Source organism: Mesorhizobium sp. CNPSo 4689 (assembly GCF_057784325.1).
Genome location: NZ_JBWLUZ010000038.1, coordinates 1 through 44654, shown reverse-complemented (window position 1 = coordinate 44654; position 44654 = coordinate 1). Strand labels below are relative to the sequence as shown.

The following is a 44654-nucleotide window of genomic DNA, read 5'->3' as shown; positions in this document are numbered from 1 at the left end:
GGCCCTGATCGCAGTTTCCGGTGCGCGCGCCGCCGACGCCGTCGTCGTCGCCGAGCCGGAACCGGCTGAATACGTCAAGATCTGCGACGTCTACGGCTCGGGCTACTTCTACATCCCCGGCACCGAAACCTGCCTGCGCATCGGCGGCTATGTCCGTTACGACATCAGCGGTGGCGACGTCGGCTCGTTCGATGGTGCGAAGACCCTCGACGTGCAGGATGGTGGCGAGAATGACACCTGGCGCAAGCGGGCCCGCTTCACGCTGAAGACCTGGACCGGCCAGGAAACCGAACTCGGCACCTTGAAGACCTACACCGAGACCCGCTGGAATTTCAACAATCGCAACGACTATGCCACCGCGTTGTCTGACAATATTGCTGGCAACTCGGGCTTCTCGCTGAACTTCGCCTGGATTCAGCTCGGTGGTCTGCGCGTCGGTAAGGACGAATCGGCCTTCAACACGTTCATCGGCTACGCCGGCAACGTCATCCAGGATACGCTGGTTCCCTACGGCGATTTCGACACCAACGTCGTCCAGTACTACTTCGATGCCGGCAACGGCTTCTCCGCCGTTCTCTCGCTCGAAGAAGGCTCGGGCGGCGGTACCGATGGTTTCTACGGCAAGGGCACGATCGACAGCTACGTTCCGCATGTCGTCGGCGGTCTGAAGTATACGCAGGGCTGGGGCGCCATCACCGGCGTCATCGCGTATGACAGCAACTACGAAGAAGTCGCCGGCAAGGTCCGCTTGGACGTCACCCCGATGCAGAACCTGTCGCTGTTCATCATGGGCGGCTACGGCACCGACGACAACCTGTCGGATCCGACCTATGTCTTGGATGCTGGCGGCCGCGGCTTCTACAAGCAGTGGGACGGCAACTGGGCAGTCTGGGGTGGTGGTACCTACACCATCAACGAGAAGACCTCGTTCAACGTCCAGGTCTCGTATGACGAAGGTGAGAACCTCGGTATCGCAGCCAACATCGCTTACGATGTCGTCCCCGGCTTCACGGTCACGGCTGAAGTTGACTACCTCCACGCCGGCAATTTCGGTGAGGCCGATTTCTCCAACTGGACCAATGCCGACGACGACAACAACATCGGCGGTATGCTCCGCTTCCAGCGCTCGTTCTAAGGGCTGGTTCTACACAGGTGAAATCCAGCCCGGGCGCTTAAACGCCCGGGCTGGATTGTTTTCGTGACTGGGTCAACGCAAACGAAAGGATGGGGGTATCGGTAGCTGAATAGAGTCCGTGGGATGATTTCGTGGGATCCGTTGATGGGCGGATGAAATCACAACTGCGTGATTCAAAACTCTTGAAAGGGCGCCTCCAAGCGGATAGGGCTGATCTATCCATTCGGGGGTTGCAGCGAATGATGACGACCGAAGCGATTCAAGAGGAAACACCCTCTGATCATTTTTCGATGTTTTCTTCTCAAAGCTCAAAGATCAAATACAGCTTTAACAAGATAAGAGAAGTAAAGTCGTATAGGGTCGGAGAGCTTTTTTCAGCCTATCGAGACATACTTTGGGATGACGGGCGGCATAAATACAATGTCAGCTCCTTCATCGGCGAAATAGACGAGATCCTCCTTGGGGAGCGTTTCAGCGCCTTTGACCAAAGCACCCTGGACAACCTTATCGGCACCTTGCGCCAGCGCGGCAACAGCAACGCAACCATCAACCGGAAGATGGCTGCCCTTAGCAAACTGTTGCGCAAGGCTCATAAGATGGGAGATATCCACAGCCTGCCCGAGTTCCGCCGCCAGAAGGAGCGGGCGGGACGGATTCGTTTCTTGGAAAAGGACGAAGAGGCCAGGCTGTTCGCGGCCATCAGGAGCCGCAGCGAGGATGCTTACCGTCTTTCTGTCTTCCTCGTCGACACCGGATGCCGCCTCGGCGAGGCGCTCGGTCTGATCTGGAACGACATCCAGGAACACCGCGTCTCCTTCTGGATCACCAAGTCCGGCCGCAGCCGCACCATTCCGATGACTGCTCGTGTCAAGGAGGCGATCAAGCTTCCGGTCACCGAAGGACGCCGGCCGAAGGGTCCGTTCACCAAGCTCAGCCAGGCGCAATATCGCGCCATCTGGAACGATGCGAAGGCTGAGGTCGGCCTCGGCGCCGACGAACAGGTGGTGCCGCATATATTGCGCCATACCTGCGCTTCGCGACTCGTCCAGGGCGGCATCGATATCAGGCGCGTCCAGATGTGGCTCGGCCACCAGACGTTGTCGATGACCATGCGTTACGCCCATCTTGCCACCAACGACCTCGATGGCTGCGTCGTCGTGCTGGAAACGCCCCGCAGTGAAGGGACGACCGGCGGCACGGAGAACTCGGCGTTCTCGTCTCCGCTGACCACGCCTACATCGGCAGGGCCTGGGCAAAAGCGCGAAGCGGGCACAGCGAAGGCGGCCAAGCCGGCCAGGAAAAGCTCCAAGGCCAAATAGCTCCGCCAAACTTTCCTATACTGCAATAACGACCCAGAGACCGACTTGGTCTTGGGTTTTACTTTGCCTGAACCTGCTGTTCGACCCGATTTAGGAATGCGGCGATGGCGTCCGGCAGGCCGCCGGTCTCCAGGAAAGGCGCGTGGCCCTGGCCATCGACCGTAATCGCCTCCATGCTGGGATGGCGTTTTCGCATCTCTTCCAGCGTCTCGGCCGACAGAAGTTTCGAGTTGCCGCCGCGTATGGCGAGCAGCGGCACGGCGGCCAGCGCTTCGAACTGCGGCCATAGATCGGGTAGCGGCTTGCTGGGGTCGAGGCCGGCCAGCGTTTCGACCAGCCGCGGATCGAAATCCGGCAGCAGCCCCTGATCCGTCTCGCGATAGAGAGCTAACACCATCCGCTCCCAGTCCGCCTCGGTCAGCGCGGGAAAGTCACCGCCATGAGCGCTGCGTTGGGCATCGAGCGCCTCGGTTCGGCTCTTCGGCTTTGGCGCAGGATCGAGATAAGTGCGGATATGGGCAAGGCCCGCGGCTTCGATCACTGGGCCGATGTCGTTCAGCACGATGGCCTTGAGCACGGCCGGCCGCATCGCGCCGAGCACATAGATGATCAGCCCGCCGCGCGACGTACCGATGAAGGCCGCTTGCTCGATGCCGAGGCCCGCCAGGCCGGCGAGGATGTCACCGGCCTCGACACCGACATTATAGCGACTCACATCGGGGTCGTAGGCGGACTGCCCGCGCCCGCGATAGTCGAAGGCGATGACCTTTCGTGGGTTCTTCTCCTGCCTCGACAGATGCAGCGCCAGTTCATGAAAGTCGCGCGCATTGCGGGTCAGGCCGGGCAGGCAGACGACCGGCCAATGGCCCGAATTCGCTTCGCCGTAGACGCGGGCATGCAGCCTGGGCCCGTCCGGGGCGGTGTAGAAGAAATCGGAAAAACCTTGGTCATCTTGCATATGCACTCGATTCCCCGCCGTTGTCGGATCGCTTCCGACTGCTACAGCCGAGGGCAGGGGGCGGTCAAATGGAGAAGGAAGGGCCTCAACTCCGCCCGTTCACCAGATCTCCCACGATGTCGTACTTTCCCGAAATACGCATCTTGTAGACCTCGTAATTCTCCATCACGCGCTGCACGTAACTTCTTGTTTCCGTGTAGGGAATCCGCTCGATCCAGTCGACGACGGCGTCCACGTCCTTGCCGCGCGGGTCGCCATATTTCGTTACCCATTGAGCGGCGCGGTTGGGGCCGGCATTGTAACCGGCGAAGGTCAGCACATAGGACCCGTCGAAGCGGTCGAGCTGTTCGCCGAGGAAGGCCGCGCCCAGCGTCGCATTGTAGCCGGCGTCGCTGGTCAGCCGTGTCTGCGAAAACGTCAGTCCCGCCTTCTTCGCCAATTGCCTGGCGGTGCCCGGCATCAATTGCAGCAGCCCGCGCGCGCCGGCGCTGGAGATGGCGCCGACATTGAATTCGCTTTCCTGGCGGGCGATCGCATAGGCCAGCGCCTTGCCAGAGCCGGAGATGTTGGCGGTGTCGGGAATGACACCCAGCGGATGCGACAGTGCCCCGACATCGATGCCCCGCGCGCCGGCGATTTTGCCGATTTTCAGGGCCATGAAATGGTTGCCCTGCTTTTCCGCCAGCACGGCGAGCAGCGCCAGTTCGCCCGGACTGGTCAGCTGCCCGGCGAGGTCGCGGTAGAGCGTCTCGGCATAGCGGTCGTAGCCTGCCTCCTGCAGCCGCACGATGGCGCTGACAGCTTCTCGGATTACGAAGTTTTTCCGGTCAGCCGCACTCGGCTGCGGATACATGATGTTGAGGCTCCTCAAACCGACCCGCTCGCCGGCAAGCTGGCCGTAGAAGGTGGTGCCGTAGGCGGCGGCGCGAGAGAAATAGTCCTTGGCGTTGCCGGGGCCACCGACCTCTGCCGCGCGGCCGAGCCAGTAATAGGCGCGCGACAGCGACATCGGCCCCTGCGCCAGGTTGGCAATGCGCGCGAAATGCGTGGCGGCGGTGGCGGGATCGTTGAGGCCGCGCAGCGCGTACCAGCCGGCATGGAATTCGGCCTCGGCGGCGTTGGCGGCACCTTCGGCGGCATGCGCGGCGACAATTCTGTAGGCGGTCTTCATGTCGCCCTGGTCGACCAGCTCGCGCGCCAGCACCCGGCGCTCCACCCACCAGGCATCGGGATCGACCAGAGCCTCGCGGTCGCTCGGCACCTTCATCACGATCGCCGCGGCGTCGGAAAACTTCTGCTGCTTGCGCAGATATTCGGCCTGCGCAAAGAAATAGCCGGCCGAACGCTGCGCGGCGGGCACGGCCTTCAGCAGCTTGGCCGCATTCTTGTCGCCCTTGGACACGGCCGCCCAGGCATCGGCTAGCGGCTGGGCGCCGGCGAGGCCGGCGACGCGCAAGGCCGAGCTGACCCTGTCGGCATAGAACATGCGCTCCATGCGGAAGCGATGGTCGGCGGCCGGGATCAGCGCGCCGAACTCCTTGATGACCGCAGTCTCGTCCTTGGCCTCGAGCCTTTCCATGCGCCAGAATGGCGACAGCACCGAACGCGCTGCCTTGGCATTGCCCAGCGCGACATAGGAGCGGGCAAGGATGATCACGCCTTCCGGTGTCAGCGGCTGGCTGCCGTCGAATGCCTTCACCACGGTCTGCGGCGAGGGGTTCTCGCGATAGAGCGCGCGCTCGCTGTTCTTGCGCAGCGCGATCGTGCCCGGCCAGTTCGGCAGCATCTTGGCGGCGTCGGCGATGTCGCCGCTCGGCACCTGGTCGCCGCCATAGAGCGCGATCGCCCAGGCAAGGATATGGCGGTCGAGCGAATCGGCCGGCAGTGCCTCGCGCATCTGGCGCGCGCCGCCAATGTCGTTGGCCGCCAGCCTGTCGAGGCCGCTCTTCAGCGGGGCGACGCTGGGCGAGGGGCGCGCATCCGGCTGGCCCGGATCTGACTGGCTCTGCAAGTCGGGCATCGGGATCGCCGACGTCAGATGCACATCGACGCCACCGCCGATCGCCGCGACTGGGATCAGCGCAAGCGTGGCGCCCAGAAGCGCAAAACGATGGGACCGCCTGGTCGGCATGGTTTTCGTCATTCCTGTTCGTGCACACTACCAGCAGGCACGGAAGCGTTGCAGCCTAGACTTCGGTGGTGAAAAGCCCGTGAACAAAAGCTCATCTAGGTCGTTCGAATTGCCGACACTGGCACCATGGCAATGCTTGCCGCGCAACAATGTCGAGACTATGGTGCGCGGCTTCGCTTTCGGCTAGAAGGCGCGCACCATAGACCGACCGACAAAACTCGATAAGTCCCAAGGAGTTGGACGACATGCTGAGAGGCTCGCTGACCGCGCTCGTGACACCGTTCGAAAAGAGCGGGCGTTTCGACGAGAAAGCCTTTCGCGCGTTCGTCGAATGGCAGCTCGCTGAAGGCACAACCGGGCTGGTGCCCGTCGGCACCACAGGCGAGTCGCCGACGCTATCGCATGACGAGCATCGCCAGGTCGTCAAGGTGTGCATCGAAGTCGCCAACGGGCGCGTTCCGGTCGTCGCCGGTGCCGGCTCCAACAACACCGAAGAGGCCGTCGGGCTGGTGCAATATGCCGAGAAGGCGGGCGCCGATGCGGCTCTCGTCGTCACGCCTTATTACAACAAGCCGACGCAGCGCGGTCTCTATGCGCATTTCGCCGCCGTCGCCAAGGCGACCAGCCTGCCGATCATCATCTACAACATCCCGCCGCGCTCGGTGATCGACATGAGCCCGGAGACGATGGGCCAGCTGGCACACGACTTCAAGAACATCGTCGGCGTCAAGGATGCCACCGGCAAGGTCGAGCGCGTTTCCGAGCAGCGCGCCACATGCGGCAAGGATTTCATCCAGCTTTCCGGCGAGGACGCCTCCGCACTCGGCTTCAACGCCCATGGCGGCGTCGGCTGCATCTCGGTGACGTCGAATGTCGCGCCGAGACTCTGCGCCGAATTCCAGGAAGCCACCCTTTCCGGCGACAGCGCCAGGGCGCTCGACCTGCAGGATCGGTTGTTACCGCTGCACAAGGCGATCTTTACCGAGCCTGGCCTGTGTGGCGCCAAATATGCGCTGTCGAAGCTGGGCAAGGTCGAAAACGTCGTGCGCTCGCCGCTGGTGACGATCGAGGCATCGACTGCCGAGAAGATCGATCAGGCGATGAAGCATGCCGGCTTGATAAATTAGGGATGAGGCGCCACCTCTCCACATCATGAATCAAGTCAGAAAAGCCGATCCCAACAACAAGACCGTTGCGGAAAACCGCAAGGCGCGGTTTTCCTATGAGGTGCTCGACACGATTGAGGCCGGTCTGGTGCTGACCGGCACCGAGGTCAAGTCGCTGCGTCAGGGCCAGGCCAACATCCAGGACAGCTACGCCTCGGTCGAGGGCGGCGAGATCTGGCTGATCAACTCCTATCTGCCGGAATATCTGCAGGCCAACCGCTTCAACCACGAGCCGCGCCGGCGCCGCAAGCTGCTGCTCAACAAGCGCGAGATGGCGAAACTGTCGCAGAGCGTCGACCGCGAAGGCATGACGCTGGTGCCGCTGAAGATCTATTTCAACGACCAGGGCCGCGCCAAGCTCTTGCTCGCCGTCGGCCGCGGCAAGAAGCTGCACGACAAGCGCGAGACCGAAAAGCAGCGCGACTGGTCGCGCGAGAAGGGCCGGTTGCTGAAGGAACGTGGGTGACAAGCATCAGGCGATAGCCTGAAAAAAGCCAAGCGTTTGGCTTTCAAGTTTTTCGAACAGCGGAGCCTGCGAAGCGCAATAGGGGATAGTCTTGAAGAACCGGATCATCCTCTGGGGCGCGGCTGGCTTGGTCCTTGCGGGTCTCGTCGCAGCGGGTGGTTTTCTCTACTTCCGCACCTTCTCGCCGGACCGCGACAGATATCCGGTCAGGGGCATCGACGTTTCCCATCATCAGCACCAGATCGATTGGCGGCGCGTAGCCGCCGACGATGTCGCCTTTGCCGTCATCAAGGCGACCGAAGGCGGTGATCATGTCGACGATGCCTTCGCCGCCAATTTGCGCGAGGCCCGCGCCGCCGGGCTCGCGGTCGGCGCCTATCACTTCTTCACCTTCTGTCGGCCGGGCGCCGACCAGGCGAAGAACTTCATTTCGGTAGTGCCGCGCGAAGGGCCGCTGCTGCCGCCGGTTGTGGATATCGAATTCGGAGGCAATTGCCCGAAACGGCCGTCGCCCGAACAGTTGAACGCAGAACTCCAAGCTTTCCTCGGTCCGGTGGAGGCAGCCTTCGGTAAGCCGGCGATCATCTATCTGATCGACGAGGCGGCGGATGCCTATTCCGGACAGATCGCCAGCCGCCAGCGCTGGGTCCGTTCACTGGCGCTGTGGCCAGGCCATGACGACTGGATTTACTGGCAGTACCACAACAGCGGTCGCGTCGATGGCATCAGCGGCGATGTCGACCTGAACGTCCTGCAGGGCGGGCAGGAGAGGCTGGCGGAACTCTTTGCCAAGCCCGACTCTATCTCTGCAGAAACGCCGCGATCTCCCTGAACACATTGACGAACATCGCTTCGGTCAAAACGCCGGTATTGGTGTTGTAGCGCGAGCAGTGATAGCTGGAGAACAGCGTGATGGCGCCGGCCTGCTGCTGCCCGCCATGCCGGAACGGATAGGCGACGACGCGCCCACCCAGCGCCCGTACCGTCGACTGATGCGCGATCGAGCCCAGCGCCAGCACGGCGCGCAGGTTCGAAAAGCGGGCGATGGTCGGCATCAGGAATGTCCGACAGGTGGCGATTTCCGCACCCACCGGCTTGTTTTCCGGCGGCACGCAGCGCACGGCATTGGTGATCGCGGTGCCGACGAGTTGCAGCCCGTCATCCGGCCGCGCCTTGAACTCGCCGCGTGCAAAACCGTGCGCGATCAGCGTCGAATAGAGCAGGTCGCCGGCATAGTCGCCGGTGAATGGGCGCCCCGTCCGGTTCGCCCCGCGCAGGCCGGGCGCCAGGCCGACGATCAGCAGCCTGACGGCGTCCTCGCCTTCGGGCGGCAGGAAGGTCGGCACCGGCGCGTTGAACCAGGACGGTTCGCGTTGCCGCCAGTCGGCGATGAAATCATGCAGCCGCGGGCAGAGCGGGCAGTCGCGGCCGGGTTCGGGGGAGGAAGCGGCGACCAAGGCGGCCGCCGTCAAAAATCGTCCTCGTCGACTTCGGCCGGCTCGGGCCGGCGCACCGGCCGCTCGGACGGATCGCGGCCGACTTCGTTCTTCAGTGTCATCAGGTCCATGAAATGATCGGCCTGGCGGCGCAGATCGTCGGAGATCATTGGCGGCTGCGAGGCCATGGTGGAGACGATCGAGACCTTGCGGCCGCGCCGCTGCAGCGCCTCGACCAGGGTGCGGAAGTCGCCGTCGCCGGAGAAGATGACGTAGTGGTCGACGACATCGGCGAGTTCCAGGGCATCGACAGTCAGTTCAATGTCCATATTGCCCTTGATCTTGCGGCGGCCGGTCGAGTCGGTGAATTCTTTGGCCGGCTTGGTCACCACCTTGAAGCCGTTATAGTCGAGCCAGTCGATCAGCGGCCGGATCGAGGAATATTCCTGATCCTCGACCAGCGCCGTGTAATAGTAGGCGCGCAGCAGATAGCCGCGCTTCTGGAAGCTCGACAGAAGCTTGCGATAGTCGATGTCGAAACCCAGCGCCCGCGAGGTGGCGTAGAGATTGGCGCCGTCGATAAAAAGGGCGATTTTCTCACGAGGGTCGAACATGGAAAAATTTCCTTTTCGAAAATAGGCGGTCGTCTAAATGCGTGCGTGACTATCGGCCGGTCTCTGAAAATAGACCTTATGGCCTTCCTTATCCGAGATAGCGCCAGTTTTACGGCAATCCAAGCTGCCTTGCCGCATTGCAAGCAATTGTGATCGGTGCGCAATCGTCGCAGCCAGGCGTGTCCTGGATTTTGGTAACGATCCGCCCTCCGCCCGGGGCAGGCGCCCGTATTGCCAAGAAGCTTGTATTTCGGCGGCGTTCGGGTTATGGACCGCGCCTGTTTTCCATCAAATCCAGGCTGAAAGGGGCAATTCATGGCCCGCGTTACCGTTGAAGATTGCATCGACAAGGTCGACAACCGCTTCGAACTCGTGCTTCTGGCCGGCCACCGGGCCCGCCAGATCAGCCAGGGCGCGCAGATCACCGTGCCGCGCGACAACGACAAGAACCCGGTCATCGCGCTGCGCGAGATCGCCGACGAGACGCTGTCGCCCGACGACCTCAAGGAAGACCTGATCCACTCGCTGCAGAAGCATGTCGAGGTCGACGAGCCGGAAGCCGACGGCGAGGTGATTGCCGACCAGACCGGCACCGCCGTTGCGGCGACCGATGCCGACGACGCCGAGGACAACATCGCTTTCGACCGCATGACCGAGGAAGACCTGCTTGCCGGCATCGAAGGCCTGGTCCCGCCGGAAAAAAGCGACGACTATTGATCTTCGCCGACGCTGCCGACACTTTCGCGTCGGCAGTTTCGTGGCTATCTATGACATGCGCCGGATGCATATTCGGCGCATGATTCATTTCAGCACCGCGAGATCCCGCCCATGATGCGTCAGTATGAGCTTGTCGAGCGCGTCCAGCGCTACAAGCCTGACGTCAACGAGGCGTTGCTCAACAAGGCTTACGTCTATGCCATGCAGAAGCATGGCCATCAGAAGCGCGCTTCCGGCGATCCCTATTTCTCGCACCCGCTCGAAGTCGCCGCGATCCTCACCGAAATGCACATGGACGAGGCGACGATCGCCGTCGCTTTGCTGCACGACACGATCGAGGACACGACAGCGACCAGGGCCGAGATTGACGAGCTGTTCGGTCCGGAAATGGGCAAGCTGGTCGAGGGCCTGACCAAGCTCAAGAAGCTCGACCTCGTCTCCAAGAAGGCCGAGCAGGCGGAGAATTTGCGCAAGCTGCTGCTGGCGATCTCGGAAGATGTGCGCGTGCTGCTGGTCAAGCTCGCCGACCGCCTGCACAACATGCGCACCCTCGACCATGTGCCGGAAGCCAAGCGCCTGCGCATCGCCGAGGAGACGATGGATATCTATGCGCCGCTTGCCGGCCGCATGGGCATGCAAGGCATGCGCGAGGAGCTGGAGGAGATCGCCTTCCGCTACATCAATCCGGAAGCCTACCGCGCCGTCACCGCAAGGCTCGCCGAGATATTCGAGCGCAACAAGGGCGTGCTGTCCGAGATCGAGAAGTCGCTGTCCACGCTGTTCGAAAAGCATGCGATCAAGGCCAGCGTGAAGAGCCGGCAGAAGAAGCCGTGGTCGGTGTTCCGCAAGATGGAAGCCAAGGCGCTGTCCTTTGAGCAGCTGTCCGACATCTTCGGCTTTCGCGTCGTCGTCGACACCCTCGAGGACTGCTACCGCGCGCTCGGCGCCATCCACACCGCCTGGTCGATGGTGCCCGGCCGCTTCAAGGACTACATCTCGACGCCGAAGCAGAACGACTACCGTTCGATCCACACCACCATCGTGGGCCCCTCGCGCCAGCGCGTCGAATTGCAGATCCGCACCCGCGAGATGAACAAGATCGCCGAATATGGCGTCGCCGCGCATTCGATCTACAAGGACACCGGCGGCAAGACGAACGGTGCCGCCCACGCGATCTCGAAGGAGACCAACGCCTATGCCTGGCTGCGGCGCACCATCGAGCAGCTGGCCGAAGGCGACAATCCCGAGGATTTCCTCGAGAACACCAAGCTGGAACTGTTCCAGGACCAGGTGTTCTGCTTCACGCCGAAGGGCATGCTGATCGCGCTGCCGCGCGGCGCCACGCCCATCGACTTCGCCTATGCCGTGCACACCGATGTCGGCGACACCTGCGTCGGCGCCAAGGTCAACGGCCGCATCATGCCGCTGATGACGGAACTGAAGAACGGCGACGAGGTCGAGATCATCCGCTCCAAGGCGCAGGTGCCACCGGCGGCCTGGGAATCGGTCGTCGTCACCGGCAAGGCGCGATCCGCCATCCGCCGTGCCACCAAGAATGCCATCCGCAAGCAATATTCGGGTCTCGGCGCCCGCATCCTCGAACGCGCCTTCGAGCGCGCCGGCAAGACCTTCACCAAGGAAGGCCTGAAGCCGGTGCTGCACCGGCTGGCACGCAAGGATATCGAGGACGTGCTGGCCTCGGTCGGACGCGGCGAGTTGGCCTCGTCCGACGTCATGAAGGCGGTGTTCCCCGACTACAAGGACGAACGCGTCACCGTTGCCGCGCCCAAGCAGCGCGAGGAAGGCTGGTCGAAGATCCGCAATGCCGCCGGCATGCTGTTCCAGATCCCAGGCCGCGCGGCACGCAAGGACAAGGACCAGCCGCGCGACGGAGCGGTTCCCATCCGCGGCGTGCGCGGCGATCTGCCGGTGCGCTTCGCGCCGGAAGGCGCGGTCCCAGGCGACCGCATCGTCGGCATCGTGCAGCCGGGAACCGGCATCACCATCTATCCGATCCAGTCACCGGCGCTGCAGGCCTTCGACGACCAGCCCGAGCGCTGGATCGACGTGCGCTGGGACATTGACGAACGCACCAAGGAGCGCTTCCCGGCCCGCGTCTCGGTCACCGCCATCAATGCGCCGGGCTCGCTCGCCGACATCGCCCAGGTTGTTGCCTCCAACGACGCCAACATCCATACATTGTCGATGGTGCGCACCGCGCCCGACTTCACCGAAATGCTGATCGATCTCGAAGTCTGGGACCTGAAGCACCTCAACCGGCTGCTGTCGCAGCTCAAGGACAATTCGAGCGTCAGCGATGCGCGACGTGTGAATGGCTAACCACTAATTTCCGAGGACAAGGCAGGATGAATACCGACGAAGTGCTAGGCATTTTCCGCGAGGCCGGCGCCGTTCTCGAAGGCCATTTCATCCTGACGTCGGGCCTGCGCAGCCCGGTCTTCCTGCAGAAGGCCCGCGTCTTCATGCATGCCGACAAGACCGAGCGCCTGTGCAGGGCGCTGGCCGAAAAGATCCGCAAGGCCGTGCCCGGCCGGATCGACTATGTCGTCGGCCCGGCGATCGGCGGGCTGATCCCGGCCTATGAGACCTCGCGCCATCTCGGCGCGCCGGCGATCTGGGTCGAGCGGGAAGGGGGCGAGTTCAGGCTGCGGCGCTTCGAGATCGCCAGGGGATCGCGCGTCGTCATTGTCGAGGACATCGTCACCACCGGCCTGTCGATTCGCGAGACCATCGACTGCCTGCGCGAGCTTGGCGCCGAGGTGGTGGCGGCCGCCTGCATCATCGACCGCTCGGCCGGCAAGACCGATGTTGGCGTCCCGCTGATCGCGCTGGCCGAATATGAGGTTCCTGCCTATCCGGCCGACCGGCTGCCGCCCGAACTCGCCGCCATACCGGCCGTCAAGCCCGGCAGCCGCAACATCTGATGTCGTCCATGTACGAAAACAATCACTTGAGCGCGTCGCCTGAATCTCTGCGGGAGCGACGCGCGCTGTCCGCGACGCCGTGATGATCGCCGGCATCGATCATTTCGTGCTGACGGTCCGCTCGGTCGACGACAGCTGTGCCTTCTACCAACGTGTGCTTGGCATGAAGCGCCACGACGAGCCGAACCGGCCGACGGCGTTGCTCTTCGGATCGCAGAAGATCAACCTGCATCAGGTGGGCCGCACCTTCGAGCCGAAGGCCAAGGCGCCGACAGCTGGCGCCGGCGATTTCTGCCTCGTTGCCGCCCGGCCGCTCGCCGAGATCTGCGCCAGCCTGGCAGCCAATGGCGTCGCCGTCGAAGTCGGTCCGGTCGAGCGTACCGGCGCCCGCGGCCCGATGATGTCTGTCTACTTTCGCGATCCGGACGGCAATCTCGTCGAGGTCAGCGAGTATTTGAACTAGCCGCTTCGGCCCAGCCCGTCAGTTGTTCTTCGGCCGGCGCGTCGCTATATCAAAGTCGTTGTTGCCTTTGGGACCTCAAAGCGCAAAATATGGCTGTGGCGCCCGGCCGGGATGGCCGGAGTTGCCGGCGTTGATAAATCAGGAACTGGAACAGAGTGCTTTTTCGACGCCGCGAGCCTGATGGCCTTTTGGAGCGGGTGCGTACCTATCTGTGGCCGCGCCGCTCGTTCTCGCGTTCGCTGCAGTATTTCTCCAAGCGGATTCTCCGACTGAAGGCCACGCCGCATGCGGTCGCTGCCGGTGTTTCGGCCGGTGTCTTCGCCTCGTTCTTCCCGCTCGGCTTTCACTTCGTCATCGCCGCCGTGCTTTGCTGGGTGATCGCCGGCAATCTGGTGGCTGCCGCGCTCGGCGCGGTGTTCTTCGGCAATCCGCTGACCTTCCCACTGCTGTGGGGCGCGTCCTGGGAGACCGGCAAGCTGATCCTGCACGAGCACCTGCCAAAGCATGGGCCGCCTGAGCATCTTGGTGAAATGATGCACACGCTTTCGTTTGCGAGGTTGTGGCGCCCGGTGCTGGAGCCGATGCTGATCGGTGCCGTTCCGCTCGGCCTGGTCTTCGGGTTTGTGTTCTATGGCATCACCCGCTGGGGCATGACCGTCTTTCGCGAGCAGCGGAAGAGGCGCATGGACGAGCGGGCGCAGAAGGCCAGGCATGGCGGACGGGAAGTTCCCGCGGAATGATCATCGGCATTGGCAGCGACCTGATCGATATCAGACGCATCGAGAAGTCGCTGGAGCGGCATGGCCAGCGCTTCATCCAGCGCATCTACACCGAGGTCGAGCAGGCCCGCTCAGAAGCTCGCCACGGGCGCGCCGCCTCCTATGCCAAGCGTTTCGCTGCCAAGGAAGCCTGCGCCAAGGCGCTGGGCACCGGCCTGGCGCAAGGCGTGTTCTGGCGCGACATGGGCGTCGTCAACCTTGCCAGCGGCAAGCCGACCATGGCGCTGACCGGCGGCGCGGCTGCCAGGCTGGACAAGATCCTGCCGGAAGGGCACCGCGCGGCAATCCACCTCACCATCACCGATGATTTTCCGCTTGCTCAAGCCTTTGTGATCATTGAGGCGTTGCCCGTCGAACAAGCGCCACATTGATTGCATCTGACCACCGGCATGACGTTGCCCAGCGCGCGCCGAGACTCTATACCATCCAACGCACAATCGAGGACGACATGAGCGTGGCTGAAAAATCCGAGAAGAAATCCGGCGGGCTTGGCGAAACCGTCAGCGTCATCATTCAGGCGTTGGTGCTTGCGCTGGTCATCCGCACGCTCCTGTTCCAGCCGTTTTCGATCCCGTCCGGGTCGATGCGGCCGACCCTGCTCGAAGGCGACTATCTGTTCGTCACCAAATGGTCCTACGGCTATTCGCACTATTCGCTGCCGTTCGGCCCCGACATCTTCTCGGGCCGCATCTGGGGCGCGGCGCCGAAGCGCGGCGATGTCGCAGTGTTCAAGTTCCCGCCGGACCCGTCCGTCGACTACATCAAGCGCGTCGTCGGGCTGCCGGGCGACAAGATCCAGGTTAGGGACGGTCAGCTCTTCATCAATGGCGTCGGCGTGCCGCGCGTAAAGACGGGACAGATCGACAACCCCGACATCACCGAGGCCCAGGGCCCAGTCGACGTCTATCGCGAGACGCTGCCCAACGGCGTCTCCTATGACACGCTCGACCTGACGCCCAATTCGATCGGCGACAACACGCGCGAATTCGACGTGCCGCCCGGCCATTATTTCATGATGGGCGACAATCGCGACAATTCCTCCGACAGCCGCTTCACCGTCGGCTTTGTGCCGGAGGAGAATCTGGTCGGCCGCGCCAACATCATCTTCTTCTCGATCGCCGACGGCGCCAGCCCGCTCGAGATCTGGAAATGGCCGTCGCTGATGCGCGTGTCGCGCCTGTTCAACTTCGTCGACTAGGCATGGTGGCGACAAAGCGGTTGACCGCCGATGCGCTCGCCGAAGCGTTGATGCAGCGCACCGGCCACGCCTTTGCCGACCGCCAGCGTCTGCAGCGCGCGCTGACCCATGCCAGCGCCCGCTCCACCCATGCCGGCGTCGACTATGAGCGCTTCGAGTTCCTCGGCGACCGCGTTCTCGGCCTTGTCGTCGCCGACATGCTGCTCGCGGCATTTCCGGACGCCGCCGAGGGCGAATTGTCGCTTCGACTGAACGCACTGGTCAATGCCGAGGCGCTGTCCGAGATCGCCGAGGAGATCGGGCTGCCGGAGCTGATCCGCGCCGGTTCCGACGTGCGCGGTCTCGACGGGCGCAAGCGCGTCAATTTGCGCGCCGATGCGCTGGAATCGCTGATCGCCGTGCTCTATCTCGACGGTGGCCTGGAGGCGGCTCGCGCCTTCATCCATAAATTCTGGCAGCCACGCTCGCTGGCAATCGGCGCCGCTCGTCGCGATGCCAAGACCGAATTGCAGGAATGGGCGCATCAGGCGGCGGCGGGCGCCATGCCGGCCTACCGCATCGACAGCCGCGAAGGGCCTGACCACGATCCGCTGTTCACCGTCAGCGTCAAGGTTGGCCAGTTTGCGCCGGCCATCGGCAGTGGCCGCTCCAAGCGAGAGGCCGAGCAGGCGGCCGCCGCCGCACTGCTTATGCGTGAAGGCGTCTGGGTCGCATCGGCCCAAAAATCGGAATCGATTTTTGGAGAGCACGATGCGTAGATTCAAAGTCTTAGAGCGTCCTTTGCGCGTCCAGGAGGACGCGCGGCGCTCTAACGAAGGGAGTGCGGCATGACCGCCACCGAAGACCTCGCTCCGGCAACAGAAGGTCCCGCCACGCGCTCCGGCTTCGTCGCGCTGATCGGCGCGCCCAATGCCGGCAAGTCGACGCTGGTCAACCAGTTGGTCGGCGCCAAGGTGTCGATCGTCACCCACAAGGTGCAGACCACCCGCGCCATCGTGCGCGGCATCGCCACGCATGAGAACGCGCAGATCGTCTTCGTCGACACGCCGGGCATCTTCAAGCCGAAGCGGCGGCTGGACACGGCCATGGTGACCACCGCCTGGGGCGGCGCCAAGGATGCCGATGTCGTGCTCTTGCTGATCGATGCCGAGCGCGGCATCAGGGGCGATGCCGACGCCATCCTCGAGCGGCTGAAGGATGTGCGCCAGCCGATGGTGCTGATCCTCAACAAGGTCGACCGGGTCAAGCACGAGGCGCTGCTGGCACTCGCCGCGGCCGCCAACGAACGCGTGCCGTTCAAGCGCACCTTCATGGTCTCGGCGCTGACCGGCTCCGGCTGCAAGGACCTGCTCGACTATCTGGCGGAGACGCTGCCGGCCGGTCCCTGGTATTATCCGGAGGACCAGATCTCCGACCTGCCGATGCGCCAGCTGGCGGCCGAGATCACCCGCGAAAAGCTGTATCTGCGGCTGCATCAGGAACTGCCTTACTCCTCCCATATCGAGACCGAGAAATGGGAGGAGAAGAAGGACGGCTCGGTGCGTATCGACCAGACGATCTATGTCGAGCGCGACAGCCAGAAGAAGATCGTGCTCGGCCACAAGGGCGAGACCATCCGCGCCATTGGCCAGGCGGCGCGCATGGAGATTGCAGGCATCCTCGAACAGAAGGTGCACCTGTTCCTATTCGTCAAGGTGCGCGAGAACTGGGGCGACGACCCAGAGCGCTACCGCGAGATGGGGCTGGAGTTTCCGCACTGACGGCAAAAAAAGACGCGGCGCCCGGATAAGGGCGCCGCGCTCATTTTGCGGTTTTTGTTCAGGCCGCAGCGACGGCAAGCTGCGTCTTTGGCCGGCGGATAAAACTCTCGGTGCCATAGTAGGCGATGATGGCAGCCGCGATCACCGCCCAGATCGCAACACCGATCCATTGCTGCTGCACATAGTCGCCGTCGACGAACACCTTGCCGAGGAAGCGCACGCTGTTCTGGTGCGTGACGTGCATGATGAAGGCGAGAAGCACGCTGCCGGTGTTCTGGTAGAGCCAGGTGAACACCACCGCCGCCAGCACCACGTTGATCGTGCCGTAGAGGCTGAGGTCGCCGACCAGCCCGAGCGGGAAGTGCCAGATGGCCCAGATCACGCCGAGGATGAGGCTGCCGGTCAACGCCGAATGGCTGGCGAGCAGGCGAGGCGTGGCAAAGCCGCGCCATCCCGGCTCTTCGCCGAGCGGGCCGCTGAAGACGGCATAGAGCGCGATGATCGGCAGCATCTCGGCCAAGGCGGGAATATTGCTCCAGGCCGGTGCCGCAGCGCCGAACATCGGGTTGATCAGGATCGAGGCCAACTGCGCCCCGAACGGCAGGCCGAACGCCACCAGATACCAGAAGGGCTGCACCCGCCATTTCACCATCGAGGCGAGGATGGCCTTGACCGAACTCCAGCCGCCGGACAGGGCTGCGACGATGAATCCCGAAACGATCGGGCCGAAGGTGAACCACGGAATGCTGTCGCCGTTCGACAGCCAGAACGGGATGAAGGCCAGCCAGGTCAGGCCGAGCGCCAGCGAAAAGAAGGATATCAACTGGTGCCTTCGCACCAGGTCCAGGAAGAAAGTCATGTCGGGTCCTCTCAGCGGGCAGGTTTGATCGCGAGAGGTCGCCGGGCTGCCCGATCGGTCGACATGCGTCTGGGAACGGGCCCGGCGAGTGTTTCGACGGGCCGTTTGGCCGCTTCCGGTCAATCCGTCCTTATTGGCGCCGGCGCGGCCAAAAATCCCGAGTTCTTTCTGATCGATTTCCGATATTTCGGGGCCGCCCTGGCTGGATCCCCCGAACGCGCCTCAGCCTTGATTTCGCCGTCCGATCGGTGACAAGCTCCCGCCATGGAATGGCGCGACGAGGGAATCATTCTCGGCACCCGCAAGCATGGCGAAACCAGCGCCATCCTCGAGGTGATGACGCGCGCCCATGGCCGCCATCTCGGCCTGGTGCGCGGCGGCCGCTCGCGCAAGCAGCAGCCGGTGCTGCAGCCCGGCAACCGCGTCGACCTTCTGTGGCGGGCGCGGCTCGACGAGCATCTCGGCACCTTCCAGGCCGAGGCGATCGAGATGAACGCCGCCCGGCTGATGGACAGCGCGGTGGCCGTCTACGGCCTGCAGACCATGGCCGCGCATCTGCGCCTGCTGCCCGAACGCGACGCCCATGGCGGCCTCTACGAGACGCTTGCCGTGATGATCGCCCATCTCGACGATGCCGACGCCGCCGGTGAACTGGTGGCGCGCTTCGAGCTTCTCATCCTCGACGAGCTCGGCTTCGGTCTCGATCTCAACCAGTGCGCGGCGACCGGAACAAGGCAGGACCTCGCCTATGTGTCGCCGAAATCCGGCCGCGCCGTGTCGCGTGCGGCGGGTGCTGCCTGGCACGACAAGATGCTGGCGCTGCCGGCCTTCCTGCAGCGCGGCTCCGGCTTGCGCGCAGATCCGGCGGCGTTGGAGGACGCCTTCCGGCTGACCGGCTTCTTCTTCACCCGCCATGTCTACGAGCCGCGCGGCCTCGAGCCTCCGGACGCCCGCGCCGGCTTCCTAGCAGCGCTGCGCAGGCACCACGCGCCGGGCAAGGTGGCCGCTGCAGAAACCACCGGACAGTAGCGAGGCACCTATCCGGCTTTCCGCCGCTCCATGAAATCGTCAAGGATGGCGCGCTGACCTTTCAGGATTTTGAGGCCGGCGTCGTGTAATGAAAACCAGCCGGCCCTGTCCACTTCGGGAAATTCCTTCATCGAGCCTGACCTTGGCGGCCATTCCATGGTGAACATGTTGCTTCTGATAGCGCCCGTGTCGACCTCCGCTTCGACACTCCATGCGATCACGATCTTTCCGCCCGGCTGACGATAGCTGCCGACAGGCTCGAAATGTCCATCGATCGCCACGCCGAGTTCCTCTTCGGCCTCGCGTTGTGCGGCCGCCAGTTCACTTTCGTTCTCGCCGACAAGCCCCTTGGGAATGGACCACGCGCCGTCATCCTTTCTTGCCCAGAACGGGCCGCCGGGATGGACCAGCAGAAACTCAAGAATGCCGGCGTTTCTCCTGTGGATCAGCAGGCCTGCACTTCGATTCGGCATCGACAATCCCCATCGCATTTGCCGCGAGCAGCCGAGGATACCACGAGTATTTGCCAACTGGCGGCAGGTAACCTCGCTGTCAGCCCCATTCCTGGCCTTTTCGACGCGACGGTGAGGGATAACGGCTCTATGCCGCTGGCATTTGCCAACGAAACATGCTCGATCTTTCCTGTCGCCCATCTGGCAGTGCGTTGAGCCTAGGGACCGGCCGTCTGGCCGCCGCATTTGTCAGTGACAACTGGCCTGGTTTGGGGGAGCCGCCATGTTTGAGAGCCTGATCGGCCTTGCCGCCATCATCGCCCTGTTCGTCATCATTTCGCGCCAGCAAAGCCGCATCGGCCTGATCGAACGCGAACTCGGCGCGCTGCGCAGCCTCGTGCTTTCGGGCTCCGTGCCGTCTGCCACCAAGCCAGCCGAACAGGCGGCGACCGACGGCAAGCCCGCAGATGCTGCCCCGGCAGCTGCTGCAGTTGCCGATCTTGCGGCCTCACCGGCGAGCGACGCTGTTTCGGCAGAGACACCGGCAGTCCCAGCCGAGGCTGCAAGCGGCGGGGTCGTGGCCGGACCGTGGGACAAGGACGAGGCGAAGCCGGCGGCAGAGCCCGCCGAGCCGGCGGCGGCAAAGGGCGCGCGCCAGTCCGACGTCGAGACGGCGCTCGGCACCCGCTGGGCGGTCTGGGTCGGTGGTATCGCGCTGGCATTGGGCGGGCTGTTCCTGATCCGCTACACCATCGAGGCCGGAATTTTCGGCCCCGGCGTGCGGCTCACCATGGCCGCGCTCCTCGGCCTGGTACTGATCGCCGGCGGCGAGTTCATCCGCCGCACCGGCTTCAAGGTGCCGGTGCAGGGCGCTGCCGGCGCCTATATCCCGGCAATCCTGACGGCCGCCGGCGCCTTCATCCTGTTCGGCACCGTCTATGCCGCTTATGGCATTTACGGCTTCATCGGCCCGGCGCTGGCTTTCACCTTGCTCGGCGTCATCGGCGTGGCGACGATCGCCGCCGCCCTGGTCCACGGCCAGGCGCTGGCCGGCATCGGCCTGGTCGGCGCCATGCTGACGCCGGCGCTTGTCGCCTCTGAGGCGCCCAACCCCTGGGCGCTGTTCGGCTATCTGGCGATCGTGCTCGCCGCCACCGGCGTCATCGCCCGCATGCGTGACTGGAAGTTGCTGATGGCCGCGGCCTTCGCCGGCACCGGCATCTGGACCATCCTCTACATGACCAACGCGCCCGGCGTGAACCTCTCCACCATCCTGTTCATCAATGCCGTCACGCTTGCCGTGCTGGCCTTTGTCTGGCTCGGCGGCCGCAGCGAGGAAGAACCTGCAAGCCGGTTCGACTGGCCGTCCATCGCGCCGGCTTTCTTTGTCGCCTTTTCGGCACTGGGCCTGTCCGTCGATCCGGACTTCGCCGCCGCCGGTTATGCCTTGCCGGGCGCCGTTCTGCTCGCCGCCATGCTGGCCGTCGCGCTCTATCGGCCAAGCGCGCTGCCGCTTCTTCATGCCGCCGGGCTGGTCACGGTGATGATCTATCTCGGCATCATCCCGCCGACCTCCATCGGCTCCGATATCGTTGGCGGCAGCCTCGGCGTCGATGGCCAGCCGGCGGTGGTGTCCGATGCCTTGACGCGCAACATCGGCATCGGGCTTGGCCTGCTGTTCATCGCCGCCGGCTTCTGGGCCGCACGCCGCTTCACGGCCTCGACGCCGATCCATGCCGCGTCCTGGGCCGCATGGGGCGTCATCGCCCCGCTGGTCGTCCTGCTGGCGCTCTGGTTCACCTTCGGCAATCTCGATCGCGATCTTCTCTACGCTGCGGTTGCTGCTCTTCTGGTCGTGGTCTTCGCTGCCGGCGGCGAGTGGATCGCGCGCGCCGAAGAGCCACCGTTCAAGGGCGGTGCTTCCGTGTCCTTCGCGCTTGGCGGCGCGGCTGTCGCCGGCTTGCTGATGCTGCACATGGCTTTCGGCTCCGGCTGGACCACCGTCCTCATCGGCGCCGCGGCCATCGTGCCGGCGCTGGCGACGCGCTGGCGCTCCTATCCGGTGCTCGGCTGGATCTCGGTCGCCGCGGCCGTCGCCGTGCTCGGCCGCGTCGCCTACGACCCGACCATCGTCGGCGCCGGCTTGCTGTCGACGACGCCGGTCTTCAACTGGCTGCTGCCTGGATATGGCGTGCCGGCGCTCGCCTTCGGCTTTGCCGCCTGGCAGCTTGCCCGCACCACCAATGGCCGGCCGCGCCTCGCCATGGAAGCGGCGGCAGCGCTGTTTGCGCTGCTTACGCTCGCCATGCTGGTGCGCCACGCCATGCATGGCGGTGTCATCGACACGGGTGCGATGACGCTCGCCGAACAGGCGATCTATACGCTGATCGCGCTTGGCGCCGGCGCCATCCTGGTCGCCATCGACATGCGCTCGCCAAGCTCGGTGTTGCGCTACGGTTCGATGGCCGCCGGTGTGGCTTCGGTCGCCTTCATCGTTATCCGGCATTTCGTGGTGCTGAATCCGCTGTTGTCAGACGAATCGACGGGCCAGATCCCGGTGTTCAACCTGTTGTTCCTCGCCTATCTCCTGCCGGCGGTCGCCGCCGGGGGACTGGCGCTCTACGCCAGGGACAAGCGGCCGAAATGGTATGCACAGATGCTGGCCGTGGTGGCGGCCGTGCTTGCCCTGGCCTACGCCACGCTGTCGGTCAGGCGCCTGTTCAAGGGCGAGTTCATCGGCCTGTGGAGCGGGCTTGGCCAACTCGAGACCTACACCTATTCGGCACTTTGGCTGGCGATCGGCGTGGCGCTGCTCACCGCCGGCGTTTGGCTGAAGTCGCAGGTGCTGCGCATCGCTTCTGCGGCGCTGATCGCGATTGCCGTGCTGAAAGTCTTCCTCTTCGACATGTCGGAGCTGGAAGGCGTGTTGCGCGCGCTGTCCTTCATCGGCCTAGGCGCCGTGCTGATCGGCATCGGCCTGTTCTACCAGCGGCTACTGACGAGGGCTGCAAAGGACGCGGATAAAGACAAGCAGGAACAGGCAGATTCCAATCCCGTCCAGGAATAAATCGCTGGATGCCAACGTTATTCCTTTGCTTGGGTGACTGGAGCGCCGACCGCTTCGCGCTGGCCGCTTGCGCCGCGTCATGAAGGCGCGTTCAATTGCGATGAAACAGAGGCGACCTCGAAAACAGCGGTCATGAACGAGAAGAAGGCAGCGATCCTTGGCGAAATACCGCGTCTGCGCCGCTACGCACGCTCGCTGCTGCGCGACCGCGATTCCGCCGACGACCTTGTCCAGGACTGCCTGGAGCGCGCGTTGGTCAGGCTCGACAACTGGCGGACGGGAGAGAGCCCCAGGAGGTGGCTGTTTACGATCATGCATCATTTGTTCATCGACCAGATGCGCAAGGTGAACCGCCGCGGCGAAGCGCAGATGCTGCCGCTCGAGGCCGGTGAGGCGCAGGCCGCCCCCGCCGAGCAGGTCGAAAGCATCGCCTCGCGCGAGATCGTCGACGCATTGCAGGCGATCAGCCCCGACCGCCGCGCCGCCCTGGTGATGGTCGCCATCGAAGGCTTTTCCTATGCCGAGGCCGCCAACATCCTCGGCGTGCCGGCCGGCACGCTGATGTCGCGCATCGCGCGCGGCCGCGAGGAGCTGCGCGGGCTGCTCGACGACAGCGCGCGCCGCCGCTCGATAAGGGTTGTCGAGAAATGACCCGGCGCGATTTCTCCGAACGCGATATCCACATGGCCCTCGACGGCGAGCTGCCGGGCGAGGAGCGCATGGCCTATGACAGCTGGCTCGAGACCAATCCCGAAATGAAGGCGAAAAGCGTCCGCTATATCGCCGACCGGGCGGCGCTGCGTGCCGCCTTTGCCGGCGTGATGGACGAGCCGGTGCCGGCAAGGCTGAGGCAAGCGTTGCTCGGCGAAGCGACGGTGAGGGCGGCCGCCTGGCGCTCGCGCTGGTGGCTTTCGGCGGCCGCGGCCGTGGTGCTGGTGGCCGGCGGGCTCGCCGGTTATGTCGCCGGCATTGACGGTATCGGCAGGGGAGACGGCGCGGACGATCAGCTCGCCGAGCAGGCGATCGCCGCCCATGTCATTTATGCCGCCGAGAAGCGCCATGCGGTGGAGGTGCCGGCCAGCGACAAGGATCATCTGCAGACCTGGCTGTCCAACCGCGTCGGCCTGAAACTGGTGGCGCCCGATCTGGCGGCCGAAGGCTTCCAGCTCGTCGGCGGCCGGCTGCTGCCCGCCGGCCATGGCAAGGCGGCGATGCTGCTCTACGAGGACGCCAAGGGCGAACGCATCTCGCTGTTCGTCACCGCCGAATCGGCCGATAAGGCCAAGGGCACCTATATGGCTGAGAAGGACGGCCCAGAGGCCGTCTACTGGCTGGACAAGGGCTATGGCTGCGCCGTCGTCGGCTCGTTGCCGCGTGAGCGGCTGGCCGCGGTGGCCAAGAGCGCCTATGGCCAGCTTCTGGCCGGTCTGGCGAGCTGAACCGGCTGCTGCTTTCCGCGGCCGGCGCCCTCTCGAAGCGGCGGTTCTTTCAGCGCCTCCGTGTTGCTGGACCACCATGCAACCTGTCACAATTCGGCCCTAATCGGGGTGCGAAAGCGCTTGATCAATACCGGCGCATCGGCTGGTATGACCGATGTTTCGATCAGGGCCGTTTCCACAACCCAATCAAGGTTTTCTGAGTCCCGCATGCCTGCCGAGATTCGCAAGGCCCGCGCGTCCGACGTCGATGACCTCGCGGCCATCGAGAAGGCTGTTTTCGCGAGCGATCGCATCTCGCGACGTTCCTTCCGACAGCTGATCGAGCGCGAGACCGCCGAGATGCTGGTCGCAGAAAGCGATAACCGAATTGCTGGCTATGCGGTGGTGCTGTTTCGCAAGGGAAGCGGTGTCGCCCGGCTCTATTCCATCGCCATCGGCCCCTTCTTCGGCGGGCTCGGCATTGGCCGCCAGCTGCTGGCGGCGGCGGAGGAGGCCGCCTTCGAGCACGACCGCATGTTGCTGCGCCTCGAAGTGCGCGAGGACAATCTTCGCGCCATCCGCATCTACGAGCAGGGCGGCTACCGCAAGATCGGCCGCGAGCCGGGCTACTACGAGGACGGCGCCACGGCGCTGCGCTACGAAAAGACCTTGCGCGGCGAGATCCCGGTCGCCACCAAAGTGCCGTTCTACCAGCAGACCTGCGAGTTCACCTGCGGCCCGTGCTGCCTGATGATGGCGATGGCCAATTTCGATGCGGCCTTCGTGCCCGACCCGGTCATGGAAATCCGCCTGTGGCGCGAGGCGACGACCGTCTTCATGATGTCGGGCCCAGGCGGTTGCGAACCGTTCGGCCTCGCCGTCTCCGGCTATGAAAGTGGGCTTGCGGCGGAGGTCTATGTGTCCTTCTACGGCGCGCTGTTCCTGCAGTCGGTGCGCAGCGAGGACAAGCGTCGGGTGATGGAGCTTGCCCAGGTCGACTTTCGCCGCCGCGCGGAACAATACGGTATCCCGGTGAATTACCGTCCATTCGCCCTCGACGATGTTCGCAACGCGATCGCCGAAGGAAAGCTGGTGCTGGTGCTGATCAGCGGCTTCCTGATGTTCGGCAAGAAGGTGCCGCACTGGGTGCTGGCCATCGGCGACGACGGCGACCATATCCTGATCCACGATCCCTGGGTCGAGGACGAACGGCAGGAGACCATCCTTGATGCGGCCAACATTCCCGTGCCTTACGGCATCTTCATGAACATGGCGCAGTTCGGCCGCGACGGACTGCGCGCCGCCATCACTCTGGGGAAGCGCGACATACAATGACCTGGGTCATACTAACAGGCAGGCAGAACGACCTCGACCAGGTGGCGACGCCGCACAAGATCATCACCAACCGTGATTATCTTGCGCATCCGGCGCTGTTTCGCGGCCAGCGGCCGAAGGTGATCAACCTGTCGAACAATTACGGCTACCAGAGCCGCGGCTACTATGCCTCGCTGCTCGCCGGTTCGCGCGGCCACAAGGTCATCCCGACGGTCGAGACGATGATCGACCTGTCGGAGCGCAAGCTCTACGAGCATGCGCTGCCGGAGTTGGAACTGGCGCTCAACAAATGCCGCAAGGATCTCGGCGGCGTCTTTCCGGCCAAGGTTGCGATCTTCTTCGGCATCGGCCCGTCGAAAGTATGGGATCGCTTCGCCAAGTTGCTGTTCGACTGGTTCCGCGCGCCGGCGCTGGAGGTCCACATCAAGGACAGCGCCGAATGGGCCTCGATCCGCAAGATCGGCTTTCTTCCGCTGGCCAGGATGACCGAGGACGAAGAGACCTTCTTCCTGCAGTGCCTGGAGACCTACACCAATCGCGAATGGCGCGATACCAAGGGCCGCACGCCGGCGCGCTACACTTTCGCTACGCTTGTCGACCCGCACGAGGAACTGCCGCCGTCGGAGATTTCCTCGCTGCGCTATTGGGCCAGGATCGCCGAAAAGATGGGCGTTGAAATCGAGCCGATCACCAAGAAGGATCTGGCCAAGCTCGCCAATTACGACGCGCTGTTCCTCCGCGAGACCACTTCGATCTCCAACCACACCTACCGCTTCGCCCGGCGCGCGCAGCAGGAGGGCATGCCCGTCATCGACGATCCGCTGTCGATGATCCGCTGCACCAACAAGGTCTACCTCAACGAGTTGATGACCTACAACAAGGTGCCGGTGCCGCCGACGGTGATGATCGCCGGCACCTCGGACCTCGAAGTGGCGGCGCAGACGCTGGGCTTCCCGCTGGTGCTGAAGATTCCGGATTCCTCCTTCTCGCGCGGCGTCAAGAAATGCGAGAACCTGGAAGAGTTGAAACAGCTCGCCACCGAATGGCTGGAGGATTCCGATCTCCTGATCGCCCAAAAGTTCATTCCGACCGAGTATGACTGGCGCGTCGGCGTGCTCGGCGGCCAGCCGCTGTTTGCCGTCCACTATCTGATGGCCAAGAAGCACTGGCAGATCGTCAACCACAAGGCCAACGGCAAGCCCGACCAGGGCGGCATCAAGACCTTCACGCTGAAGGAGACGCCGTCGCACGTCGTCGAGACGGCGGTGAAGGCGGCGCGCTGCATCGGCGACGGGCTCTATGGCGTCGACCTCAAGGAAACCAAGGACGGAGTCTTCGTCATCGAGGTCAACGACAACCCCAATCTCGACCATGGTTGGGAGGATTCCGGCGAGAAGGACGAGGTCTGGGTGCGGCTGACGCAATGGTTCCTGGAACGGCTCGACCGACCAGGGCGATAATTCAACTGAGGGGAAAAGATGCAGTTCATCGTCATCGAGGATTTTACCGGCTGCGATCGCAAGGAGATCTACCGTCGCTTCCGCGACCGTGGCCGCCTGAAGCCGGATGAGCTTCTCGTGCACCATAGCTGGATCGCAGCGGATATGAGCCGATGCTTCCTGCTGGTGGAGGCCGATGACGTCACCCTCCTGCAGCGCTGGGTCATCGAGTGGGCGGACCTGGTGGAGTTCGAGATCGTTCCGGTGGCGACGAACAAGGACATGACAGAGGCATTGAGCGGGCATCTCTGACCGGGGCGGGAAACCTCCTTGTTTACTGCAGCCGAATGCCATCTCCTGCCGTCAGGAACTCAGGATTGTTCGCCGATTAGAGCCGGCGAACCCACCGACCGCAGGCACTCTTCGGTCAGCCATGTCTTGAACGCCGCCACCACCTCGCGCCGAATGCTTCGCTGCGGGATCGTCAGGCAATAGGGCTGGCTGAGCATGAGTGCGCGTGTGACGGGTCTGACCAGCCGGCCGTCTTCTATAGCTTCGGCGCAGTAGACGCCTTGCGCGAGCGCGACGCCGAGGCCGGAAATGGCGAGGTCGAGCGCCGCCCGCGACGAGTTCGCCGACAGGCCGCGCTGCCCAGCCCGGCTGGGGGCCATGCCGGCCGCCTCGAACCAGCTTCGCCAGGACGGAAAGGACGCGCCGGTCGGCCCCCAATCCGTGTGGATCAGCGGCAGGCCGGCGAGGGTGCTTTCTGAGCTGCCGATCTCGCGCGCGATGCCTGGCTCGCTAGCGATGCCAGGCGCGCAGACGGGATAGACGGCATCCCTGACGATCTCCTCGGTGACTTCGTCGCGATAGTGGGAACGTCCGTAGGACAGGCGGATGTCGATCAGGTCGTGGTCGAACGACACCGGATCGTCTTCGCCCCTGAGAGCGATGTCGACCGCGCCATGGCCGGCTACGAACTTCGCCAGGCGCGTCGACAGCCAGCCCATCGCCATCGAGGGCGGCACCGAGACGACCAGCCGCGAGCGTAGCTCAGCACCGCCCAATTCGCGCGACACGCTGCCGATCTCCTCGAACGCCGTCGTCAGTCTGGGCAGCATTTCGCGCCCGGCATCGGTCAGCACGGCACGGCGGTTCACGCGCAGAAACAGCTTGCGGCCCATCTGCTCCTCGACGGTACGGATGAGCTGGCTGACCGCGGCCGCGGAAACCGAAAGCTCCTCGGCCGCCGCGGCAAAGCTGCCGGAGCGCGCCGCCGCCTCGAAAGCCTGCAATCCGCGCAAGGATGGAAGTGCGACCATGGTCACCAACAGATAAGTTAAGCTTATCTATCTGGCAGGAATCCTCGTTTTGCGAAAGCTATTTTGTCGATTAGGGTATTTTCAAACGGCAAGCAGCGGAACGGAACACCAATGGACCATCGCGACGTGATCGCATCGCTAACGCAGCAGCAGCGCGATCGGCTGACCGCCAAGTCGGATCGCCTCGGACTGGTTCAGCTCGGCGCGCATTGGGGCGCGATCGTCGTCCTCGGCGCGCTGATCGCCGCGAAAGTGCCGTTCTGGCCGCTGCTGATGCTGCCGCAAGGCATATTGATCGTGTTCCTGTTCACCCTGCTGCACGAGACGATCCATCGTACCGCTTTCGAGACGCAGCGGCTGAACGATCTGGCGGCGCGCGCCGCGAGCCTGGCGATCGCGCTGCCGGCCGACTGGTTCCGCTATTTCCACTTCGCGCACCATCGTTTCACCCAGGATCCCGAGAACGACCCGGAACTCGCCTTTCCAAAACCGGAAACCTGGCGGCAGTACCTAGTCCACATCTCCGGCATTCCGGTGTGGTGGGGGCATGTCAAGACGCTCTACGTCAACGCCACCGGCCAATGCAGCGGCAGCTACGTGCCGCCGAAGGGCCACCCCAAGGTGCGCGCCGAGGCCCGCGCCATGCTCGCCTTTTATGCCGTCCTGCTCGTGCTGGCTTTATGGTTCAAGGCGACGGTGTTGCTCTACGTCTGGATCGTGCCGGCACTGCTCGGACAGCCGTTCCTGCGCCTCTATCTGCTGGCCGAACACGGCCGCTGCCCGCTGGTCGCCAACATGCTGGAGAACACGAGGACGACGCTCACCAACTGGTTTGTCCGCAAGCTCGCCTGGAACATGCCCTACCACGCCGAGCATCATGCCTATCCGGGGGTACCCTTCCATCAGCTGCCGCAGTTTCATGCCCTGATCGAGCGCCACCTCAAGGAGGTCGAGAACGGCTATGTCAGCTTCCACGAAAAATACGTCGAGACGCTGCGCTGACGGCGGCCTCACCCGGACTGGCGCAGCGCCGCCCCTGATCTCAGCAGCCGGTTGATGTCCGCTGCCTTCGACGGCACGCTGATCAGATAGCCCTGCGCCTCGACGCAGCCTGCCTCGCGCAGCATGTCGAGCTGCGCTTCGGTTTCGACACCTTCGGCGGTGACGGTGATGCCGAGCTGCGCACCAAGCCCGATGACCGTGCGCACGATCGCTGCCGTGTCGCGATTGTCGATGTCACGGATGAAGGAACGGTCGATCTTGATCTTGTCGACGGGAAAGCGTCTGAGATAACCGAGCGACGAATAGCCGGTGCCGAAATCGTCGAGCGCGATGCGGATGCCGAGGTCGCGCAATTGGCTGAGCGTCTTCAGAACCGTTTCGCTCTCGTCCATCAGCACGGTTTCGGTGATTTCCAGCTCGAGCCGGTCGGCCGGCACGCCGGAAAACGCCAGCGCCGAAATCACGCTGCGGGCGAAGGTGCCGCTTTTGAGCTGCACCGCCGAGACATTGACCGCAATGCGCATCGCATGCGGCCAGCCAGCGGCCACCGTGCAGGCTTTTCTCAGCGCCCAGTCGCCCAGTTGCACGATCAATCCGATCTCTTCGGCGGCCGGGATGAAATCGTCAGGCGATACCAGGCCGCGTGCCGGCGAACGCCAGCGCATCAGCGCTTCCGCGCCGACGATGTCGCCGGAGGCGATGTTCATGATCGGCTGGAAATCGAGCTCGAATTCGCGCCGCGGCAGCGCCGCCTGGAGGTCGGTTTCGAGCACCTGGCGCTCCCGCACCATGGCGTCCATGCCGGGCTCGAAGAAACGGTAGACGTTGCGGCCTTCGCTCTTGCCCCGATAGAGCGCCATGTCGGCATTCTTCAGCAGCGCGTCGGCGTCCTTGCCGTCGTCCGGGTAGAGCGCGATGCCCAGGCTGATGCCGACATGCATGTCGCGGCTCTTGTCGCGATAGGGCTTGCCGATGACCTCGACGATGCGCCTGGCCAGGCGTTCGGCGTCGGCGGCACTTTTGACGTTGAACTGGATGATGGCGAACTCGTCACCGCCGAAGCGAGCGACCACATCCGTCTCGTTGCGCAGGCAGCGCATCAGGCGCTCGGCCACGCATTTCAGCAGCCAGTCGCCGGCCGGGTGCCCGAACGTGTCGTTGACGGCCTTGAAGCGATCGAGATCGAGCGAGAAGATCGCCAGCGGCGCGACCATGGGCTCGCTCAGGGCCTGGTCGAGGCGTTCGCGAAACATCGAGCGGTTGGGCAGGTTGGTCAGCGTGTCATGATGCGCAAGATGCGTCATGCGTTCTTCGGCGCGGCGGCGCTCGGTGATGTCGTCGAAGGTCGCCACCCAACCGCCGCCACTCATCGGCCGGCGTGCGACCAGAAGGGTCCTGCCGTCGGCAAGGCTGCGGTGGGTTGAACGCGACTCGCCGGCCTGCAGGCAGGCCATGGTCTTCGAAATCTCCCCGTCGATGTCGATCTCGGCATAGATGCCGAGACGCACCAACTGCACGAGCAGTTCGCGATGGCTCATGCCGAGCGGGAAGTCGGCCGGCGTGACGTGATAGAGATCGAGGAAACGCTCATTGCGCACGATCAGCCTGCCATCGGCATCATACATCAACAGGCCTTGCGACATGTTGGCTAGAGCTGCGTCGAAGCGGCGGTGCTGTTCCTTCAGCTCCTGCTCGGCGCGCCGCTGTTCGGTGATGTCCTCGTAGATCGACACCCAGCCGCCGGAGGCCAGCGGCCGGTGCGAGATGTTGATGATGCGTTCGTCCGACAGCACCTCCTCGTAGGTCGAGGGCCTCGCCTGGTCTATATAGGGTTTGCGGATCGCATAGAGATCTTCGGCGCTGTGCGAGGCAACGCCGATGTCGACGCTGTGCTGCAGGATGTCGAAGAAGCGGATGCCGGGCCGTACGATCCCGGCGTCGAGGCAGAAGATGCCGAGATAGTTGCCGTTGCAGATGATCATCCGCTCGTCGGCATCGAACATGCACAGTCCATGCGACATGTTCTCGACGGCCGCCGAAAAGCGCTCGTTCTGGTCGCGCAGTTCGTCTTCAATCCGCCGTGGCTGGCCGATGCTTCCGGCGCTCCGCCTGCGCGCGGGCGAACCAGCCTTGACATGTGCGACGGGCATGTAGGCGCCTGCGGACAGTGATCTGACAGGGTACTGTGGTAGGCGCCGGTTAATTTAGCGTTCGTTCAGTCAGCCGAATGCACGGTAACCATTGCCTGACACTTCGTTTCGAGCGCCGAAAACCGCTTGAGGAATGCGGCCTGCGCCCAGGTCACCGAGCGTGGCGTGAAATCGAAGCGGTCGGCGTTGAAGCCGCGCGGGCGGCCGAAGAACTCCGTCGCCTCGCGGGTGGAGAAGCCGGCAAGCAGCGTCGCCTCGTAATAGGCGGCGATCTGGTCGGCGCGCTTGATCTCCTTGCGCAAGCCGGCACCGAGTTCGGCCGGCAGCGAAAAGCGCTGATGGATGGCGCGCTGCAGCCTCAGCTCGCAGTCCTTGTAGGAGCCGCCCATCACCGACTTGAACGGCGAGATCATGTCGCCGATGACATATTCCGGCGCATCGTGCAGAAGCGCCGCCAGCCGGGCGCCGGCCGAAGCTGCCGGCATCAGTTCGGAAAACAGCGCCTCGACCAGCAGCGAATGCTGGGCGACCGAAAAAGCATGCTCGCCGCTGGTCTGGCCGTTCCAGCGGGCGACGCGGGCAAGCCCGTGCGCGATGTCGGATATCTCGATGTCGAGCGGCGAGGGGTCGAGCAGGTCGAGCCGCCGTCCCGACAGCATACGTTGCCAGGCGCGTGGCGGCGCCCCGGCGCGGTCGGCCGCCATCAGGCCTCCTCCGCGCCGACGGCATCCTGCGGGAAGCCGAACTTCGCCCAAGCCGGTATGGCGAGCGTCACCGCGACGTCGCCAGCCATGACCGGCTGGCCGCTGTCGAGTGCTGCCTTGACGCGGTCGATGCGGGCAATGGCGAGGCCTGCCGTGCCTTCGGTCGACCCGAGCGCGCCGACCGGCCGTCCCGCCACCGTCAGCTCGGTGCCCGGGCCGGGCAGGGGAGCTTGCGCGGAGGCGATCAGCACGCGGCGCCTGGCGGTGCCGCGATGCTGCATGCGCGAGACCACCTCTTGGCCGACATAGCAGCCTTTCTTGAAGCCGATGCCGCCGGTCTCGTCGAGCAGCACGTCATGTGGAAAGACATCGCCGAGCGCATAGTCGCTGCCGCTTTCGGCAATGCCGTGGGCGATGCGCAGAGCCTGCCATGCCGTGGCATCGCCACCCTCGGCCGCGCTGCCATATCTGCGCCTGACGGCAATGTCGCGGAAGCGCGTGTCGGAAACTTCGGTTGAATCAGAATGTGAAGCGATTGAATCACTTCCCCACGCGACGCTGACAAGCGTCTGATCGGCCTTGGCAATCCCAACCTTGGCACGCAAGCGGTAGAGCATCAGCCGGCGTACGAAATCGTCGGCAACGTCAGTGCGGCAGTCGAGGACAAAGCCATCCTCTCCGGCACGCGAGATCAGGAAATCGAACAGGATCTTGCCTTGCGGCGAAAGCAGCGCGCCTGGCTTGGCCTCGCCAGCAGCCAGCACATCAAGGTCGGTGGTGAGGATGTTCTGCAAAAAATGCTCGGCATCGGGGCCCGACACGGATATGAGCTCGCGGTCTTTCAGCAGGGCAATGGGCATGGGTGGACAAAAGCCTGATCTTGCAAAACGGTCGGCCTTTACGTAAGCCGACGACACTCCCCCCGCAAGAGACCGGACGCCCATGGCCAGCACCTACGATCTCATCCTGACAGGCGGCACGGTGGTCAACCATGACGGCGAGGGTCTTCGCGATGTCGGCGTCAAGGACGGTCGCATAGCCGCAATAGGTGATCTCGGCCAGGCCTCCGCCGGCGAGACGATCGATTGTCGCGGACTGCACATCCTGCCCGGCGTCGTCGACAGCCAGGTGCATTTCCGCGAGCCGGGACTCGAGCACAAGGAGGATCTGGAGACGGGTTCGCGCGCGGCGGTGCTCGGCGGCGTCACTGCCGTCTTCGAGATGCCCAACACCAACCCGCTCACCACCAACGAGGCAGCACTTGCCGACAAGGTGCGCCGCGCTTCCGATCGCATGCATTGCGACTTTGCCTTCTGGGTCGGCGGCACCCGTGACAATGCCGGCGACGTGGGCGAGCTCGAGCGGCTGCCGGGCGCGGCCGGCATAAAGGTGTTCATGGGCTCGTCGACCGGCGATCTGCTGGTCGAGGACGACAAGGGCGTCGCCGCGATCCTCAGCAACACGCGCCGCCGCGCGGCCTTCCATTCGGAGGACGAGTTCCGCCTGCGCGAGCGGTTGGGTGAGCGCATCGAAGGCGACCCGTCCTCGCACCCCATCTGGCGCGACGAGATCGCGGCGCTGCGCTGCACCGAGCGCCTGGTGCACATCGCCCGCCAGGTACGCGCCCGCATCCATGTGCTGCATATCTCGACGGCGGAAGAAATCCTGTTCCTCGAACAGCACAAGGACGTCGCGACCTGCGAGGCGACGCCGCATCACCTGACGCTCGCTGCCGACGACTATGCGCGTCTGGGCACGCTGATCCAGATGAACCCGCCGGTGCGCGCCGCGCGCCACCGCGACGGCGTCTGGCATGGCATTCAGCAAGGCATCGTCGACGTGCTCGGCTCCGACCACGCTCCGCACACGCTGGCCGAAAAGGCAAAATCCTATCCGGCCTCACCATCGGGCATGACCGGCGTACAGACGCTGGTGCCGATCATGCTCGACCACGTCAATGCCGGCCGCCTGACCCTGCAGCGTTTCGTCGATCTCTCCAGCCACGGTCCGCAGCGCATCTTCGGCATGGCCAGGAAAGGCCGCATCGCCGCCGGCTACGACGCCGATTTCACCATCGTCGACCTGAAGCGCCGGGAGACCATCACCAATGCGCAGGCCGGCTCCAAGGCCGGCTGGACGCCTTATGATGGCAGAGAAGTGACCGGCTGGCCGGTTGGCACCGTCGTGCGCGGCCGCCGCGTTATGTGGGAAGGCGAGATCGTCACGCCCAGCCAGGGCAGGGCGGTGGAATTTTCCGAGGCGCTGCAGGGCTAGGCTACCTTCCCAAAGGGGCAGGGCGAGCCACTCAATCCCCGGCGACAAAGAACATCCACTGGCCGGTCGGCGTGATGCCGACGCGGTAGAAGATGTAGGCGCCGAATTGTTTCATGCCGTCAAAGTCGCCGGCGGTGACGATCTTGAACAGCTCGACGCGCTGCTTGGCGTCGAGCTTGTCGAGCGGCAGGGCAAAGAAATACGGCCAGACATAGAGCTCCTGCGGCGTGCCTGCATCGACATGGACGTAGCCGGCGCTAAGCACCTCTTCCATGATGGCCAGGATCTCCTGGCCTTCGCCGTCGCCGGACAACCCCTTGAGGAAAGCGATCGGGTCGCCGTCGATGTCGCCCAGCGACAATTGCGTCATCTGATCACCCGTGCCGATCAACGGCCTGAGCGTCTCGATGTCGCCGCTCCGGCAGGCCTCGACGATCAGGTCGTGCATGCGCCTGACCGGCTCGGGCAGCCTGGTGAGGTCGTAGACGACTTCCGGCGGCGGCGTCTCCGGGTCGGTGCGCGGGTTGGCCACGCCGCCATCGTTCGCTGGTCCCTCAGGCTCGCTCTTTTCGGGCTCGTCGGCGGGCGTCGGCTCCTTGGCTACCGGCGGGGTCGTGCCGAGCGGATCGGGCGCCGGCACGGCGCTTCCGGGCGGGGCCATGTCGTCGTTGGCAGGTGGCGTGATGGGTGAGGGAAGCTCCTCGCGCTTGATTTCGCTCAGCGCGTGAGCCGGGCTGGTCGTGAGACAGAGCGCCAGCGGAACCGCGGCGCAGAAAGCAGCGAGCCAGATGCTGTAAACCAGGCCACGCGGCTGGCCTGAGATCGTAAAATTCACCGCCTGTCTCTCCTTAGAGCAATTCCAGGAAAAGTGTGTAGCGGTTTTCCGTCTGGAATTGCGTAAAAACAAATACCTAGAGCGGGTCGGCGATTCCATCAAAAGCTGAACCGCTCTAGCGCCCGGCTTTCCGGGCCGTTCAAGCACCTCGAGTCTGTCCGGATGTTCCGGGCATGATGCCCAAACGGTGCGCCGTCGTCAAAGAACCGTACGACGCCTAAGGGACGCGTGGCGTTCTAGTGCCGCAGCCGTTCCGGCTCGAAAGCGCCAGCGACCACCTTTTCACGCATGCGGTCGAGCAGGGCAAGGGCCGAGGTCTCGCCATTGGCGCGCAGCATCTCGCCGAAAGCGGTTTCCAGCGCCGCCTCCGCAATGATCTCGGGCTCGATTCCGGCCGACAACCCTTCCGCCCAGGCCTCGCTGTGGCTCTCCACGGCGGTCAGGCGCTTTTCTTCCCTGACCAACGCGTCGATGTCGTTGACGGCATGTTCCATTGCAATGTCCACCCTTTTCAAGCGGCGATCCGTGGGTGCGGATCAGGCTTGGGCTGTCCCTTTCATGCGCAGGTCTTAGTAACTGTTTGTAAATACGACATTTTTTTGGTCGTGCTCTACAAAGTCCGTCGCGTTGCAAAAACCTGCCTTCGATCGTTTGGGAACTTAGCCGATTAGCCCGGCGAGCGGCATCAAAACCTTCAGTTTGAGTTAATTCCGCATTCGCTAGGTAACGTTTCGTTAATATAGTTGCAGAAGTGCAACATCAGGATTGCACCAAGACGTCGGTGGACACAAGCAGGGGCGGTGAAAAGCCTGTTGGTAGCGAACGGGACAGCGACCCGGATGCCGGTCAATTGCCGTAGCGCGAGGCGATGTCGCGCGTCAGGGTCTCGCCTTCCTTGGTGTAGCGGCTGATGGCTTCTATCGCCGACGCCGTGCATTGCGTGTAGGTGCCGCCGAAGGAGCGGTAGCCGCGGTTGAAGCTGGCGATGAAGCGAGCGCGCCGCTCGGGATCGGGATTTTCCGAATCAAGCAGCTTTTCCATCTCGACCCGCCATTGGTCGCCCTTCTCGCCGCACAAATTGCGCAGGAAATGCAGCGAACCCAGAACTTCCGCGAGCCGCATCAGCCCGGGCTCGAACGGCGCCTCTATGGCTAAAGCCGGCCGCGCCGCGGTGGCGGCGAGGCATGCGGCGAGAAACAGCGAGGCACGGGTCATCAGGCTTTGTGGCCAAACAATTTGTCGCCCGCAAGACGATTCTCATGGCCGGGCGCCAGCACCCTTGTTGGCGCCGAGCAACTGTTCCGCCACCTCAAACACCGAGCCTGCGAGCGGCAACGCGGCCATGTCGTCGAGCGTATAGAAGGCCGCGGTCTCGGCATCGTCGCTGGCCATCGCTTCGCCGCCGGCATGGATGGCGCCGAACACTGTCAGCAGATAGTCGACCGGGTGGTTCTCGCCACTGCCGTCGATGTGGATTTCGCGCAGCGGCCGATAGTCCTCGGCCAGCAGCCCGGTCTCTTCGAGCAATTCGCGGGCCGCCGCTTGCGCAAGCGTCTCGCCGGGCTCGACCTTGCCGCCCGGAAAGGCATAAACCCCTTGCGAGGGCGGCCTTGCACGCTTGACCAGCAACACCGTGTCGCCGCGCACGACGGCAACCGAGACTGCTGGAAGTGTCTTTCGCTTCTCGTCCATCAATCCTCGATCTGCAGCCCTTGTGGACCAGCAGGAAGCAATCAGCTTTAGCGGTTGCGCAACGCCGGTTCCATCGCCACTTTCGCGTCTGATCGATTCAACGGGCTTGCCAATGTGCGGACGCTTTGCCTTGACAGCGACGCCGGATCAGACCGCCGCTCTTCTCGGCTTGGCTGAACTGGAGGATTTTCCGGCGCGTTACAACATCGCTCCGACGCAGCCCGTGCTGATGGTGCTCGCCGGTCCGCCGCGGATGCCAGGCTCGAACCTGCCCGACCGGCAACCGATTCTGGTGCGCTGGGGCCTGATCCCGGCCTGGGTCAAGGACACCAGGGAGTTCCCATTGCTGTTCAACGCTCGCTCGGAAGGGGCGGTGGAAAAGGCCTCGTTCAAGGCCGCCATGCGCCATCGCCGCGCTCTGGTGCCGGCGTCGGGCTTTTACGAGTGGCGGCAAGCTGGAGATAAGGGGGTTGGCGGCAAGAAAGGCCAGCCCTACTGGATCCGGCCGAAGCATTGCGGGCTCGTCGCCTTCGCCGGGCTGGTTGAGACCTATGCCGAGCCGGGCGGCTCCGAGATGGACACCGGCGCCATCCTCACCGTGCAAGCCAATGCCAACATCGCCCACATCCACGACCGCATGCCGGTGGTGATCGCGCATGAGGATTTCGACCGCTGGCTGGACTGCCGCACCCAGGAGCCGCGCGACGTGGCCGACCTGCTGAAGCCCGCACAGCCCGATTTCTTCGAAGCGATTCCTGTTTCCGACCTCGTCAACAAGGTCGCCAACACCGGACCGGAGATTCAGGAGCGGGGCGTTGTCGGGCCGGAGCCCGAAAAGGTCAGGCGCCAGAAGCCCGGCGCGGACGACAGTCAAATGACCTTGTTCTAAAAGAAGCGGCTATTTGCGCGCCTGTATTGCCGGCGCTCGGCGCCGGCTGCATGCCTGTTCAGGCAGCCCGCGGCGATATGATCTTCTGCGCCGGCTTCTTCTTCTTCGCGGTGTGGAGAAGGGCGGCGACGATAGCGGCCGGGCCGATTGCGCGGTAGTGGCTGGCGAGCGCCGGTTGCTTGGCGCGGTTGGATTCCTGCTTGGTTCGGGGCATTGCTCTCTTCCCTGGTAACATTTCCGTGTCTGCGTTTGATGGCCGATTCCGACCAAATCGTGACGTCTGGTGACCTAGCCGGCGAATGTTTCATGACTGTGCCGACATGTTTAATAAAATGTTTCAGTGCCTCATTTCCTGTGATCCACCGACGCTTTTGGCTGATGTTGCGACTTGACGGCAACACCGGGCAAGGCGATAAAGCCGCGCATGAAAACGTTTTTCGCCATTTGTGGCATTTGCATTATTGGCTAGCCTCGCGCTGGTCCGGACGTTTTCGCCTCATCTTTCCCCAGATTGGACAAACGCCCCGGCCAGCAGGCTGGAATCCGGTTTGCGTGTCGGCGCAAGCCCATCCAGAAACCAACGGACCGGGAAGGCACGCATGTCTGACGCATCGAAGGGCCTCAGCCTCTACAACACGCTGACGCGGACCAAGGACGATTTCGTCCCGATCGATCCGCTGAACGTGCGCATGTATGTCTGCGGCCCGACGGTCTACGACTTTGCCCATATCGGCAATGCGCGGCCGGTGATCGTCTTCGACGTGCTGTTCCGTTTGCTGCGCCAACTCTACGGCGGAAGCCACGTCACGTATGTGCGCAACATCACGGATGTCGACGACAAGATAAATGCGCGTGCGCTGCGCGATTTCGGCGACGAGATTGCTTCGGGAAAGCTCTCGCTCAACGAGGCGATCCGCAGGGTCACTGAAAAGACCGCCGACCAGTACCACAAGGATGTGGCGACGCTCGGCTGCCTGGAGCCGACGGTCGAGCCGCGCGCCACTGAATTCGTCGAGCCGCGTGCCGACGGCAAGGCCGACATGATCACGCTCATCGAGCGCCTGATCGAGCGTGGCCATGCCTATGTCGCGGCGGGCGAAGTGCTGTTCGACACCGCCTCGATGCCCGATTACGGCCAGTTGTCGAAGCGCAATCTCGACGAGCAGCAGGCCGGCGTCCGCATCGCCGTCGACGCGCACAAGAAGAACTCCGGCGATTTCGTGCTGTGGAAGCTGTCCTCGCCGGAAGAACCGGGCTGGGACAGTCCGTGGGGCAGGGGACGTCCGGGCTGGCACATCGAATGCTCGGCCATGTCCGCCGCTTATCTCGGCGAGGTCTTCGACATCCATGGCGGTGGCCTCGACCTGATCTTCCCGCACCATGAGAACGAGATCGCCCAGTCGCGCTGCGCCCACGGCACCGATGTCATGGCCAACATCTGGATGCACAACGGCTTCCTGCAGGTCGAGGGGCAGAAGATGTCGAAGAGCCTCGGCAATTTTTACTCGATCCACGAACTGCTGGAGACCGAGACCTTTGGCGGCCGCAAATGGCCGGGCGAGGTGCTGCGGCTGGCAATGCTGATGACGCATTACCGCGAGCCGATCGACTTTTCCGTGCGCAAGCTGGAGGAGGCGGAGAACACGCTGCGCAAATGGAAGCGCGCGGCGGATCTCGCGCCGGAAGTGGCACCTCAGTTGCCGGCCGAAGTCGTGGAAGCGCTGTCGGATGATCTCGCCACCTATGCCGCCTTCCAGCGGCTGACGCAGCTTGCCAGCGAGGCACTCGATGCCGGCGGAGACGACAACGCCGCCGCCGCTTCGCTGAAGGCTGCCCTTGCCTTCCTCGGCTTCGATGTCGGTGCGGCCAAGGTCGACGAGGCCGCGATCGCCAGAGCCATTGCCAGGCGCCTGGAACTGATCGCCGCCAAGAACTGGGCCGAAGCCGATCGCATCCGCGACGAGCTTCTGGCGCAAGGCGTACAGTTGAAGGACGGCAAGGATCCTGCCACCGGTGAACGCGTGACGACCTGGGAGGTAAAGCGGTGAGGGGGGTGCCAAGCACCCCCCTCTGCCCTGCCGGGCATCTCCCCCTCAAGGGGGGAGATTGGACTTCACTGTCGCCTTCGCCAATCGCGGACATTGATGATTGGGCGCTGCCGGCGCAACTGCCGATCTCCCCCCTTGAGGGGGAGATGTCCGGCAGGACAGAGGGGGGCGCCTCGCGATGAGCCACTATCCCGTATCTCCCCTCAATCGCGGCAATGCGCGCAAGATGCGCAAGCGAATGACAGACGCCGAACTGAAGCTCTGGAATGAGCTGCGCGCACACCGCCTCATGGGGCTGGCGTTTCGACGTCAAATGCCGATAGCCGGCTACATCGTCGATTTTGCCTGCCCCAACAAAAAACTGGTCGTTGAGCTAGATGGCTCCCAGCACGCTTCGCCTGAGGTCTCGGCGTCTGATACCGCGCGAACCGTCAAGCTTGAAGCGCTCGGCTGGACCATCCTGCGCTTCTGGAACGACGACGTCATCCGCGATATCGACAATGTCTGCCAGCACATCGTCATCGCGGCCGGCCTGGCCGGCGCCGAAGTGCCGGAAACCGCATCGGAGGAACTCGTCCCATGATCGACCATCTCGGCATCACCGTTTCCGATTTCGACGCGTCGAAAGCGTTCTACGACAAGGCGATGGCGCCGCTCGGCGCCTCGCTGCTTTACATGGTGCCCGAAGAATACACCGGCGGCGCCAAGGTCGGCGGCTATGGCCGGGACCGGCCGGTGTTCTGGCTGAGCACCGGCAAGGATAGGCCCAGGGACCACCAGCATGTCGCCTTCACCGCGCGCAGCCGTGCCGAGGTCGATGCCTTCCATGCCGCGGCCCTTGCCGCAGGTGGCAGGGACAATGGCGGGCCGGGCCTGCGCCCGCACTATCACCCGAACTATTATGGCGCCTTCGTCTTCGATCCCGACGGCAACAATGTCGAAGCCGTCTGCCATGATCCGGAGTGAGGGGCCATGATGAGCCTCGACAACCGGCCGGTCTACGCAGGCGGCTGCCAGTGCGGCGCCGTGCGCTTCCGCGTCGAGGGCACGCTCGGCGATGCCTCGATCTGCCATTGCCGCATGTGCCAGAAGGCGAGCGGCAATTTCTACCTGCCGCTGGTATCGGTGCGCGGAGCCAAGGTTGACTGGACGCGCGGCGAACCCAAGCGCTTCCGCTCATCCAATGCCGCCTGGCGTGGCTTCTGCGCCGAGTGCGGCACGCCGCTGACCTTCGAGGCGCCCGACGGCATGGCGCTCGCCATTGCCGCCTTCGACGATCCGGCCGGCATCGCGCCGACCATCCAGTGGGGCATCGAGGCAAAGCTGCCCTATGTCGACGCCATCCCGCAATTGCCGGGGGAGGACACGTCGGCCGACATCTCGTCCGCCCCTTATCTCGCCGAGCTTGTCTCCTACCAGCATCCCGACCACGACACCGAGCAATGGCCGCCGGAGGAAAGATCATGACCGAGACCGTTCGAACAGGCGGCTGCCAATGCGGCGCCGTGCGTTTCCGCATCAAGGGGGCACTCGGGCGCCCGTCCATCTGCCATTGCCGTATGTGCCAGAAGCAGTTCGGCTCCTTCTTCGGCGCCCTGGTGACAGTGCCGAAGGACGGCGTCGAGTGGACCCATGAGGAGCCGAGCTACTTCCAGTCGTCGGTCAACATCGATCGCGGCTTCTGCGCCCGTTGCGGCACGCCGCTGACCTACCGCCAGCCAGGCGGGCTGGAGATCGCCATCGGCGCCTTCGATGACCGCTCGGATCTCGCGCCGCAGATCCAGGTCAATTATTCCGCGCGACTGCCCTGGGTGGAAAAGATCTTCGAGGCGCCGGTCCACGACGACCCCGACTATTACGCAAGGCAGGAGCAGATCATTTCCTTCCAGCATCCCGACCACGAGACGGCCAACTGGCCGCAGCAGGGCCTGAAACTATGAGCTTGCGTACCCTCTATCCCGAGATCGAGGCCTACGAGTCCGGCATGCTCGATGTCGGCGACGGTCACCAGGTCTATTGGGAGCGCTCCGGCACCAGGGGCGCGAAGCCCGCGGTGTTCCTGCATGGCGGCCCGGGCGGCACCATATCGCCCAAGCACCGGCGCCTGTTCGATCCAAAGCTCTACGACGTCGTCCTGTTCGACCAGCGCGGCTGCGGAAAATCGACGCCCAACGCCTCGCTCGAAGCCAACACCACCTGGCATCTGGTCGCCGACATCGAGCGGCTGCGCGAAATGTGTGGCTTCGACAAATGGCTGGTGTTCGGCGGCTCCTGGGGCTCGACGCTCGCGCTCGCCTATGCCGAGACGCATCCTGAAAGGGTCAGCGAACTGGTCGTGCGCGGCATCTACACGCTGACCCGCGCCGAACTCGAATGGTACTATCAGTTCGGCGTCTCTGAAATGTTCCCCGACAAGTGGGAACGCTTCCTGGCACCGATCCCCGAAGCCGAGCGCGGCGACATGATGGCCGCCTACCGCAAGCGACTGGTCGGCAGCGATCGCAAGGCGCAGGTCGAGGCCGCCCTTGCCTGGAGCCTATGGGAAGGCGAGACGATCACGCTGTTGCCAGAACCGGAAACCAGTGGCAAGTTTGGCGAGGACGACTACGCCGTCGCCTTCGCCCGCATCGAGAACCATTACTTCGTCCACGCCGGTTGGCTGGAGGAAGGGCAACTGCTGCGCGACGCCTGGAAGCTGATGGACATCCCCGGCACCATCGTCCACGGCCGCTACGACATGCCGTGCCCGGCGCGCTACGCCTGGGCGCTGCACAAGGCCTGGCCGAAGGCGGATTTCCACCTGATCGAAGGCGCCGGCCATGCCTATTCGGAGCCCGGCATCCTCGACCGGCTGATCCGGGCGACCGACCGGTTTGCAGGGAAATGATCATGGCTCGCGAGCGCCTCTTCCTGTTTGACACAACCCTCCGCGACGGCCAGCAGACGCCGGGCATCGACTTTTCCGTCGAGGACAAGATCGCCATCGCAAAGCTGCTCGACGAATTCGGCATCGACTATGTCGAGGGCGGTTATCCCGGCGCCAACCCGACCGACACGGCCTTCTTCCAGCAGAAGCGGACGCAAAGCGCAAAATTTGTCGCCTTCGGCATGACCAAGCGGGCCGGGGTGTCGGCGTCCAACGATCCCGGTCTTGCTGCGCTCGTGCAGTCGAAGTCCGACGCCATCTGCTTCGTCGCCAAGAGCTGGGACTATCATGTCCGCGTCGCGCTCGGCTGCACCAACGAGGAGAACCTCGAGTCCATCCAGGCTTCCGTCAAGGCGGCGACCGGTCCGGCCAAGGAAGCCATGGTCGATTGCGAGCATTTCTTCGACGGCTTCAAGGCCAATGCCGACTATGCGCTGGCCTGCGCGAAAACAGCTTACGACGCCGGTGCACGCTGGGTGGTGCTGTGCGACACCAATGGCGGCACGCAGCCATCGGAAGTGCGTGCCATTGTCGATAAGGTGATCGCGGCTGGCATTCCTGGCGACCATTTGGGCATCCACGCTCATGACGACACCGGCCAGGCGGTGGCGAATTCGCTGGCCGCCGTCGAGGCCGGCGTGCGCCAGATCCAGGGCACGCTGAACGGCATCGGCGAGCGCTGCGGCAACGCCAATCTGATCTCGATCGTGCCGACACTGGCGCTGAAGCCGGCCTTCGCCGACCGCTTCGAAACAGGCATCTCGGCCGAAGCGCTGACCGGCATTTCCCGCCTGTCGCGCGCTTTCGACGAATTGCTGAACCGCGCGCCGGAAGCGCAGGCGCCCTATGTCGGGGCGTCGGCCTTTGCCACCAAGGCCGGCATCCATGCCTCCGCGCTCGCCAAGGAGCCGGCGACCTACGAGCATGTGCCGCCGGAAGCGGTCGGCAACCGTCGCCGCGTCATGGTCTCGGACCAGGGCGGCAAGGCCAATTTCCTCGCCGAACTGAAGCGGCGCGGCATCGACGTGCCGCGGGACGATCACCGGCTCGACGCGCTGATATCGGTGGTCAAGGAGCGCGAGGCCGAGGGCTATGCTTATGAAGGCGCCGACGCTTCCTTCGAGCTCCTCGCGCGCAAGATGCTGCACGGCCTGCCGGAGTTCTTCGCCGTCACCTCGTTCCGTTGCATGGTCGAGCGCCGCTTCGACGCCAACGGCCAGCTCAAGACGGTCTCGGAAGCGATCGTCAAGGTGATGGTCGACGGCGAGGAGAAGATGTCGGTGGCGGAAGGCCATGGCCCGGTCAACGCGCTCGACATCGCGCTGCGCAAGGATCTCGGCAAGTACCAGAACGAGATCGCCGACCTCGAACTGGCCGACTTCAAGGTGCGTATCCTCAATGGTGGCACCGAGGCGATCACCCGCGTGCTGATCGAATCGCATGATGCCACCGGCGCCCGCTGGTGGACGGTCGGCGTCTCCGAAAACATCATCGACGCCTCCTTCCAGGCTTTGATGGATTCGATCGTCTACAAATTGATGAAGAACCGTGATATGGCGGGGCTGGTCGCGGCGGAGTGAAATTACATGGAAGAGCTTAGTTTCTACAAAGAGCTCTATCTATTTGAAATTGAGAGGAAAGATCGGCTTACGAATTCAATTTCGACTCCGATTTCGTTGATAGTCGCGACAGTTGTCGCTTGGACATATATAGTATTCCTGATAACTGATCCACTTAATGATATAAAGATCATCATATTAATAATGTTTGCAATCTCATTTTTTCTTGTGGTTTGTGCGGTAACATTTCTCATAAGACAGAATTTTGGTTTTAAATACGGGTACATTCAAACTCCGAAAAAGCTGAAAGAATATAAATCAAATCTTGAAAACTACTATAAGAAATATGGCGATCAAATGCCTGACGAGAACTCCGAGTCAAAATTTTTAAGCTATTTGAACGATCAGTTCATATCCCATACCTCGCTAAATGGCGACAACAATGACGCTAGGTCTGCCCACATATACAAGTCAAACTTATTCCTTATCATCAGCTTGGTGCCACTCGGAATAGCGTATATATTGTTGCTTGTTGGCAAGTTGGCTCACGCGATCTAGGTATGGAAA

The 44654-nt window shown here is 63.6% G+C and carries 46 protein-coding genes; 31 read left to right on the top strand and 15 right to left on the bottom strand.

Translation table 11 applies throughout. The annotated features are described in order from the left end of the window. Positions 1-1135 (top strand): porin (locus AC04SI_RS28820; RefSeq protein WP_488475352.1); only part of this gene is annotated, 1135 nt, incomplete at its 5' end. Positions 1136-1374: 239 nt separating this feature from the next. Next, positions 1375-2454 (top strand): tyrosine-type recombinase/integrase, encoded by a 1080-nt coding sequence (locus AC04SI_RS28815; RefSeq protein ID WP_488475351.1) that lies wholly within the window; start codon positions 1375-1377, stop codon positions 2452-2454. Positions 2455-2512: 58 nt separating this feature from the next. On the opposite strand, the gene AC04SI_RS28810 is transcribed toward AC04SI_RS28815, so the two are convergent. Continuing rightward, the gene (locus tag AC04SI_RS28810) at positions 2513-3412 is read right to left on the bottom strand and encodes an alpha/beta fold hydrolase (RefSeq protein ID WP_488475350.1); all 900 of its coding nucleotides are present in this window, start codon (positions 3410-3412) and stop codon (positions 2513-2515) included. Positions 3413-3497: 85 nt separating this feature from the next. Beyond that, entirely contained in the window at positions 3498-5543 is a 2046-nt protein-coding gene (locus tag AC04SI_RS28805) for a lytic transglycosylase domain-containing protein (protein WP_488475349.1), read from the bottom strand. A 245-nt stretch (positions 5544-5788) separates the two neighbouring features. On the opposite strand from AC04SI_RS28805, the gene dapA reads away from it, so the two are divergent. The 3 genes from dapA to AC04SI_RS28790 all read left to right on the top strand — a co-directional run bounded on the left by dapA (position 5789) and on the right by AC04SI_RS28790 (position 8007). After that, complete coding sequence (gene dapA, locus AC04SI_RS28800; RefSeq protein ID WP_404277470.1) at positions 5789-6670, top strand: 4-hydroxy-tetrahydrodipicolinate synthase; 882 nt, start codon at positions 5789-5791, stop codon at positions 6668-6670. A gap of 25 nt (positions 6671-6695) precedes the next feature. After that, the gene (gene smpB, locus AC04SI_RS28795; protein WP_006202221.1) at positions 6696-7175 is read left to right on the top strand and encodes an SsrA-binding protein SmpB; all 480 of its coding nucleotides are present in this window, start codon (positions 6696-6698) and stop codon (positions 7173-7175) included. A gap of 91 nt (positions 7176-7266) precedes the next feature. Next, positions 7267-8007, top strand: coding sequence for a glycoside hydrolase family 25 protein (locus AC04SI_RS28790; protein ID WP_404277375.1), 741 nt, complete (start codon positions 7267-7269; stop codon positions 8005-8007). On the opposite strand, the gene AC04SI_RS28785 is transcribed toward AC04SI_RS28790, so the two are convergent. Beyond that, a complete protein-coding gene (locus AC04SI_RS28785) occupies positions 7976-8647 on the bottom strand; it encodes a uracil-DNA glycosylase (RefSeq protein ID WP_488475348.1) in 672 nt (223 codons plus the stop codon). The two genes, AC04SI_RS28790 and AC04SI_RS28785, sit on opposite strands and share 32 nt — an antisense overlap. Further along, complete coding sequence (locus tag AC04SI_RS28780) at positions 8644-9225, bottom strand: LabA-like NYN domain-containing protein (RefSeq protein WP_006202226.1); 582 nt, start codon at positions 9223-9225, stop codon at positions 8644-8646. The genes AC04SI_RS28785 and AC04SI_RS28780 overlap by 4 nt, the downstream gene beginning before the upstream one ends. 315 nt (positions 9226-9540) lie before the next feature. On the opposite strand from AC04SI_RS28780, the gene rpoZ reads away from it, so the two are divergent. The 9 genes from rpoZ (at position 9541) to era (ending at position 17087) form a co-directional block, all read left to right on the top strand. Next, entirely contained in the window at positions 9541-9942 is a 402-nt protein-coding gene (rpoZ, locus tag AC04SI_RS28775; protein ID WP_006202227.1) for a DNA-directed RNA polymerase subunit omega, read from the top strand. Positions 9943-10053: 111 nt separating this feature from the next. Then, complete coding sequence (locus AC04SI_RS28770) at positions 10054-12282, top strand: RelA/SpoT family protein (protein ID WP_488475347.1); 2229 nt, start codon at positions 10054-10056, stop codon at positions 12280-12282. Between the two features lie 26 nt (positions 12283-12308). Then, the gene (gene pyrE, locus AC04SI_RS28765) at positions 12309-12887 is read left to right on the top strand and encodes an orotate phosphoribosyltransferase (RefSeq protein ID WP_488475346.1); all 579 of its coding nucleotides are present in this window, start codon (positions 12309-12311) and stop codon (positions 12885-12887) included. A gap of 79 nt (positions 12888-12966) precedes the next feature. After that, complete coding sequence (locus AC04SI_RS28760; RefSeq protein ID WP_488475345.1) at positions 12967-13350, top strand: VOC family protein; 384 nt, start codon at positions 12967-12969, stop codon at positions 13348-13350. A 155-nt stretch (positions 13351-13505) separates the two neighbouring features. Beyond that, positions 13506-14090, top strand: a complete 585-nt coding sequence (locus AC04SI_RS28755; RefSeq protein ID WP_488475344.1) for a DUF2062 domain-containing protein — start codon at positions 13506-13508, stop codon at positions 14088-14090. Continuing rightward, positions 14087-14500 carry a holo-ACP synthase gene (acpS, locus tag AC04SI_RS28750; protein WP_404277380.1) on the top strand — a complete coding sequence of 138 codons (414 nt, stop codon included), beginning with the start codon at positions 14087-14089 and terminating at the stop codon, positions 14498-14500. Before AC04SI_RS28755 ends, acpS begins: the two co-directional genes overlap by 4 nt. A 77-nt stretch (positions 14501-14577) precedes the next feature. After that, positions 14578-15327 carry a signal peptidase I gene (gene lepB / locus AC04SI_RS28745; protein WP_404277381.1) on the top strand — a complete coding sequence of 250 codons (750 nt, stop codon included), beginning with the start codon at positions 14578-14580 and terminating at the stop codon, positions 15325-15327. A gap of 2 nt (positions 15328-15329) precedes the next feature. Then, on the top strand, positions 15330-16085 hold the full coding sequence (rnc, locus tag AC04SI_RS28740) for a ribonuclease III (RefSeq protein ID WP_404277472.1): 756 nt from the start codon (positions 15330-15332) through the stop codon (positions 16083-16085). Positions 16086-16154: 69 nt separating this feature from the next. Next, entirely contained in the window at positions 16155-17087 is a 933-nt protein-coding gene (gene era, locus AC04SI_RS28735; protein WP_006202237.1) for a GTPase Era, read from the top strand. 58 nt (positions 17088-17145) lie between these two features. Here the strand turns inward: era and AC04SI_RS28730 are convergent, their stop codons facing one another. Continuing rightward, positions 17146-17946, bottom strand: a complete 801-nt coding sequence (locus tag AC04SI_RS28730; protein ID WP_488475343.1) for a CPBP family intramembrane glutamic endopeptidase — start codon at positions 17944-17946, stop codon at positions 17146-17148. Positions 17947-18210: 264 nt separating this feature from the next. On the opposite strand from AC04SI_RS28730, the gene recO reads away from it, so the two are divergent. Next, positions 18211-18975 (top strand): DNA repair protein RecO, encoded by a 765-nt coding sequence (recO, locus tag AC04SI_RS28725; RefSeq protein ID WP_488475342.1) that lies wholly within the window; start codon positions 18211-18213, stop codon positions 18973-18975. Between the two features lie 8 nt (positions 18976-18983). Here recO and AC04SI_RS28720 read toward each other — a convergent pair whose 3' ends face one another. Next, on the bottom strand, positions 18984-19448 hold the full coding sequence (locus AC04SI_RS28720) for an NUDIX hydrolase (protein ID WP_488475353.1): 465 nt from the start codon (positions 19446-19448) through the stop codon (positions 18984-18986). Between the two features lie 262 nt (positions 19449-19710). Here AC04SI_RS28720 and AC04SI_RS28715 point away from each other — a divergent pair, with 262 nt between their 5' ends. The 6 genes from AC04SI_RS28715 to AC04SI_RS28690 all read left to right on the top strand — a co-directional run bounded on the left by AC04SI_RS28715 (position 19711) and on the right by AC04SI_RS28690 (position 26998). Continuing rightward, the gene (locus tag AC04SI_RS28715) at positions 19711-22494 is read left to right on the top strand and encodes a DUF2339 domain-containing protein (protein WP_488475341.1); all 2784 of its coding nucleotides are present in this window, start codon (positions 19711-19713) and stop codon (positions 22492-22494) included. Positions 22495-22626: 132 nt separating this feature from the next. Continuing rightward, complete coding sequence (locus AC04SI_RS28710; protein ID WP_404277388.1) at positions 22627-23145, top strand: sigma-70 family RNA polymerase sigma factor; 519 nt, start codon at positions 22627-22629, stop codon at positions 23143-23145. Continuing rightward, complete coding sequence (locus AC04SI_RS28705) at positions 23142-23933, top strand: anti-sigma factor family protein (protein WP_192181241.1); 792 nt, start codon at positions 23142-23144, stop codon at positions 23931-23933. The genes AC04SI_RS28710 and AC04SI_RS28705 overlap by 4 nt, the downstream gene beginning before the upstream one ends. A gap of 207 nt (positions 23934-24140) precedes the next feature. After that, positions 24141-25247 carry a peptidase C39 family protein gene (locus tag AC04SI_RS28700; protein ID WP_488475340.1) on the top strand — a complete coding sequence of 369 codons (1107 nt, stop codon included), beginning with the start codon at positions 24141-24143 and terminating at the stop codon, positions 25245-25247. After that, on the top strand, positions 25244-26707 hold the full coding sequence (locus tag AC04SI_RS28695; RefSeq protein WP_404277393.1) for a RimK family ATP-grasp domain-containing protein: 1464 nt from the start codon (positions 25244-25246) through the stop codon (positions 26705-26707). Before AC04SI_RS28700 ends, AC04SI_RS28695 begins: the two co-directional genes overlap by 4 nt. An 18-nt stretch (positions 26708-26725) precedes the next feature. After that, complete coding sequence (locus AC04SI_RS28690) at positions 26726-26998, top strand: DUF3303 domain-containing protein (protein ID WP_404277395.1); 273 nt, start codon at positions 26726-26728, stop codon at positions 26996-26998. Between the two features lie 59 nt (positions 26999-27057). Here the strand turns inward: AC04SI_RS28690 and AC04SI_RS28685 are convergent, their stop codons facing one another. After that, entirely contained in the window at positions 27058-28008 is a 951-nt protein-coding gene (locus tag AC04SI_RS28685) for a LysR substrate-binding domain-containing protein (RefSeq protein ID WP_404277397.1), read from the bottom strand. Between the two features lie 111 nt (positions 28009-28119). Here AC04SI_RS28685 and AC04SI_RS28680 point away from each other — a divergent pair, with 111 nt between their 5' ends. Further along, the gene (locus AC04SI_RS28680) at positions 28120-29010 is read left to right on the top strand and encodes a fatty acid desaturase family protein (RefSeq protein ID WP_404277399.1); all 891 of its coding nucleotides are present in this window, start codon (positions 28120-28122) and stop codon (positions 29008-29010) included. Positions 29011-29018: 8 nt separating this feature from the next. Here AC04SI_RS28680 and AC04SI_RS28675 read toward each other — a convergent pair whose 3' ends face one another. The 3 genes from AC04SI_RS28675 to ygfZ form a co-directional block, all read right to left on the bottom strand. Further along, positions 29019-31160 carry a putative bifunctional diguanylate cyclase/phosphodiesterase gene (locus tag AC04SI_RS28675; RefSeq protein ID WP_404277401.1) on the bottom strand — a complete coding sequence of 714 codons (2142 nt, stop codon included), beginning with the start codon at positions 31158-31160 and terminating at the stop codon, positions 29019-29021. Positions 31161-31225: 65 nt separating this feature from the next. Continuing rightward, entirely contained in the window at positions 31226-31864 is a 639-nt protein-coding gene (locus AC04SI_RS28670) for an HD domain-containing protein (protein WP_404277403.1), read from the bottom strand. Continuing rightward, complete coding sequence (gene ygfZ / locus AC04SI_RS28665; RefSeq protein WP_488475339.1) at positions 31864-32724, bottom strand: CAF17-like 4Fe-4S cluster assembly/insertion protein YgfZ; 861 nt, start codon at positions 32722-32724, stop codon at positions 31864-31866. The genes AC04SI_RS28670 and ygfZ overlap by 1 nt, the downstream gene beginning before the upstream one ends. A gap of 82 nt (positions 32725-32806) precedes the next feature. On the opposite strand from ygfZ, the gene AC04SI_RS28660 reads away from it, so the two are divergent. Then, the gene (locus tag AC04SI_RS28660; RefSeq protein WP_404277407.1) at positions 32807-34138 is read left to right on the top strand and encodes a dihydroorotase; all 1332 of its coding nucleotides are present in this window, start codon (positions 32807-32809) and stop codon (positions 34136-34138) included. Positions 34139-34169: 31 nt separating this feature from the next. Here AC04SI_RS28660 and AC04SI_RS28655 read toward each other — a convergent pair whose 3' ends face one another. From AC04SI_RS28655 to AC04SI_RS28640, 4 genes are all read right to left on the bottom strand, one after another. Continuing rightward, entirely contained in the window at positions 34170-34973 is an 804-nt protein-coding gene (locus AC04SI_RS28655) for a hypothetical protein (RefSeq protein ID WP_488475338.1), read from the bottom strand. Positions 34974-35209: 236 nt separating this feature from the next. Continuing rightward, complete coding sequence (locus tag AC04SI_RS28650) at positions 35210-35467, bottom strand: hypothetical protein (protein ID WP_006202258.1); 258 nt, start codon at positions 35465-35467, stop codon at positions 35210-35212. 352 nt (positions 35468-35819) lie between these two features. Continuing rightward, on the bottom strand, positions 35820-36188 hold the full coding sequence (locus tag AC04SI_RS28645; protein WP_488475337.1) for a TIGR02301 family protein: 369 nt from the start codon (positions 36186-36188) through the stop codon (positions 35820-35822). Positions 36189-36230: 42 nt separating this feature from the next. Further along, a complete protein-coding gene (locus AC04SI_RS28640) occupies positions 36231-36665 on the bottom strand; it encodes an NUDIX hydrolase (RefSeq protein ID WP_488475336.1) in 435 nt (144 codons plus the stop codon). A 112-nt stretch (positions 36666-36777) separates the two neighbouring features. Here AC04SI_RS28640 and AC04SI_RS28635 point away from each other — a divergent pair, with 112 nt between their 5' ends. Next, positions 36778-37554, top strand: a complete 777-nt coding sequence (locus AC04SI_RS28635) for an SOS response-associated peptidase (protein ID WP_488475335.1) — start codon at positions 36778-36780, stop codon at positions 37552-37554. Between the two features lie 58 nt (positions 37555-37612). Here AC04SI_RS28635 and AC04SI_RS28630 read toward each other — a convergent pair whose 3' ends face one another. Further along, positions 37613-37768, bottom strand: a complete 156-nt coding sequence (locus AC04SI_RS28630; protein ID WP_404277417.1) for a hypothetical protein — start codon at positions 37766-37768, stop codon at positions 37613-37615. Between the two features lie 385 nt (positions 37769-38153). On the opposite strand from AC04SI_RS28630, the gene cysS reads away from it, so the two are divergent. From cysS to cimA, 7 genes are all read left to right on the top strand, one after another. Beyond that, the gene (cysS, locus tag AC04SI_RS28625) at positions 38154-39602 is read left to right on the top strand and encodes a cysteine--tRNA ligase (RefSeq protein WP_488475334.1); all 1449 of its coding nucleotides are present in this window, start codon (positions 38154-38156) and stop codon (positions 39600-39602) included. A gap of 178 nt (positions 39603-39780) precedes the next feature. Beyond that, positions 39781-40185, top strand: coding sequence for an endonuclease domain-containing protein (locus AC04SI_RS28620; protein WP_488475333.1), 405 nt, complete (start codon positions 39781-39783; stop codon positions 40183-40185). Further along, positions 40182-40568: a VOC family protein gene (locus tag AC04SI_RS28615; RefSeq protein ID WP_192181256.1), complete on the top strand. Its 387-nt coding sequence runs from the start codon at positions 40182-40184 to the stop codon at positions 40566-40568. Before AC04SI_RS28620 ends, AC04SI_RS28615 begins: the two co-directional genes overlap by 4 nt. Before the next feature lie 9 nt (positions 40569-40577). Next, positions 40578-41069, top strand: a complete 492-nt coding sequence (locus AC04SI_RS28610; protein ID WP_192181269.1) for a GFA family protein — start codon at positions 40578-40580, stop codon at positions 41067-41069. Continuing rightward, positions 41066-41542, top strand: a complete 477-nt coding sequence (locus AC04SI_RS28605; protein ID WP_404277425.1) for a GFA family protein — start codon at positions 41066-41068, stop codon at positions 41540-41542. Before AC04SI_RS28610 ends, AC04SI_RS28605 begins: the two co-directional genes overlap by 4 nt. Continuing rightward, on the top strand, positions 41539-42489 hold the full coding sequence (gene pip, locus AC04SI_RS28600; RefSeq protein WP_488475332.1) for a prolyl aminopeptidase: 951 nt from the start codon (positions 41539-41541) through the stop codon (positions 42487-42489). Before AC04SI_RS28605 ends, pip begins: the two co-directional genes overlap by 4 nt. Then, a complete protein-coding gene (gene cimA, locus AC04SI_RS28595; protein ID WP_488475331.1) occupies positions 42486-44108 on the top strand; it encodes a citramalate synthase in 1623 nt (540 codons plus the stop codon). Before pip ends, cimA begins: the two co-directional genes overlap by 4 nt. Positions 44109-44654 lie beyond the last annotated feature (546 nt).

What these genes read in the sequence shown, in the direction of transcription:
- AC04SI_RS28615 (WP_192181256.1), top strand. Translation starts at nt 40,182, where the DNA reads ATGATCGACCATCTCGGCATCACCGTTTCCGATTTCGACGCGTCGAAA.
- AC04SI_RS28805 (WP_488475349.1), bottom strand. Translation starts at nt 5,543, where the DNA reads ATGCCGACCAGGCGGTCCCATCGTTTTGCGCTTCTGGGCGCCACGCTT.
- AC04SI_RS28780 (WP_006202226.1), bottom strand. Translation starts at nt 9,225, where the DNA reads ATGTTCGACCCTCGTGAGAAAATCGCCCTTTTTATCGACGGCGCCAAT.
- AC04SI_RS28720 (WP_488475353.1), bottom strand. Translation starts at nt 19,448, where the DNA reads ATGCCGAATCGAAGTGCAGGCCTGCTGATCCACAGGAGAAACGCCGGC.
- AC04SI_RS28680 (WP_404277399.1), top strand. Translation starts at nt 28,120, where the DNA reads ATGGACCATCGCGACGTGATCGCATCGCTAACGCAGCAGCAGCGCGAT.
- AC04SI_RS28690 (WP_404277395.1), top strand. Translation starts at nt 26,726, where the DNA reads ATGCAGTTCATCGTCATCGAGGATTTTACCGGCTGCGATCGCAAGGAG.
- AC04SI_RS28730 (WP_488475343.1), bottom strand. Translation starts at nt 17,946, where the DNA reads ATGACTTTCTTCCTGGACCTGGTGCGAAGGCACCAGTTGATATCCTTC.
- AC04SI_RS28605 (WP_404277425.1), top strand. Translation starts at nt 41,066, where the DNA reads ATGACCGAGACCGTTCGAACAGGCGGCTGCCAATGCGGCGCCGTGCGT.
- AC04SI_RS28660 (WP_404277407.1), top strand. Translation starts at nt 32,807, where the DNA reads ATGGCCAGCACCTACGATCTCATCCTGACAGGCGGCACGGTGGTCAAC.
- AC04SI_RS28635 (WP_488475335.1), top strand. Translation starts at nt 36,778, where the DNA reads ATGTGCGGACGCTTTGCCTTGACAGCGACGCCGGATCAGACCGCCGCT.
- acpS (WP_404277380.1), top strand. Translation starts at nt 14,087, where the DNA reads ATGATCATCGGCATTGGCAGCGACCTGATCGATATCAGACGCATCGAG.
- AC04SI_RS28710 (WP_404277388.1), top strand. Translation starts at nt 22,627, where the DNA reads ATGAACGAGAAGAAGGCAGCGATCCTTGGCGAAATACCGCGTCTGCGC.
- AC04SI_RS28645 (WP_488475337.1), bottom strand. Translation starts at nt 36,188, where the DNA reads ATGACCCGTGCCTCGCTGTTTCTCGCCGCATGCCTCGCCGCCACCGCG.
- smpB (WP_006202221.1), top strand. Translation starts at nt 6,696, where the DNA reads ATGAATCAAGTCAGAAAAGCCGATCCCAACAACAAGACCGTTGCGGAA.
- AC04SI_RS28640 (WP_488475336.1), bottom strand. Translation starts at nt 36,665, where the DNA reads ATGGACGAGAAGCGAAAGACACTTCCAGCAGTCTCGGTTGCCGTCGTG.
- AC04SI_RS28650 (WP_006202258.1), bottom strand. Translation starts at nt 35,467, where the DNA reads ATGGAACATGCCGTCAACGACATCGACGCGTTGGTCAGGGAAGAAAAG.
- cimA (WP_488475331.1), top strand. Translation starts at nt 42,486, where the DNA reads ATGATCATGGCTCGCGAGCGCCTCTTCCTGTTTGACACAACCCTCCGC.
- rnc (WP_404277472.1), top strand. Translation starts at nt 15,330, where the DNA reads ATGGTGGCGACAAAGCGGTTGACCGCCGATGCGCTCGCCGAAGCGTTG.
- AC04SI_RS28695 (WP_404277393.1), top strand. Translation starts at nt 25,244, where the DNA reads ATGACCTGGGTCATACTAACAGGCAGGCAGAACGACCTCGACCAGGTG.
- pyrE (WP_488475346.1), top strand. Translation starts at nt 12,309, where the DNA reads ATGAATACCGACGAAGTGCTAGGCATTTTCCGCGAGGCCGGCGCCGTT.
- lepB (WP_404277381.1), top strand. Translation starts at nt 14,578, where the DNA reads ATGAGCGTGGCTGAAAAATCCGAGAAGAAATCCGGCGGGCTTGGCGAA.
- pip (WP_488475332.1), top strand. Translation starts at nt 41,539, where the DNA reads ATGAGCTTGCGTACCCTCTATCCCGAGATCGAGGCCTACGAGTCCGGC.
- AC04SI_RS28610 (WP_192181269.1), top strand. Translation starts at nt 40,578, where the DNA reads ATGAGCCTCGACAACCGGCCGGTCTACGCAGGCGGCTGCCAGTGCGGC.
- AC04SI_RS28715 (WP_488475341.1), top strand. Translation starts at nt 19,711, where the DNA reads ATGTTTGAGAGCCTGATCGGCCTTGCCGCCATCATCGCCCTGTTCGTC.
- AC04SI_RS28700 (WP_488475340.1), top strand. Translation starts at nt 24,141, where the DNA reads ATGCCTGCCGAGATTCGCAAGGCCCGCGCGTCCGACGTCGATGACCTC.
- AC04SI_RS28685 (WP_404277397.1), bottom strand. Translation starts at nt 28,008, where the DNA reads ATGGTCGCACTTCCATCCTTGCGCGGATTGCAGGCTTTCGAGGCGGCG.
- recO (WP_488475342.1), top strand. Translation starts at nt 18,211, where the DNA reads ATGGAATGGCGCGACGAGGGAATCATTCTCGGCACCCGCAAGCATGGC.
- AC04SI_RS28620 (WP_488475333.1), top strand. Translation starts at nt 39,781, where the DNA reads ATGAGCCACTATCCCGTATCTCCCCTCAATCGCGGCAATGCGCGCAAG.
- AC04SI_RS28670 (WP_404277403.1), bottom strand. Translation starts at nt 31,864, where the DNA reads ATGGCGGCCGACCGCGCCGGGGCGCCGCCACGCGCCTGGCAACGTATG.
- AC04SI_RS28815 (WP_488475351.1), top strand. Translation starts at nt 1,375, where the DNA reads ATGATGACGACCGAAGCGATTCAAGAGGAAACACCCTCTGATCATTTT.
- AC04SI_RS28630 (WP_404277417.1), bottom strand. Translation starts at nt 37,768, where the DNA reads ATGCCCCGAACCAAGCAGGAATCCAACCGCGCCAAGCAACCGGCGCTC.
- rpoZ (WP_006202227.1), top strand. Translation starts at nt 9,541, where the DNA reads ATGGCCCGCGTTACCGTTGAAGATTGCATCGACAAGGTCGACAACCGC.
- cysS (WP_488475334.1), top strand. Translation starts at nt 38,154, where the DNA reads ATGTCTGACGCATCGAAGGGCCTCAGCCTCTACAACACGCTGACGCGG.
- AC04SI_RS28810 (WP_488475350.1), bottom strand. Translation starts at nt 3,412, where the DNA reads ATGCAAGATGACCAAGGTTTTTCCGATTTCTTCTACACCGCCCCGGAC.
- AC04SI_RS28770 (WP_488475347.1), top strand. Translation starts at nt 10,054, where the DNA reads ATGATGCGTCAGTATGAGCTTGTCGAGCGCGTCCAGCGCTACAAGCCT.
- dapA (WP_404277470.1), top strand. Translation starts at nt 5,789, where the DNA reads ATGCTGAGAGGCTCGCTGACCGCGCTCGTGACACCGTTCGAAAAGAGC.
- ygfZ (WP_488475339.1), bottom strand. Translation starts at nt 32,724, where the DNA reads ATGCCCATTGCCCTGCTGAAAGACCGCGAGCTCATATCCGTGTCGGGC.
- AC04SI_RS28675 (WP_404277401.1), bottom strand. Translation starts at nt 31,160, where the DNA reads ATGCCCGTCGCACATGTCAAGGCTGGTTCGCCCGCGCGCAGGCGGAGC.
- AC04SI_RS28705 (WP_192181241.1), top strand. Translation starts at nt 23,142, where the DNA reads ATGACCCGGCGCGATTTCTCCGAACGCGATATCCACATGGCCCTCGAC.
- era (WP_006202237.1), top strand. Translation starts at nt 16,155, where the DNA reads ATGACCGCCACCGAAGACCTCGCTCCGGCAACAGAAGGTCCCGCCACG.